This is a genomic window from Amycolatopsis sp. NPDC104863 (assembly GCF_055582965.1).
In genome coordinates, this window is sequence record NZ_JBVJOW010000003.1 from 925,210 (window position 1) to 982,880 (window position 57,671).

Sequence of the window (57,671 nt, forward strand, 5' to 3'; positions counted from 1 at the left end):
CGGCATGACCGGCGACCTGACCGACGCCGACCGCGAACGCATGGTCCGCGGCGGCATGCCCCCGCTGGCCGCCGAGCAGGGCACCGAGCTGTTCGACCGCGCGGTCGGCGGCGACGTCGCGCACCTCGTCCCGGTGCGCGTCGACCTGCCGACGCTGCGCACCCGCGGCGAGCTGCCGTGGCTGCTTCGCCCGGTGGGCCGGCCCGGACGCCGCAGCGCGGCCGCCGGTCCGGACCGGGCCGCCGCGGCCGACCTGCGGGCGCAGCTGGCCGGGATGCGGGACAACGAGCAGGAACGCACACTGCTTTCCCTGGTGCGCACCCAGGTTTCGGCGGTGCTCGGGCACCCGGCCGAGCAGGTCGGGGCCGGGCTGGAGTTCCGCGAGCTGGGCTTCGACTCGCTGACCGCGGTCGAGTTCCGCAACCGGCTCACCGCGGCGACCGGGCTGACCCTGTCGGCGACGCTCGTCTTCGACTACCCGACCCCGGCCGGGCTCGCCGGGCACCTGCGGGCGGAGCTGGCGCCGGCGCCGGCCGCCGCGACCTCCCTGCCGGACGGGCTCGACCGGCTCGAAGAGCTGGTCGCCGCGGGCACCGCGGGTGAGCTCGCGGAGGCGGACGTCGCGGCCCGGCTGCGCCGGCTCCTGGCGAAGATCGCCGACGCCGAGCCCGCGCGCGAAGACGTCTCCGAGCGGCTCGACGCGGCCAGCACGGACGAGGTCTTCGCCTTCATCGACCACGAACTGGGCCGGCTCGGCGACGGGTCCGGACTCGAGCAGGAGGGCTGAGGCCGTCATGACCGAGGACAAGAAGCTCGTCGAGTACCTGAAGTGGGTCACCGCCGACCTGGCCAAGACGCGCAAGCGCGTCGAAGAGCTGGAGGCGGCGGAGCCGGAACCCGTGGCGATCGTCTCGATGGCCTGCCGCTACCCGGGCGGGGTCACCTCGCCCGAGGGACTGTGGGACCTCGTGCTCGACGGCGGTGACGGCATCGGCGCGTTCCCCGAAGACCGGGGCTGGGACCTGGGAGGTCTGTTCGGTGACGAAAGAGGACGTTCGTACGTTCGTGAAGGCGGTTTTCTCGACCGCGCGGGCCGCTTCGATCCTGGGCTCTTCGGCATCTCCCCGCGGGAGGCGCTGGCCATGGACCCGCAGCAGCGCCACCTCCTCGAGGTCTCCTGGGAGGTGATCGAACGCGCCGGCATCAACCCGCTTTCGCTGCGTGGCAGCAAAACGGGCGTGTTCGCCGGCGTGATGTACCACGACTACGGCCAGGGGGCGCAGTTCCCCGAAGAGGCCCTCGGCTTCCTCGGTGTCGGCACCGCGGGCAGCGTGCTGTCCGGGCGTGTCTCCTACACCCTCGGCCTCGAAGGCCCCGCGGTCACGGTCGACACGGCGTGTTCGTCGTCGCTCGTGGCGATGCACTGGGCCGCGCAGGCCCTGCGCGCCGGGGACTGCGAGCTGGCCCTCGCCGGCGGGGTCACGATCATGGCGACCCCGGGGTCCTTTGTGGACTTCTCGGCCCAGGGCGGCCTCGCGCGGGACGGGCGGTGCAAGTCCTACGCCGAGTCCGCCGACGGGGTCGGCTGGGCCGAAGGGGTCGGTCTCGTCCTGCTGGAGCGGCTGGCGGACGCGCGCCGCAACGGGCACGAGGTCCTCGCCGTGCTGCGGGGTTCGGCGGTCAACCAGGACGGCGCGTCCAACGGCCTCACCGCCCCGAACGGCCCGTCGCAGCAGCGGGTGATCCGCCAGGCGCTGACGGTCTCCGGGCTGACGGTGTCCGATGTGGACGTCGTCGAAGGGCACGGCACCGGCACCCCGCTCGGCGACCCGATCGAGGCGCAGAGCCTGCTGGCCACCTACGGCCGTGGCCGTGAGACACCGCTGCTGCTGGGTTCGGTGAAGTCGAACATCGGGCACACCCAGGCGGCCGCGGGCGTCGCGGGGGTGATCAAGATGGTGCAGGCGATGCGCCACGGCGTGGTGCCGAAGTCGGTGCACCTCGACGAGCCGTCGTCCCACGTGGACTGGACGGCGGGCGCCGTCGAGGTTGTCACCGAGCACACGCCGTGGCCCGAGACCGAGCGCGTCCGCCGGGCGGCCGTGTCGTCGTTCGGCATCAGCGGCACCAACGCCCACGTCATCCTCGAACAGCCGGAGCCCGTCGAGCGGACCGCCACCGAGGCGCGTCCCGGGGTCCGCGCGTTCGCCGTCGCCGGACGCACCGAAGCCGCGCTCGCCGCCCAAGCCGCCCGCCTGCGCGAGCACCTCGACACCGCCGGCGCCGAACCGGCGGACGTCGCGTGGTCGCTGGCGCACTCCAGGGCCGCGCTCGAACACCGCGCCGTGATCGTCGCCGAGGACCCGCGCGAGGACCTCGCCGCTTTGGCGGCCGGTACCCCCGGCCCGGCGGTCACCACCGGCGTCGCCGACGTCGACGGCCGGGTCGTGTTCGTCTTCCCCGGCCAGGGCGCGCAGTGGGCCGGTATGGGCGCCCGGCTGCTCGACGAGTCGCCGGTGTTCGCCGCCCGCATCGCCGAGTGCGAAGCCGCGCTGGCGCCCTACCTCGACTGGTCGCTGACCGACGTCCTGCGGGGCACCGCCGCGCTCGACCGTGTCGACGTCGTGCAGCCCGCGTCCTTCGCCGTCATGGTCGGGCTCGCCGCGTTGTGGCAGGCCCACGGGATCACCCCGGACGCCGTGGTCGGGCACTCCCAGGGCGAGATCGCCGCGGCCTGCGTGTCCGGCGCGCTCAGCCTTCCCGACGCCGCCCGCGTGGTCGCCCTGCGCAGCCAGGCCATCGCCCGCCGGCTGGCCGGCGCCGGGACGATGCTGTCGGTCTCCGTGCCCGCCGCCGACGTCGAAGCCCGGCTCGCCCGGTTCGAGGGCAAGCTGTCGGTCGCCGTGGCCAACAGCCCGTCGTCCGTCGTGGTCGCCGGCGACCCGGCGGCGGGGGAGGAGCTCCTGGCCGAGCTGACCGAGGCCGGCCTGCGGGCCCGCCGCATCGACGTCGACTACGCCTCGCACTCCGCGCACGTCGAGCTGATCGAAGACGAGCTGGCGACCGCGCTCGCCGGGCTGAAGCCGCGTCCGCCGGAGATCCCGTTCTTCTCCACTGTGGACGGTGAGTGGGTCGACACCGCCCGGCTGGACGCCGGCTACTGGTACCGCAACCTGCGGCAGCGCGTCCGGTTCGAAGAAGCCATCCGTGAGCTGCTTTCCCTGCAGTACCAGGCGTTCCTGGAGATCAGCTCGCACCCGGTGCTCAACGTGCCGCTGCAGGAGATCGCCGAGGACGCCGGCGCCCGCGCGGTCGTCACCGGCACCCTGCGCCGCACCGACGGCGGCCTCGACCGGTTCCTGACCTCGGTCGCGAAAGCGCACGTCCGCGGGGTCAGCCCGGACTGGGCGAGCTTCCTGGCCGAGGGCGCGACGGTCGTCCCGTTGCCGACCTACGCCTTCCAGCACGAGAACTACTGGCCCGAACCCGCGCCGGCGGGCACCGCGGACCCGGCGGAGGCCGCGTTCTGGACCGCGGTCGACGACGCCGACTTCACCACGCTCAGCAGCACCCTCGACGTCGAAGAGGACGCGCTCACCCGCGTGCTGCCCGCCCTGTCGTCGTGGCGCCGCCGCCGTGATGAACAGTCCGTTGTGGACGGCTGGCGGCACCGCGTCACGTGGAAGCCGGTGCCCGCCGGGACTTCCGCGCCCGGCCGCTGGCTCGCGCTGGTTCCCGAAGGCCTGGACCTCGCGCTCGACGTCGACTGCCTGGTCGTGGCCCCGGACGCCGACCCGGTCGAAGTGCTGCGGGCCGGACTCCCCGGCGAGTACACGGGCGTCGTCTCCTTCCTGGAACTCGACGGGACGACGTTCGCCACGACCGCGGCTCTGACCGAGTTCCTCGCCGAAGCCGACCCGATGCTGCCGCTGTGGGCCGTCACCCGGGGCGCGGTGTCCGTCGGCCGCTCGGACCCGCTCGCCGACCCCGCGCGGGCGGCCCTGTGGGGCGCCGGGCGTGTGCTGGCCCTGGAATACCCGCGTGCCTGGGGCGGGCTGATCGACCTGCCCGAGACCCTCGACGAACGCGCCGCCGCCCGGTTCGCCGCCGCCCTCGGTGGCGCGGAAGACCAGGTCGCCGTCCGGGCGTCCGGGCTCTTCGGCCGCCGGCTGGTGCACGCCGCGGCCGGGGGCGCCGCCGAACCGTGGCGCCCGCACGGCACGGTGCTGGTCACCGGCGCCGGCGAGGGCTTCGGCGCGCGTGTCGCCGAGTGGGTGACCGGGTGTGGCGCCGAGGTCGTGACCGGCGTCCCCGAAGACCGGCCGCTGACGGCCGTCCTGCACACCGCCGGGATGACCGGCGACCCCGACGCGTGGGCCACCGCCGTCGAGCTGGACAGGACCCTCGCCGACACCGAGCTGGAAGCCTTTGTGCTGTTCACGTCGGTGAGCGCGGTGTGGGGCGCCGAAGGCCAGCGCGACCGCGCCGCCGTCGACACCGGTCTCGAGGCACTCGCCCGGCACCGCCGTGACCGCGGCCGCGTGGCGACCGCCGTCGCCTGGAGCGCCTGGGCCGACACCGGCGTCGCCGAAGACGAAGAGACCGCCGGGTTCCTGCGGGCTCGTGGCCTGCCGCCGTTGCCGGTCGAGCAGGCGCTGCTCGCGCTCGGGCAGGCCGTCGCCCACGACGACACCGCCGTGGTGCTCGCCGACGTCCGGTGGGACCGGTTCGTCCCGGCCCTCACCTCCCGCCGGGACGGCACGCTGCTCGACGAGCTGCCCGAGGTCCGCGCGCTCGCCGACACCGGTTCAGGCGACGTCACGGCGACGTCGGGGCTGCTGGCCCGGCTGCGCGAAGCCGACCCGCGAGAGCGGGAGAACCTGCTGCTGGACCTGGTCCGCGAACAGGTCGCCGGCCTGCTCGGGTACGCGGGCGCGGCCGCGGTCGAGCCGCGCCGTCCGTTCAAGGAGCTGGGCTTCGACTCCCTCACCTCGGTCGAGCTGCGCACCCGGATCAACGCCGCGACCGGCCTGGCCCTGCCGGCCACCCTCGTCTTCGACCACCCGCGCCCGGACGCCGTCGCCCGGCTCCTGGCCGCCGAGCTGCTCGGCGACGAGGAGCAGGCCGTCGCGCCCGCCGCGGCCGGGGTGCTCGACGGCGACCCGATCGTCGTGGTCGGCATGAGCTGCCGCTACCCCGGCGGGGTCCGCTCACCCGAGGACCTGTGGCGGCTGGTCGCCGACGGGACCGACGCGATCACGGAGTTCCCCGGCGACCGCGGCTGGGACCTGCTCGGTCTCCAGGGCGGCGCGTCCTACGTCCACGAGGGCGGCTTCGTCGACGGCGTCGCCGACTTCGACGCCGGGTTCTTCGGGATCTCACCGCGGGAAGCCCTGGCGATGGACCCGCAGCAGCGGCAGCTCCTGGAAGTGGCGTGGGAGCTGTTCGAACGCGCCGGTGTCGACCCCGAAGGCCTGCGCGGCAGCACGACCGGCGTCTACGTCGGCGGCTCCGGCAACGGTTACTCGCCGCCGCCAGAACTGGCCGGGCACCTGCTGACCGGGGCCGCGACCAGTGTCCTGTCCGGCCGGATCTCCTACCTGTTCGGGCTCGAAGGCCCGTCGGTCACCGTCGACACCGCCTGCTCGTCGTCGCTGGTCGCGCTGCACATGGCCGCGCGGGCGCTGGCTTCGGGCGAGTGCTCGCTGGCCGTCGCCGGCGGGGTCACGGTGATGGCGACGCCCAGCGCGTTTGTCGAGTTCAGCTACCAGGGCGGGCTCGCCCCGGACGGCCGCTGCCGGTCGTTCGCCGAGACCGCGGGCGGCACCGGCTGGTCCGAAGGCACCGGCCTGCTCCTGCTGGAACGCCTGTCCGACGCCCGCCGCAACGGCCACCCGCCGCTGGCCGTGCTGCGCGGCACCGCCGTCAACTCCGACGGCGCGTCCAACGGCCTCACCGCCCCCAACGGCCCCTCGCAGCAACGGGTGATCCGCGCCGCGCTCGCGAACGCCGGACTGTCCACTTCGGACGTCGACGCCGTCGAGGCGCACGGCACCGGCACCTCCCTCGGCGACCCGATCGAAGCCCAGGCCCTGCTGGCCACCTACGGGCAGGACCGTTCCGAGCCCCTGCTGCTGGGCTCGGTCAAGTCGAACCTCGGGCACGCCCAGTCGGCCGCCGGGGTCGTCGGGGTGATCAAGATGGTCGAGGCGATCCGCCACGGCGTGCTGCCCCGGACCCTGCACCTCGACGAGCCGACGTCCCAAGTGGACTGGACGGCGGGCTCGATCGCGCTGCTGACCGAAGAGCGCGCGTGGCCGGAGACCGGCCGGGCCCGCCGGGGCGCCGTCTCGTCGTTCGGGGTCAGCGGCACCAACGCGCACGTGATCCTGGAACAGGCCGAGGAGACCGAGCCGGTTCCCGCCGCGGTCACCGGCCCGGTGCCGGTGCTGCTGTCGGCGCGCACCCCGGAACGGCTCGCCGCGCAGGCCGCGCAGCTCGCGGACTTCGTCACCACCCACCCGGATCTCACCGATCTCGCGGCCGCGCTGGCCACGACCCGCACCCACTTCGACCACCGCGCCGCGGTTGTCGCCGCCGACCGGGACGAGCTGCTCGCCGGGCTGCGCGCGATCGACGGGCCGACCCTCGCCGGGCCGGACGGCAAGCTCGCGATCCTGTTCGCCGGGCAAGGGAGCCAGCGCCTCGGCATGGGCCGCGAGCTGGCGGCGACGTACCCGGTGTTCGCGGACGCGCTCGACGCCGTGCTCGCGCACCTGGACGTCGAGCTCGACCGGCCGCTGCGTGAGGTCATGCACGGCGACGACGCGGACCTGCTCAACCAGACCCAGTACGCGCAGGCGGCGATCTTCGCGTTCGAGGTCGCGCTGTTCCGGCTCCTGGAGTCGTGGGGGATCACCCCGCACCAGCTGGCCGGGCACTCCGTCGGCGAGATCGCGGCCGCGCACGTCGCCGGCGTGTTCAGCCTCGCGGGAGCGTGCCGGCTGGTCGCCGCGCGCGGCCGGCTGATGCAGGCCCTCCCGGCCGGTGGCGCGATGCTTTCCGTGGTGGCGAGCGAAGAAGAGGTCGTCCCGCTGCTCGGCGACGACGTGGTGGTCGCCGCCGTCAACGGGCCGCGCTCGGTCGTCGTCTCCGGCGCCGAAGCCGCGGTGCTCGCGGTGGGGGAGCACTTCGCCAAGACACGCCGGCTGGCCGTCTCCCACGCCTTCCACTCACCGCTCATCGAACCCGCGCTCGCGGAGTTCGGCCGGGTCGTGGCGGAACTGGAGCTGGCGGCGCCGTCGATCCCGATCGTCTCGACCGTCGGCGGCGACGCCGACTTCACCTCCCCGGAGTACTGGGTGCGGCAGGCGCGGGAAGCCGTGCGGTTCGCCGACGCCGTGACAACTTTGGCCGATTCGGGGGTGACCGCGTTCCTCGACGTCGGCCCGGACGGCGTCGCCGCCGCGATGGCGGCCGAGAGCCTCACCGGCGGCGAGGTCGTCGTGGGCGTGGACGCCGGACCGCGGTCGCTGGTCACCGCGCTGACGAAGCTGCACCACGCGCGTGTGCCCGTCGACTGGGCGGAGTTCTTCGGCGGCGGCCGCCCGGTCGCGCTGCCGACGTACCCGTTCGCCCCCGACCGCTACTGGCCCGAGGGTTTCCACGGCGCGAACGGCGACCTGCGCCTGTCCGGCCTGCACTCCGCCGAGCACCCGCTGCTCGGCGCCGGGGTCGCGCTGCCGGAGTCCGGCGGGTTCCTGTTCACCGGCGCGCTGTCGCCGCAGCTGCAGCCGTGGCTCGCCGACCACACCGTCGACGGCGTGATCGTGTTCCCGGAGGCCGGGTTCGCCGAGCTGGCCGTGCGCGCGGGTGACGAGGTCGGCTGCGACCTCGTCGAGGAGCTCACCGTCGAGGTCCCGCTCACGCTGCCACCGGTCGGCGGGGTGCACGCACAGGTCGTCGTCGGGCCGGAAGGTCCGGCGGGGACACGGGAGCTGACCGTCTGGACCCGGCCGGAAGGCGCGGGGGAGCAGCCGTGGACGCGGACCGCGGCCGGCCGGCTCGCGCCCGGCGCCCCGGAACCCGCGGTGGACCCGGCCTGGCCGCCCGCGGCCGTGGAGCTCGAGCTCGACGGCTTTTACGAGGAGCACGCCGAGATCGGCGCGGCGTTCCGCGGCCTGCGGGCGGCGTGGCGCTCGGGTGACGACGTCTACGCGGAGATCGAGCTGCCCGCGGCCCGCCGGGACGACGCGGCCAAGTTCGGCCTGCACCCGGCGTTGCTGGACGCGGCCCTGCAGACCGTGACGCTGCTGGACCTGCCCCGGCGCCCGGCGACGGGCTGGACGCGGTTCGCGCTCCACGCCGCGGGCGCCGCCGCCGCGCGGGTCCACCTGCGCCGGGACGGCGACACGGTCACGCTTGTCCTGACCGATCCGGGCGGTGCGCCGATCGCGTCCGCGGAAGCCCTTTCGTTCGGGGAAGCCGCCGCCGCGCCGCGGCAGGGGCACGACTCGCTGTTCCACCTCGAGTGGACGCCGCTGCCGGAGGTGGCGCCGTCGGGCAAGCGGTTCGTCGTGTTCGGCGAGGACATGACCGACCTGACCGGCAATGCCGTGGTCGTGGTGCCGGTGGACACGAGCGGCGACCCGGTCGCCGCGACCCACCGGGCGACCACGCAGGTCCTCGACCAGCTGCAGTCCTTCCTGGCCACCGACGACGTCCAGGTCGTGTTCCAGACCGGTGACGGCCCCGCGGCCGCGGCGGTGCAGGGCCTGGTCCGGGCGGCGCAGTCGGAGAACCCGGGCCGGTTCCTGCTGGTCGAGGGGGACGCGGTCGACGTGGTCGACGCTGCCGTCGCTTCTGGGGAACCGCAGATCTCGGTGCGTGACGGCGTCCCGCACCGCGCCCGGCTGGTCCGGGCGCCCGCGGCGGACCGGCCGGAACCCGGCTTCGGCGACCCGGACGGCACGGTGCTCGTCACCGGCGGCACGGGCGGGCTGGGCCGGCTGCTGGCCCGGCACCTGGTGAGCCACCACGGAGTCCGGCACCTGCTGCTGGCCGGCCGGCGGGGCCTCGGCTCCGCCGGCGCCGCCGAGCTGGTGACCGAGCTGAAGGGCCTGGGCGCGGACGTGCGCGTCGCGGCGTGTGACACCGCCGACCGCGACGACGTCGCCGACCTGCTGTCCGCCGTGCCCGAGGCGCACCCGCTGACGGCGGTCGTGCACGCGGCCGGCGTCCTCGACGACGGCGTGGTGGGGTCGCTGACCCCGGCGCGGCTGAGGAAGGTGTTGCGCCCCAAGGTGGACGGCGCCTGGCACCTGCACGAGCTGACCCGGGACCTCGACCTGGCGGCGTTCGTCCTGTACTCGTCGGCGAGCGGTCTGCTCGGCGGTGTCGGCCAGGGCAACTACGCGGCGGCCAACTCGTTCCTGGACGCGCTGGCGGCTTCCCGGCGGGCGGAAGGGCTGCCGGCGGTGTCGCTGGCGTGGGGCCCGTGGGCGCAGGCGGACGGCATGGCGGGCACGCTCGCCGACGTCGACGCGCAGCGCCTCGCGAAGTCGGGCATGCGCCGGTTCACCCCGGAAGAGGGCCTGGCGCTGTTCGACACGGCGGTCGCGTCGCCGGCGGCGATGGTGGTGCCGGTGGGGCTGGACCTGGCGGTGCTGCGCGGCCACATCGTCCCGCCGGTGTTGGGCGAGCTGGTCCCGAAGACCCGCCGCACGGCCCGCATCGACGCCGACGGCGTCCGCTCGTTCGTCCCGAAGCTGGGCGAGCTGGCCCCGGAGGCGCGCGGCCGCGAGCTGCTGGAGCTGGTCCGCGAGCTGGCGGCGAGCGTCCTGGGCCACGGCTCCCCGGCGGCGATCGACGCGGACACGGGCTTCACGGAGATCGGCTTCGACTCCCTGACGGTGGTGGAGCTGCGCAACCGCCTGGGGTACGCGACGGGCCTGACCCTGCCGGCGACGGTGCTGTTCGACCACCCGAACCCCCGGGTGCTGAGCGCGCACCTGCTGTCCCTGCTGAGCCCGGAGCCGGTGGACCCGGCGGCCCGGGTGCTGGACGAGCTGGGCCGGTTCGAGCAGCTGGTGGCGGACCCGGCGCTGGCCCCGGAGACGGTGATGTCGGTGACAGCGCGGTTGCGGACCCTGCTGGACCGCCTGGGCGGCGACGAAGAGTTCCTGGAGTCCTTGGACTCAGCCGGCGACGGTGAGCTGTTCCGCCTGATCGACTCGGAGCTGGGCGCGGACTGAGCCCCGGCGCAGCACCGCCTTTGCACAGACACACAAAAGCCGGGCCGGGGAATGAATCCCCGGCCCGGTTTCGTGTGTACGGTCAGGCAGCAACCGCCTGGAAGGTGCGCGAGTTCCACCGCACCGCCAGCGCCGCCAGGGTGATGATCACCGCCGCGCCCAGCAGCGTGGGCACCAGCGGCAACGTCTCGCGGAAGCTCGCCCGGCTGATGTCCACCACGTACGCCAGCGGGTTGAACCGCGACAGCACGTACAGCCACATCGGCGCGCGGTCCGGGGTGATCGGCAGCAGGATTCCCGACAGCAGCGTCAGCGGGAGGATCACGATGTTCACGATCGACGTGAACGTGTCCTCCTTCCGCAGCTTCAGCACGATCGCGTCCGCGCAGCAGGCGATCGTCAACGCTGTCAGGGCCGTGATCAGCAGGACCAGGACCACGCCCACCACGCTCAGCGCCACGCCGAACACCAGGCTCGCCAGCAGCAGGATGATCACCCCCTGCACGAGCGACAGCGTCACCGACGGCAGCGCCTGCCCGAGGCTCAGCGCGGTGCGGCTCACCGGGGTCACCCGCAGCCGGTCGACCGCGCCCGCGCGGATGCCCGCCAGGAGCACGAACCCGCAGTAGACGCCGTTGGTCGCCGCGATCTGGATGATCAGGGCCGGGGTCAGGTCGACCCAGGACGTCTGGGCCGGCGTGCCCGGCGTCTTGCTCACCAGCACCGCCAGCAGCGGCCCGCACAGCACCAGGTACAGCACCGGCTGGATCATGCCCAGCACCAGGTACGGCTTGTTCCGCAGGGTCACCGCGAGCTCGCTGCGGTAGACCAGGATCGCGTCACGCAGCATCGGCCGCTCCTTCGCGCAGGCCCCGGCCGGTCAGGGCGAAGAACACGTCGTCGAGGGTGGGACGTCGCACGCGCAGCGCCACCAGCGGGATGTCCTGCTGGTCGAGGGCCCGCACCAGCGGTGACAGGACCTCCTCGCTGTGCGCGACCTGGAACCGCAGCGTCTCTTCCTCGCGCCGCAGGCCACGCACGCCGGGCAGCCCGGCCAGCAGCAGTTCCGCGTGGTCGGCGCGCTCGGGCGGCACCGTCACCTCGACGCCGTCGCCGAGCAGGCGGGACTTCAGCGCTTCGGGGGTGTCCTCGGCGACGATCACGCCGTCGTCGATGACCTGGATGCGGTCGGCCAGCGCGTCCGCCTCGTCGAGGTAGTGGGTGGAGAGGAACACCGTCACGCCCTGCTCGTCGCGCAGCCGCCGGATGTGGCTCCACAGGTGGGCGCGGCTCTGCGGGTCCAGCCCGGTGGTCGGCTCGTCGAGGAACAGCACCACCGGCAGGTGCACCATGCCCAGCGCCAGGTCCAGCCGCCGCCGCTGGCCGCCCGAGAGCGACGCGGTCAGCCGCTCCTCCAGGCCGTCGAGGCCGAGCTGGCCCGAAACCTCCCGGACGCGCTCGGTGGCGTCGGCCTTGTTCAGCCCGTACAGCCGGGCCTGCAGCATCAGCTCTTCACGGACCTTGCGCTCGTCGAGCGTGCCGCCGCCCTGGGCGACGTACCCGAGGTGCCGACGCACCCGCGCCTGCTCGGTGCGCAGGTCGGCGCCGGCGATCCGGGCCTGCCCGGCGGTCGGGCGCAGCAGGGTCGTGAGCATCCGCATGGTCGTGGTCTTGCCGGCGCCGTTCGGGCCGAGGAACGCCACGATCTCGCCGGGTTCGACCCGCAGGTCGACCCCGCGGACCGCGGCGACCTCACGGCCGTCGGAGACGAAGGTGCGGGCCAGGCCCGCCGCCTCGATCACCGGGCCGACCGGACCGGCTCGGCCGCGGCGTCTTCGTCGGCGACCAGCGCCAGCAGCGCGTCGACGGCGCCGTCCCGGCCCCGGCCCGGCTCGTGCTGCAGCCGGCCCATCTCCCGCGCGCGGGTGGTGAAGGACGGGTTCTCGAGCACCTCGGTCAGCTTCGCGGTGACGTCGTCGACGTTGATGCCGTGCGAGGACTCGACGATCAGGCCGACGCCGGTGTCACGGGCGCGCACCGCCTGGTCGTAGCCGTCGACGAAGAGCGGGCGCAGCAGCAGCGGCTTGCCGAAGTACAGGCTTTCGATGTACCCGTTGCCGCCACCGTGGGTGAAGTGCGCGCGCACGTGCGGGTGGGCGAGGACGTCGAGCTGCGACGGCAGCCACTGCTCGGCCCGCAGGTTCGACGGCAGTTCCGCCGCCGGCGGCAGCAGGTGCCACGACTCCTTCGGCAGCCGCCAGAGCACGGCGTGCTTGCCTTCGAGCCGCCGCGCGACCTCGACGAGCCCCTTCACCTCGTCGCCGGTCAGCCGCACGACCGTGCCGAAACCGATGTACACGACCGATTCGTGCCGGTCGAGCCAGCCCTTGACGTCCTGCTCGTCCGGCAGCTCGGGCAGCGGCGGCACGATCGCGCCGAGCATCCGGAAGTTCGCCGGGATGTCCACCGGGTACTCCAGCTCGGCGAGCGAGTAGACGAGCACGAGCGCCGCGTCGTCGATCCGCGCGGTGTACTTCGCGGCCTGCCGGGAGACGCCGAGCTCCTTGTTGGACTTGACGTACTCGACAACCCTCTTGCGCAGCAGGGAGTCGGCGACGAACAGCGTCTTGCGGCGGAACCCGAACAGCGCGTTGGCCCGGCGCTGCTTCGGCGTCATCTCCAGCGGCAGCCCCGAGTGCGGGACGGGGAACCCCTTGGGCAGCTTGGTCAGGTGGTTGCTCACCGAGAACGGCACGCTCACCACGTGCGGGATCCGCAGGGTCACGGCGAGCTCGAACCCGGCGTGCAGCAGCGAGTCGACCACCATCGCGGCCGGCTCGACCTCGCGCACGACCTCGGTGAGCGCGCGGTAGGCCTGGTCGCGGAAGCGGGTGTCGAAGGTGTGGCGCATCAGCGCCTTGTGCGCTTTCCAGCGGGACTTCTGGGTGACGGCGTGGTAGGTCTCGTCGTCCCACGAGCCGGAGGACAGCTCGGGGATCGGCGCGCCGAGCGACCGGAACCGCACCGGGGTGCCGGTGCCGTCGGCCCCGATCGCCTCGACCTCGGCGCGGCGGTTGTCGAAGGTGGCGAAGTAGAGGTCGGGCACGCCCCGCCGGGACAGCTCCGCCGCGAGGACCAGCAGGGAGTTGACCAGCCCGCTGTCGGGTGAGCTGACGAACAGGATCGGACGCCGTTGTCGGCTCATGGGGAAGCACCTTTCCTCGGCGGGAGCACACGGCCGTCGCGACCGTAACGCCGGCCTTTCCGTGAATCACCTACATTCCGCGACCCCGCCGGCGCCGAAATCTAAGGGTTTAAGGGAGGTGGACGCGGTTGACTCACGCGATGCGGAACCCGGACCGCGGTGCCGCGAGCCCTCACCGGACGACCCCCGAGAGGCGAGGATGGCCAGCGAGAGCCAGCTGCGTGACTACCTCAAGCGCGTCACCGCCGACCTGCACCGGTCGCGCCGGCGCGTGCGGGAGATGGAGGACGCGGCCGCGGAGCCGGTCGCGATCGTCGGCATCGGCTGCCGCTTCCCCGGCGGGGTCGCCACCCCCGAGCAGCTGTGGGACGTGCTCGCGGCGGGCACCGACACGATCGGCCCGCTGCCGGCCGACCGCGGCTGGTCGGCGTTGCTGGCCGGGGTGGATCGCAGCACGATCAGCCTGGGTGACGTCGGCGCGTGGCGCGGCGGGTTCGTCGAGGCGGCGGACCGCTTCGACGCCGGGTTCTTCCGCGTGTCCCCGCGGGAGGCCCTCGCGATGGACCCGCAGCAGCGGCTGCTGCTCGAAGTCACCTGGGAAGCCCTCGAACGCGCCCGGATCGTGCCGGCGAGCCTGCGCGGCAGCCGCACCGGCGTGTTCGTCGGCACCAACGGCCAGAGCTACGGCAAGCTGCTCGCCGCGTCCGGTGAGACCGTCGAAGGGCACGCCGGCACCGGCACGACCGCGGCCGTGCTCTCCGGCCGCGTCGCCTACTCCTTCGGGTTCGAAGGCCCTTCGGTCACGGTCGACACGGCGTGTTCGTCCTCTTTGGTCGCCGCGCACTGGGCCACCCAGGCGCTGCGCTCCGGTGAGTGTTCGCTGGCGCTCGCCGGCGGGGTCACGGTGATGGCGACCCCCGAGGCGTTCGCCGAGTTCAGCAAGCAGGGCGGGCTCGCGCCGGATGGCCGCTGCAAGGCGTTCAGCGACGGCGCGGACGGTGTCGGCTGGGCCGAGGGCGCCGGGATCCTGGTCCTGGAACGGCTGTCCGACGCGCGGCGGCTCGGCCACCCGGTGCTCGCGGTGCTGCGGGGCACCGCCGTCAACTCCGACGGCGCCAGCAGCGGCCTGACCGTCCCCAACGGACCGTCGCAGCAACGTGTGATCCGCGCGGCGCTGGCCGCGTCCGGACTGTCCACATCGGACATCGACGTCGTCGAGGCGCACGGCACCGGCACGAAGCTCGGCGACCCGATCGAAGCCCAGGCGCTGCTGGCCACCTACGGCCGTGACCGCGAGCACGAGCTGCTGATCGGCTCGGTCAAGTCGAACTTCGGGCACACCCAGGCCGCGGCCGGGGTTGCCGGGATCATCAAGGCCGTCCTGGCCATCAACCACGGCGAAGTGCCGCGCACCCTCCACGCCGAGCAGCTCTCGTCCGAAGTGGACTGGACCGCGGGCGCGGTCCGGCCGGTGACCGAGCCGGCGCCGTGGCCGGAGACCGGGCGGCCGCGCCGCGCGGCCGTGTCGTCCTTCGGGGTCAGCGGCACCAACGCCCACACGATTATCGAGCAGGCGCCGGAGCCCGAGCCGGTCGAGCGCGGTCCGCGGGCCGGCGGGCCGGTGCCGTGGTTCGTCTCCGCGCGCTCGGAACCCGCGCTGCGCGCCCAGACCGCCGCGCTGCTGGCCGCCACCACCGATGACGCCGACGCAGCCGACGTCGCCTTGTCGACCGCGGTGACCCGCACGGCCTTCGAACACCGCCTCGCCGTGACCGGCCCGGACGCCGCGTCCCTGCGCGAAGGACTGCGCTCGTGGCTCGGCCAGGGGGCCGCGGCGAACGTGACCACCGGGACCGCGTCACGCGGCGAAACCGCTTTCCTCTTCTCGGGCCAGGGCGCGCAGCGGATCGGGATGGGCGCCCGGCTCGCCGAGGGGTACCCGGTCTTCGCCGAGACGTTCGCCGAGCTCTCCGCACGCCTCGGCGTGGTCACCGACGACCGGCTCGACCGGACGGAGCACGCGCAGCCCGCGCTGTTCGCCTACGAAGTCGCGCTGTACCGGCTGCTCGAGTCGTGGGGTGTGCGCCCGGCGTTTCTGGCCGGGCACTCGGTCGGCGAGATCGCGGCCGCGCACGTCGCCGGCGTGCTGTCCCTGGACGACGCCTGCACGCTGGTTTCCGCCCGCGCCCGCCTGATGGGCGAGCTGCCCGAAGGCGGCGCGATGATCGCCGTGCGAGCGTCCGAAGAGGACGTTCTCGCCGACGACGTCGACCTCGCCGCGGTGAACGGTCCGGAGTCGGTGGTGCTGTCCGGCCCCGAAGCCGCCGTCACCGCGGTTGCCGCCCGCTTCCCCGGGGCCCGGCGGCTCAAGGTGTCCCACGCGTTCCACTCGCGCCTGATGGACCCGATGCTGGACAGCTTCCGCGCCGTGGTCGCGAAGCTCTCGTTCGCCGAGCCGGAGATCCCGGTGGTCGCCGGTGGTGACGTCACCGACCCGGAGTACTGGGTCCGGCAGGTCCGCGACACCGTCCGGTTCGCCGACGCGGTCACCCGCCTCACCGGCTCCGGCGTGACGCGATGCGTCGAGCTGGGCCCGGCGGCCGTCCTTTCCGGACTCGTCGACGGCGCGATCCCCCTGGCGCGCAAGGACCACGACGAAGGGACCGCCTTGATCGCCGGGCTGGCCGCGCTGCACGTCGCGGGCGGCGCCGCCGACTGGCCGGCCGTCCTCCCCGGTGCCCGCCCGGCCGGCCTGCCCACCTACGCCTTCCAGCGCGAGCGCTACTGGCCCACGCTCACCCCGCGCACCGGCGACGCGGCCGGGCTCGGCCTCGCCCCGGTGCGCCACCCGCTGCTCGGCGCCGCCCTCGACGTCGCCGCGAGCACCGAGACCGTGCTCACCGGCACTGTCTCACCGGCCACCCAGCCCTGGCTCGCCGGCCGGGCCTCGTTCCCCGGCACGGGGTTCCTCGAACTGGCCCTGCGCGCGGCCCGCACGCTCGGCTGCGCGGAGGTCGCCGAGCTCACCCTCACCGAGCCGCTCGCCCTGGCGCCGAAGGACGTCGTGGCGCTGCAGGTGCGAGTCGGGCCGCCCGGCCCGGACGGCCGCCGCCCGGTCGACGTGTTTTCCGCGGTGGACACCCCGGCGTGGACCCACCACGCCACCGGCGCCCTCGCCGCGGACGCGGGCCCGGAACCCGCCGTCCTGGCCGAAGGCGCGTACCTGACCGACGTCTCCTTCGAAGGGGACCCGGGTGCGTTCGACCTGCACCCCCTCCTGCTCGCCGAGGCCGCGCAGGCGTGCGGCGAGGAACCGGTGGCCTGGCGCGGGGTTTCCCTGCACGCGCGGGGGTTGTCCGCGCTGCGGCTGCGTGTCGCCCCGCTCGGCGACCACGCGGTCAGCCTCGCGCTGCTCGACTCCGCCGACCGGCCGGTGCTGCTCGCCGCCGAGGTCGAGTTCGCCGGCGCCGTCACGCCCGTCGACGCCGTGCCCGCGACGCCGGTGCGCGTCCCGGCCAGCCCGGTGGCCGGCGGCTGGGCGGCGCTCGGCGAGGCCGACCGCGGCCGCGCGGCCGAAGACCTCGTGCGCACCACCGTCGCCGCCGTGCTCGGCCACGGCGACACCGGCGCGGTCGGCACCGGCGACCCGTTCACCGACCTCGGGTTCGACTCGATGATGTCGGTCGAGCTGCGCAACCGGCTCACCGCCGCCACCGCTCTCGAACTGCCCGCCACGCTCGTGTTCGACCACCCGACCCCCGCCGCCGTCGCCCGCCTGCTGCTGGCCGGGCTCTTCGGCGACGACGAGCGCGCGGGCCCGGTCCGCCGGACGCGGGCGCGCACGGACGACCCGGTCGTGATCGTCGGCATGAGCTGCCGGTACCCGGGTGGGGTCCGCTCGCCGGACGACCTCTGGACGATGGTCGCCGCCGGCCACGACGCCGTCGGCCCGTTCCCGGCCGACCGCGGCTGGGACCTCGCGACCCTCGCCGCGGGCGCGTCCGCCACCACCTACGGCGGCTTCCTCGACGGCATCGACCGCTTCGACGCCGCCTTCTTCGGCATCTCCCCGCGCGAGGCCCTCGCGATGGACCCGCAGCAGCGGCAGGTCCTCGAAACGTCGTGGGAGGCCCTGGAAGACGCCGGGATCGACCCGCTCGGCCTGCGCGCCACCCCGACCGGCGTGTTCGTCGGCACCAACGGCCAGGACTACGCGAGTGTGCTCGCGGGCAGCACCGCCGACGTCGGCGCGCACGCCGGGCTCGGCAACGCCGCCAGCGCGGTCTCCGGCCGGGTGTCCTACGTGCTCGGGCTCGAAGGCCCTTCGCTGACGGTCGACACGGCGTGCTCGTCGTCGCTGGTCGCCCTGCACCTGGCGGCACAGGCGCTGCGGGCGGGGGAGTGCGAGCTCGCGCTCGTCGGCGGGGTGCTGGTGATGTCCAGCCCCAACTACTTCCTCGGCACCAGCCAGCAGGGCGGCCTCGCGCCGGACGGGCGTTGTAAGGCCTTCGCCGACGCGGCCGACGGCACCGGCTGGGCCGAGGGTGTCGGCATGCTCGTCGTGGAGCGGCTGTCCGACGCCCGCCGCCGCGGCCACGAGGTCCTCGCCGTGGTGCGGGGGTCCGCGGTGAACTCCGACGGCGCGTCCAACGGCATCACCGCGCCCAACGGCCCGTCCCAGCGCCGGGTGATCCGGGCCGCGCTGGCCGACGCCGGTCTGTCCACTTCGGACGTCGACGTCGTGGAGGCGCACGGCACCGGGACCACCCTGGGTGACCCGATCGAAGCCCAGGCGCTGCTGGCGACCTACGGGCAGGACCGCGAAACGCCGTTGCTGCTGGGCTCCTTCAAGTCGAACATCGGCCACACCCAGGCCGCCGCGGGGGTCGGCGGTGTGATCAAGGTCGTCCAGGCCATGCGCCACGGCCTGGTGCCGCCGACCCTGCACGTCGACGCGCCGTCGTCCCATGTGGACTGGACGACCGGAGCGATCGACCTGGTCACTGAGGCGACGCCGTGGCCCGAGGTGGCCCGGCCGCGCCGGGCGGGGGTGTCGGCGTTCGGCGTCAGCGGGACCAACGCGCACGTGGTGCTCGAACAGGCGCCCGAGGCGCCCGCGCCGGCTCCGGAACCCCCGGCCGCCGTGGTGCCGTGGGTGCTCTCGGCCCGCGGCCGGCCCGCGCTGCACGCCCAGGCCGCCCGCCTGGCCGCCGCCGGCTCGCCGCTCGCCGCCACCGGGCTCGCCCTGGCCACCCGCCGGGCCGCGCTGGAGCACCGCGCGGTCGTCGTGGGCGCCGATCCCGAGGCGCTGCGCTCGGCGCTGGCGGCCGGCGACCTCGTCGAAGGCGCCGCCCGCGACGGCGGCACGGCGCTGCTGTTCACCGGCCAGGGCGCGCAGCGGCCGGGCATGGGCCGCGGGCTGTACGACCGGTACCCGTTGTTCCGCGACGCGTTCGACGAGGTCTGCGCCGAGTTCGGTGCCGAGCTGCGGGACGTCGTGTTCGGCGAGGACGCCGCCCGCCTGGACACCACCGGCTGGGCCCAGCCGGCGATCTTCGCCGTCGAAGTCGCCCTGCTGCGGCTGCTCGACGAGTGGGGGGTCCGGGCCGACCACCTCGCCGGGCACTCGATCGGCGAAATCACCGCCGCCCACGCGGCCGGTGTGCTGTCGCTGGCCGACGCCTGCACGCTCGTCGGCGCCCGCGCCCGGCTGATGCAGGAGCTGCCCGAGGGCGGCGCGATGGTCGCCCTGCGCGCGAGCGCCGCCGACGTCGAGCCGCTGCTCGGCCCGGACGTCGCGCTCGCCGCGGTCAACGGGCCGTCCTCCGTGGTGATCGCCGGCGCCGAAGCCGCCACTCTCGCGGTCGCGGAGCGGTTCGAGAAGGCCAAGCGGCTGGCCGTGAGCCACGCGTTCCACTCGCCGCTGATGGAGCCGATGCTGGAGGACTTCGCGAAGGTCGTCGCCGGGCTCGACCTGCGGCCGCCGAAGCGGTCGCTGATCTCCGCGGTGACCGGGCGGTCCGAGCACGAGCTGTTCGCGACGGCCGGGTACTGGGTGGACCACGTGCGCCGGACCGTCCGGTTCGGTGACGTTGTCGCCGACCTGGCCGGGCGCGGGGTCACGCGGTTCGTCGAGGTCGGCCCGGACGCCGTGCTCTCCGGCATGGCGGCCGAGACCGTCGAGGCGACCTGCGTGCCGCTGCTGCGCGCGGGCCGCGACGAGGAGACCACGATCGTCACCGCGCTGGGCCGGCTGCACGTCGACGGCGTCACGGTCGACTGGCCCCGGTTCTTCGCCGGGGTCGACGCGCGCGGGGTCCGGCTGCCGACGTACCCGTTCCAGGGCGAGCGGTTCTGGCCGGAGGCCGCGGCGCCGGTGGAGGCGAGCGACACGTTCTGGACCGCGCTCGAAGGTGCCGACGTCGCGACGCTGGCGGCGGAGCTCGGCGCCGACGCCGAGGAACTGGCGCGAGTGCTGCCCGCGCTTTCCGCACACCGCAAGGGACACGTCGACCGTTCCACGACCGACGGCTGGCGCTACCGCGTCGACTGGCAGCCCTTCACCGGCACCACCGCGCCGCGCCGCGAGGACTGGCTGATCGCGGTCCCGGCCGCCCTCGACGGCGACGAGCGGGTCGAGGTGCTGGTCGACGTGCTGGGCGCGGACACCGTCCGGCTGGTGGTCGACGGGCCGGACCGCGCCGCGCTGGCTGAGCGGATCACGGCGTTGCTCGAGACTTTCCCGAGCCCTGCGGGGGTGCTTTCGCTGCTGGCCCTCGACGAGGCGCCTTCGCCGGACGCGCCGTCGGTGCCGGGTGGTCTGGCCACGACGGCCGCCTTGGTGCAGGCCTTGGGCGACGCCGGTGTCGACGCCCCGCTGTGGTGCCTGACGACCGGCGCTGTCCGGACCGGCCCGGGTGACGCGGCGGGCAGTCTCGCCCAGGCCGCGGTGTGGGGCCTGGGGCGCGTGGCCGCGATGGAGTACCCCGGCCGGTGGGGCGGGCTCGTCGACGTGCCGTCGGACTTCGACCCCCGCGCGGTCACCCGCCTGCCCGGAACGCTCGCGGCGGCGGGGGAGGAGGACCAGATCGCGGTGCGCGCGAACGGCGTCCTCGTGCGACGGCTCGTGTCCGACCCGGCCGGAACGCCCACCCAGCACGTGGGCGAGGTGCCCGCCGACGGCACCGTGCTCGTCACCGGCGGCACCGGCGCCCTGGGCGGGAAGCTCGCGCACTGGCTCGCCGAGTCCGGCGCCGGGCACATCGTGCTCACCAGCCGCCGCGGCCTCGACGCCCCCGGCGCCGGCGAACTGGCCGACGAGCTCGCCGCCGCGGGCGCCCGGGTGACCGTCGCCGCCTGCGACGTCGCCGACCGGGACGCCGTGGCCGCCCTCATCGAAGGGCTGCCCGCGGAATTCCCCCTCCGCGGTGTTGTCCACGCGGCCGGGGTGCTCGACGACTGCGTGGTCGACGCCGTCGACCCGGCCCGCTTCGAAACCGTGCTGCGGCCCAAGACCGCCGCCGCGCTGCACCTCCACGAACTGACCGCCGGGCTGGATCTCAGCCTCTTCGTGCTGTTCGCTTCCATCGCCGGGACCGTCGGCGGGCCCGGGCAGGGCAGCTACGCCGCCGCGAACGCCGTCCTCGACGCGCTCGCCGAGCAGCGGGCCGCCGCCGGGCTGCCCGCGCTTTCGGTCGCCTGGGGCGCCTGGGGCGAGGTCGGCATGGCGGCTGACCCGGCCATCCAGGAACGCATGCGCCGCAGCGGCGCCGCGGCTCTCGCCCCCCGGCGGGCGCTGCTCGCGCTCGGGGAAGCGCTGCGGCGCGGGGACACCTCGGTGACCGTCGCCGACATCGACTGGACGCGCTACGCGCCCGGCATGGCCCTCATGCGCGCGACGCACCTGCTCGACGGCGTCCCGAGCGCCCGCGCGGCCATCGAAGCCGCGCGCCGGGCGCCGGACACCGCCGAAGAGCCGCTCGCCGCGCAGCTGGCCGGGATGTCCGAGCCCGAGCGCGTCAGCACGCTGTCGAAGGCCGTGCGGACGGCCGCCGCGATGATCCTCGGGCACACGTCCGGGGACACGATCGAGCCCGAGGCGAAGTTCGGGCTGCTCGGCTTCGACTCGCTGAGCGCGGTCGAGTTCCGCAACCTGCTGGCCCGGCGCACCGGGCTGAACCTGCCGCAGGGTCTGGTCTTCGACCACCCGACCCCGCTCGCGCTCGCGCGGTACCTGCGCGAGGAGCTGGTGCCGGCGGACCAGCCCGCGGCCGACCCCCTGGACGCCGAGCTGGCCGGCCTGGAGCGGGCCGTGGCGGCCGCCGACCTCGGGGAAACCCGCAGAGACGACGTGGCACGCCGGCTGAACCGGCTGCTCGACGGCCTGCGGCCGGAGCGCGCGGACGGCGAAGACGTCTTCGCGGCTTCGGACGACGAAATGTTCGACCTGCTCGGCAAGGAGTTCGGGATCTCGTGAGCACGCAGGATGGGCGAGCGCTGATGGACAACGAAGAAAAGCTCCGGCACTTCCTCAAGCGGGTCACCGTGGAGCTGCAGGAGACCCGCGCGAAGCTGCGGGAGGCCGAGACGGCCGACCAGGAGCCGATCGCGGTCGTCGGCCTCGGCTGCCGCTTCCCCGGCGGGGCGTCGAGCCCCGAAGCGTTGTGGGACCTGCTTTCCGAGGGCCGGGACGCCATCACGGAGTTCCCCGCCGACCGCGGCTGGGACGTCGAGCGGCTGCACGACCCGGACGGCGCGTCGCGCGGCACGTCGTATGTGCGCCACGGCGGGTTCCTGCACGACGCGGGCGACTTCGACCCGGCGTTCTTCGGCATCTCGCCGCGCGAGGCGCTGGTCATGGACCCGCAGCAGCGGCTGATGCTGGAGATCTCGTGGGAGGCGGTCGAGCGCGCCGGGATCGACCCGTCGTCGCTGCGCGGCTCGGCGACCGGGGTGTTCACCGGCACGAACTTCCAGGACTACATCCACCTCGCGGCGAGCGCCGCCGAAGGCGCCGAGGACTACCTTTCGACGGCCAACGCCTCGAGTGTCCTGTCCGGCCGGGTCGCCTACGCGCTCGGTCTCGAAGGCCCGGCGATCACCGTCGACACCGCATGCTCGGCGTCACTGGTCGCGATGCACCTGGCCGCGCACGCGCTGCGCCGCGGCGACTGCTCCCTGGCCCTGGCCGGCGGCGCGACCGTGATGGCCACACCGACGTTGTTCATCGCCTTCAGCCGTCAGCGCGGGCTCGCGCCCGACGGCCGCTGCCGCTCGTTCGCCGAGGGCGCCGCGGGCACCGGCTGGGGTGAGGGCGCCGGTGTCCTCGTGCTCGAACGGCTGTCCGACGCCGAGCGCAACGGCCATCGCGTGCTCGCGGTCCTGCGCGGCAGCGCGGTCAACCAGGACGGCGCGTCCAACGGCCTGACCGCCCCGAGCGGCCCGGCGCAGGAACGGGTCATCCGCGCGGCGCTCGCCGGCGCGGGGCTGACCCCGGCCGACGTCGACGCCGTCGAGGCGCACGGCACCGGCACCACCCTCGGCGACCCGATCGAGGCCCGCGCGCTGGCCGCCACCTACGGCCGCGACCGCGACGGCGAGCCGCTGTGGCTGGGCTCGGTCAAGTCGAACCTCGGGCACACCCAGGCCGCCGCCGGTGTGGCCGGGGTGCTGAAGATGGTCCTGGCGCTGCAGCACGGCGTCCTGCCGGAGACCCTGGGCGTCGACGCGCCGACGTCGGCGCTGGACTGGGACGGCAGCGGGCTCGCGCTGGTCACCGGCACCCGGCCGTGGCCGGCGACCGGGCGGCCGCGCCGGGCCGGCGTCTCGTCGTTCGGGCTGAGCGGCACCAACGCGCACGTCATCCTGGAGCAGGCGCCCGCGGTCGAGGCCGTGGCCGAGCCGGCGCCGCGGGTGCCCGGCGTGCTGAACTGGCCGGTGTCCGGCAAGAACGCCGCCGGACTGCGGGGCCAGGCCGCCCGCTTGCTGTCCTTTGTGGACTCAGAGCCGTCGCTCGTGGACCTGGCTTACTCGCTCGGGGTCTCGCGGGCCGCGCTGCCGCACCGCGCGGTCGTCACCGGGTCCACTGTGGACGACCTGCGAGCTGGACTGTCCGCGCTGGCCGAGGGGAACGGTCCTTCCGGCGTCGCGACGTCCGGAGCGGTCGCGTTCCTGTTCACCGGACAGGGGTCGCAGCGCGCCGGGATGGGCCTGGAACTGCGCGAAGCGTTCCCGGTGTTCGCCGAGGCGTGGGACGCCGTGTGCGCCCACCTCGACCCGGCGCTCACCGAGGTCGTGCGCACCGGCGCCGGTCTCGACGACACGAAGCACGCGCAGGCCGCGCTGTTCGCCCTGGAGGTCGCGCTCTTCCGGCTCGTGGAGTCGTGGGGGCTGCGGCCGGACTACCTGCTCGGGCACTCCGTCGGCGAGCTGGCCGCGGCGCACGTCGCCGGGGTGTTCTCGCTGGAAGACGCTTGTGCGCTCGTCACCGCGCGCGGCCGGCTCATGCAGGAGCTGCCGGTCGGGGGCGCGATGCTGGCCGCCGAGCTCACCGAGGCCGAAGCCCGTGAGCTGATCACCGGCCCGGAGGTCTCGCTGGCCGCGGTCAACGGGCCGGACTCCGTGGTGTTCTCCGGGGACGCGGCGGCCATCGACGCCCTGGAAACCGCGCTGGGCGACCGGCGGACCAAGCGGCTGCGGGTGAGCCACGCCTTCCACTCGGCGCGGATGGAGCCGATGCTCGGCGAGTTCGCCGCCGTCGCGCGCCGGATCTCCTACGGCGAGGCGACGCTGCCGATCGTTTCGAACCGCACCGGCCTCGTCGCGACGGCTGGGGAGCTTCAGGATCCGGCCTACTGGGTGTCCCATGTGCGGGACACTGTCCGGTTCGGCGACGGCGTGCGGTGGCTGGCCGACCGGGACGTCACCCGGTTCGTCGAGCTGGGCCCGGACGGCGTGCTGTCCGCGATGGCGAGTGGCGCCGGCGACGACGTCAAGTGTGTGCCACTGCTGCGGGCCGGACGGCCGGAAGAGCAGTCCGCGGCCTCCGCGGTCGCCGCGCTGCACGTCGCCGGTGTTCCCGTTGACTGGCGCGGGTTCTACGCCGGTGCGCGGCTGATCGACCTGCCGACGTACGCGTTCCAGCACGAGCGCTACTGGCCGGCCGCGACGCCGCCGGGCGCGGTGGCGACCGACCCGGGCGGGCTCGGCCTGACCGCGGCCGGTCACCCGCTGCTCGGCGCGGCGACCGGCCTGGCCGACGGTGAAGGCCACCTGTTCACCGGCCGGCTCTCCGCCACGGCGACACCGTGGCTGGCCGACCACGTCATCATGGGCGCGATCCTGTTGCCCGGCACGGCTTTCCTGGAGCTGGCGATGCGGGCGGGCGACAGCGTCGGCTGCCCGCGCGTCGCCGAGCTCACCCTCGAAGCGCCGCTGGTGCTCCCCGACCGGGGTGGCGTCCGGCTGCAGCTGCTCGTCGGCGCCCCGGACCACGCGGGGCGGCGCGCGTTCACCGTCCACTCGCGACTCGAGGACGAACCCGAGGACACGGCGTGGGAACGGCACGCCGGCGGTGTGCTCGCGCCGGGCGCCGCGGCCCCGGCGCCGGTCGAGTGGCCGCCCGCCGAGGCCGAGGAAGTCGACCTCACCGGGTTCTACGACGGCTTGGCGTCGGCCGGGTTCGGCTACGGCCCGGCGTTCCAGGGGCTGGAGCGCGTCTGGCGCCGCGGGACCGAGGTGTTCGCCGAGGTGACCCGGCCCGAGCAGGCCGGCGCGACCGACGCGTACGGGCTGCACCCGGCGGTACTCGACGCGGCGTTGCACGCGCTGGGCGCGGCGGACCGCGGCGAGGACGCGGACCGGCTGCTGCCGTTCGCGTGGTCGGACGTCACGCTGCACGCGCCGGGCGCGTCGGCGCTGCGGGTGCGGATCGACGCGGCGGACCCGGTGTCGGTGGCCATCGAGGTCGCCGACACGGCGGGCGAGCCGGTCGCCTCGGTGGAGGCGTTGGCCCTTCGACCGGTGGCCGCGGGCACCGGCGCGGGCCGGAAAGCCCGGCACGAGTCCCTGTTCACCGTGGACTGGGTCCCGGTCCCGGCGAGCGCGGCGGCCGGTCCGGTGGACTGGCCGGCCCTGGAAGACGCCACCGGGACGCCCTCCCACGTCGTCTACCGGCCGACCGGCGGGGACACCCCCGAAGCCGTCCGCGAGACCCTGCGCGAAGTCCTCCACACCGTTCAAGACTGGCTGGATCACTCCACGGACTCCCACCTGGTGGTCGTCGCCAGTTCGACCGACTTCGCGACCGCGCCGATCTGGGGCCTCCTCGGCTCCGCGCAGGCCGAACAGCCCGGCCGCATCACGCTCGTCGACACCGATGACGACGAGCTGCTCGCCGCGGCCGTCGGGCTGGGGGAGCCGAAGGTCGTCGTCCGCGAGGGGCGGCTGCACGTCCCGCGGCTCGGCCGGGCGGCTGTCGCACCCGCTGCCGAAGGCCGCTTCGACGGCACCGTCCTCATCACCGGCGGCCTCGGCGGCCTGGGTTCGCACCTCGCCCGCCACCTGGTCGCCGAGCACGGCGCCCGCCGCCTGCTGCTCGTCGGCCGCCGCGGCCCCGATACGCCGGGTGCGGCCGAGCTGATCGCCGAGCTGGGCGTCGACGCCACCGCGATCGCTTGCGACGTAACCGATCGCGACGCCCTCGCCCGGATCTTCGCCGAGCACGAGATCACCGCCGTTGTGCACACCGCGGGCAGGCTCGACGACGCCACCTTCGGGTCGCTGAACGAAGACCAGCTCGACGCCGTCCTGCGCCCCAAGGTCGACGCCGCCTGGCACCTCCACGAACTGGCCGAACACGCCGAGACCTTCGTGCTGTTCTCTTCCGTGGCCGGGGTTTTCGGCGCGGCCGGGCAGGGCAACTACGCCGCCGGCAACGCCTTCCTCGACGCCCTCGCCGCCCACCGGCGCGCGCACGGCCAGGCCGCCGTGAGCCTCGCCTGGGGCGCGTGGGAGACCGGCATGGCCGGCACTCTCACCGACGCCGACCGCGACCGGATGACCCGCGCGGGCACGCCGCCGCTGACCGTCGAGCAGGGCTTGAGCCTGTTCGACGCCGCCCTCGGCGCCGACGACGCTCTGCTCGCCCCGGTCCGGCTGGACCTCGACACGCTCTCGGCCGCGCCCGAGGTGCCGCCGTTGCTGCGCCGCCTGGTCCGGGGGAGCGCGCGCCGCCGGCCGCGGGCCGACTCCGGCCTCACCGCGCGGCTCGCCGGGCTCGCCCCGGCCGACCGGCAGCGCGCGCTGGTCGACCTCGTCCGCACGCACGTCGTCGGTCTCCTCGGCTACAGCTCGCTCGGCCAGGTCGAACCCGGGCAGTCCTTTTCGGACCTCGGCTTCGACTCGCTGTCCGCGGTCGAGCTGCGCAACGCCGTCCAGGCCGACACCGGCCTGCGCCTGCCCGCGACGCTCGTCTTCGACTACCCGACCGTCCTCGCGCTGGCCCGCCACCTGCACGACGAGCTGGTCGGCACCCTCGACGCCACCACGCCGACCCCGGTGCGCGCGACGCCGGTCGAAGCCGACCCGGTGGTCATCGTGTCCATGGGCTGCCGCTACCCGGGCGGCATCACCTCGCCCGACGAGCTGTGGGACTTCGTGCTCGGCGACGGGGACGGCGTCTCCCACTTCCCGGGCGACCGCGGCTGGCCGGTCGACGCGCTCTACCACCCGGACCCCGACCACGCGGGCACCAGCTACACCCGCGAAGGCGGCTTTCTCGACGACGTCGCCGGCTTCGACCCCGGCTTCTTCGGCATCTCCCCGCGCGAGGCCCTCGCGATGGACCCGCAGCAGCGGCAGCTGCTCGAAACGTCTTGGGAGGCCCTGGAACGCGCGGGCATCCGGCCGGAAACCCTGCGCGGCAGCCGCACCGGCGTCTACGCGGGCATCATGTACCACGACTACCTCGGCGCGAACGTCGAGTTCCCGGCCGACTCGCTCGGCTACCTCGGCACCGGCAACGCGGGCAGCGTGCTGTCCGGCCGGCTGTCCTACGTCTTCGGCCTAGAAGGGCCGTCGGTCACCGTCGACACGGCGTGCTCGTCGTCGCTGGTCGCGCTGCACATGGCCGCGACCGCGCTGCAGCGCGGCGAGTGCGAGCTGGCGCTCGCCGGCGGCGTCACCGTGATGGCGACCCCGGGCACGTTCATCGACTTCAGCCGCCAGCGCGGCCTCGCCGCCGACGGCCGCTGCAAGTCCTACGCCGACGCCGCCGACGGGGTCGGCTGGTCCGAAGGGGTCGGCGTCCTCGTCCTGGAACGGCTGTCCGACGCGAAGCGCAACGGACACCCGGTCCTCGCCGTGGTCCGCGGCAGCGCGGTCAACTCCGACGGCGCGTCCAACGGCCTGACCGCCCCGAACGGCCCGTCGCAGCAACGCGTGATCCGCCAGGCGCTCACCGCCGCCGGACTGTCCACTTCGGACGTCGACGTCGTCGAAGGCCACGGCACCGGCACCACGCTGGGCGACCCGATCGAGGCCCAGGCGCTGCTGGCCACCTACGGCCAGGAGCGTGACGAGTTCCGGCCGCTGCTGCTCGGCTCGGTCAAGTCGAACCTCGGGCACACCCAGGCGGCGGCCGGGGTCGCCGGCGTGATCAAGTCCGTGTACGCGCTGCGGTCCGGCGTGGTGCCGAAGACCCTGCACGTCGACGCGCCGTCGTCCCATGTGGACTGGACGGCTGGGGACATCGAGCTGGTCACCGCGACCCGGCCGTGGCCGGAGACCGGGCGCCCGCGCCGCGCGGCGGTGTCGTCGTTCGGCATCAGCGGCACCAACGCCCACGTCGTGCTGGAACAGCCCCCGGCGGCCGAGCCGGGACCCGCGTCCGCCGAGCGGCCCGCGCCGTGGCTGCTGTCGGCCCGCACCCCGGAAGCCCTGCGGGCGCAGGCGACCCGGCTGCTGGCCACCGCGGTCGGCGACCGGCCCGGTGACGTCGCCTGGTCGCTGGCCACGACCCGCACGACCTTCGAGCACCGCGCGGTGCTGACCGGCGACCCGCTCGCGGCGCTCGCCGCCCTGGCCGCGGGCGCCGAGGCGCCGGGTCTCACGACCGGCGAAGCGGTTTCCGGTGCCCGCACGGCGTTCCTGTTCACCGGCCAGGGCGCCCAGCGCGCCGGCGCCGGCCGGGTCCTCCACGACCGGTTCCCGGTGTTCGCCGCCGCCCTCGACGAGGTCTGCGCGCAGTTCGACTTTCCGCTGCGGGAAAAGATGTTCGACGCCGACGGGTCGCTGGAGTCCACCGACCTCGCCCAGCCCGCGCTGTTCGCGCTCGAGGTCGCGCTGTTCCGGCTGGTGCGCTCCTGGGGTGTCACGCCGGACCTGCTGCTCGGGCACTCGATCGGCGAGCTGGCCGCGGCGCACGTCGCCGGGGTCTTCTCCCTCGAGGACGCCTGTCGCCTGGTCGCCGCCCGCGGCCGCCTGATGGCCGCGCTGCCCGCCGGCGGCGCGATGGTCGCGATCAACGCCCCCGAAGCCGCTGTGTCGGAAGCCCTGACCGACCGGGTTTCGATCGCCGCGGTCAACGGGCCGGAGTCGGTCGTCGTCTCGGGCGACGCGGACGCCGTCACCGAGCTCGCCGCCACCTTCGCCGCGGACGGGCGCCGCACCCGCCGGCTCGACGTGAGCCACGCCTTCCACTCGCCGCTGATGGACCCGATGCTCGAGGACTTCCGCGCCGTCGCGGAGACGGTCGAGTACGCGCCCGTCGAGCTTCCGGTGGTGTCGAACCTGACCGGCGCGGTCGCCGGTGACGAACTGTCCACAGCGGACTACTGGGTGCGGCACGTCCGCGCCGCCGTCCGGTTCGCCGACGGCGTCTCGACCCTGCTCGCCGACGGCGTCACGGCGTTCCTGGAACTCGGCCCGGCCGGCGTGCTCAGCGCGCTGGCCGCGGAAACCCTGCCGCCGGAAGCGGTCGCCGTCCCATGCCTGCGCCGCGACCGCGACGAAGACGACTCGGTCGTCGACGCGCTCACCGCATTGCACCTGCACGGTGTCGACGTCGGCTGGGAGTCCTACCTGGACACCGGCCGGGCGGTCGAGCTGCCGACGTACCCGTTCCAGCACGAACGGTTCTGGCCGCGGGTGGCCCTGCTGACCGGCGGCGCCGGCCTCGACGCCGTCGCCCACCCGCTGCTGAGCGGCGGCATCGAGCTGCCCGAGTCGGACGGTTTCCTCTACACCGCACGGCTTTCCCTTGCGTCGCACCCGTGGCTGGCCGGGCACCGGATCGCCGGCTCGGTGCTGCTGCCGGGCACCGCGCTGCTGGAGCTGGCCACCGCGGCCGGCGAGCAGGCCGGCTGCCCGGCCGCCGGCGAGCTGACCCTCGAAGCGCCGCTGGTCCTGGCCGAGGAGACCGGCACGCACGTCCAGGTCGCCGTCGGCGCCCCGGGCGAGGACGGCGAGCGGCCGGTCTCGATCTACTCGCGCCGCGAAGACGCCCCCGACGAGCTGTGGACCCGTCACGCCGGCGGTACGCTGCGTCCTGCCGCCGAGCCCGCGGCCGCGGTCACCCGCCCGGCCGACGCCACCGAGATCGACCTCGACGGCCTCTACGACCGGTTCGCCGACCAGGGTTTCGAGTACGGCCCGGCGTTCCGCGGCCTGACCGCCGCGTGGAGCCACGGCGAAGACGTCTACGCCGAAGCCGAGCTGCCCGAGGACGAGCCCGCCGAGGGGTTCGGCCTGCACCCGGCGCTGCTCGACGCGTGCCTGCACGCGACGTCGTTCAGCTCCGCCGTGCGGCCGGGCGCCCTGCCGTTCTCGTGGGAGGGCGTCACCGTGCACGCCTCGGGCGCGACCGCGGTGCGGCTGCGCGTCACGCCCGCCGGCGACGACGCGGTGTCCCTGCACCTGGTCGATCCCGACGGCGAGCCGGTCGCGACCGTGCGTTCGCTCGTGCTGCGGCCCCAGTCCGCGGCGCCGGCCGTCGACCGCGACTCGCTGTTCCGGCTCGACTGGGCGCCGATCGCCGTCGGCGCGCCCGAAACCGGCCCGGTCTCGGTCGCCGGGGCCGACCCGCTCGGCGTCGCCGGGGTGTTCCCGGCCGCCGCGCGGCTTTCCGGCCCCCTCGACGCCCGGGACGGCGTTGTCCTGTGGCCGGTCGCCGCCGCCGAAGGCGCCGACATCGTGCGGGAGACCCACGAACTGACCACGCACGTGCTGGGCGTGCTGCAGGACTGGCTGGCCGGCGAGCGGCCCGCGCGGCTCGTCCTGGTCACCCGCGGCGCGACGACCGGGGCCGACCTGCCCGCGGCCGCCGTGTGGGGCCTGGTCCGCACCGCCCAGGTCGAGCACCCGGGCCGCGTCGCGCTGATCGACCTCGACGGCGCCGACGCGTCCCTGACCGCGTTGCCAGCCGCGCTCACCACCGGTGAACCGCAGCTCACGCTCGTCAACGGCGAACCGCGGGCCGCCCGCCTCGCGCGCGCCGACGCGCCGGATGCCGAAAGCCCCGGCTGGGACCCGGAGGGCACCGTGCTCATCACCGGGGGCACCGGCGGGCTCGGCGGGCTGCTGGCCCGCCACCTCGTCACCGAGCACGGCGCGCGGCGCCTGCTGCTGGTCGGCCGCCGCGGCCCGGCCGCCGACGGCGCGGCCGAGCTGGCCGCCGGCCTCACCGCGGCCGGCGCCCACGTCGACGTCGAGGCCTGCGACATCGCCGACCGCGACGCGCTGGCGGCCCTGCTCGCCGCCGTCCCGGCCGAGCACCCGCTCACCGCGGTCGTGCAGACCGCCGGTGTCCTCGACGACGGCGTCCTCGGCTCGCTCACGCCGGACCGGCTGGCGGCTGTGCTGCGCCCGAAGGTCGACGCGGCCTGGAACCTGCATGAGCTGACCCGCGACCTCCCGCTCCGAGCGTTCGTCTCGTTCTCTTCGGTCGCGGGCACCTTCGGCGGCGCCGGCCAGGCGAACTACGCCGCGGCCAACGCGTTCCTCGACGCGCTCGCCCTGCACCGCGCGGCTGAGAGCCTCCCGGCGCAGTCGCTGGGCTGGGGTCCGTGGGCCGCGGCCACCGGCATGACCCGGACCCTCGGCGAAGCCGACTTCGAACGGATGGCCCGGCTCGGCATGCCCGTGCTGCAGCCGGAGCAGAGCATCCGGCTCTTCGACCGGGCGCTCACCACCGATCGCGCGGTGCTGCTGCCGGTCCGCCTCGACCTCCCGGTGATCCGGACGCAGCCGGAGATCCCGCCGCTGCTGCGCGGCCTGGTGCGTGTCACCGGCCGCAAGCAGGCCGGCCGCGGCTCGGCCGGGCTGGTCCGCCGCCTCGCCGGCCTGACCCCGGACGAGCGGGCCGACCTGCTGCTGACGCTCGTGCGTGACCAGGTCGCGCTCGTGCTCGGCCATTCCGGCGCCACGGCCGTCTCGGCGACGAAGACGTTCCAGGAGCTGGGGTTCGACTCGCTCACCGCGGTCGACCTGCGCAACAAGCTGACCGCCGCGTCCGGCGTCGCACTGCCGGCCACGACGGTGTTCGACTACCCGACGGTCACCGCGCTGGCCCGGCACCTCGCCGAGCACCTCGGCGAAGGGGACGGCGACCGCGTCGACGTCGCGCCGGTCCGGGCCGCGGTGGCCGACGAGCCGATCGCGATCGTCGCGATGAGCTGCCGCTACCCGGGCGGCGTCACCACCCCGGAAGAGCTCTGGGACCTGGTCGCCGGCGGCACCGACGCGATCACCGAGTTCCCCGGCGACCGCGGCTGGGACGTCGACGCGCTCTACGACCCCGACCCGGACCACCCGGGCACCTCCTACACCCGCCACGGCGGCTTCCTGCACGACGCGGCCGAGTTCGACGCGGCCTTCTTCGGGATGAGCCCGCGCGAGGCGGTCGCGACCGACACCCAGCAGCGGCTGCTCCTCGAAGTCTCGTGGGAGGCGTTCGAGCGGGCCGGCATCGACCCGCGCAGCCTGCGCGGCAGCCGGACCGGCGTCTTCGCCGGCGTGATGTACAACGACTACAACAGCCTGGTCGCGGGCGCGGACCTCGAGGCCTACCAGGGCAACGGCAGCGCGGGCAGTGTCGCTTCCGGGCGCGTCGCCTACGTGCTCGGCCTGGAGGGCCCGGCGGTCACCGTCGACACGGCGTGTTCGTCGTCGCTGGTGGCCCTGCACTGGGCCGCGCAGGCCCTGCGCTCGGGGGAGTGCTCGCTGGCGCTCGCCGGGGGTGTCACGGTCATGTCGACCCCGGGCACGTTCGTCGGGTTCTCGCGCCAGCGCGGGCTTTCCCCGGACGGCCGCTGCAAGTCCTTCGGCGACGGCGCGGACGGCGTCGGCTGGTCCGAAGGCGCCGGGATGCTGCTGCTGGAACGGGTTTCCGACGCGAAGCGCAACGGGCACCCGATCCTCGCCGTGGTGCGGGGCAGCGCGGTCAACTCCGACGGCGCGTCCAACGGCCTGACCGCCCCGAACGGCCCGTCGCAGCAACGCGTGATCCGCCAGGCGCTTTCCGTCGCCGGTCTGTCCACTTCGGACGTCGATGTCGTCGAAGGCCACGGCACCGGGACCACGCTGGGCGACCCGATCGAGGCGCAGGCCCTGCTGGCCACCTACGGCCAGGAGCGCGAAACCCCGCTGCTGCTCGGCTCGGTGAAGTCGAACATCGGCCACACGCAGGCCGCGGCCGGCGTGGCCGGCGTGATCAAGATGGTGGCCGCGCTGCGGCAGGGCGTCGTCCCGCCGTCGCTGCACGCCGGAGCGGTGTCTTCGCACGTCGACTGGGCGAGCGGGGACGTCGAGGTCGTCACCGGGAACCGGCCGTGGCCGGAGACCGGCCGGGCGCGGCGCGCCGCGGTGTCGTCGTTCGGCATCAGCGGCACCAACGCCCACACGATCCTCGAGCAGGCGCCGGAACCCGTGGCCGTCCCGGAGCCGCCGGACGCCGGGGTCGTGCCGTGGCCGCTGTCGGCCACCACGGAACCGGCCCTGCGCGAGCAGGCCGCGCGCCTGGCCGGGCTCGACGTCAACCGCGTCGACGCCGGCCACACCCTCGCCACCGGCCGGGCCGCGTTCGACCACCGCGCGGTGGTGCTCTCGGAGCACCGCGGGGAGCTGGCCGCCGCGCTGGACGCGCTCGCCGCCGGCGAACCGCACCCGGCCGTCGTCACCGGCCGGGTCGCCGAGCAGGCGAAGCTGGCCGCGGTGTTCGCCGGCCAGGGCGCCCAGCGGCTCGGCATGGGCCGCCGGCTCTACGCGCGGTACCCCGTGTTCGCCCGGGCCTGGGACACGATCGCCGAGCAGCTGCCCGGCGACTGGGCCGGGATCGTCTGGGGCGAGAACTCCCGGCGGCTGGCCGGCACGGCCGCCGCGCAACCCGCGCTGTTCGCCCTGGAAGTCGCGCTCTACCGGCTCTTCGAGTCGTGGGGCGTGCGGCCCGACCACGTGCTCGGGCACTCGGTCGGCGAGATCGCGGCCGCGCACGTCGCGGGGGTGCTGTCCCTGCCCGACGCCTGCACGCTGGTGCGGGCCCGCGCCGAGCTGATGGGCGCGCTGCCGGCCGGCGGCGCGATGGTGTCGGTGCGGGCGACCGAGGACGAGGTCCGGCCCCTGCTGGGCGACGACGTCGCGATCGCGGCGGTCAACGGCCCGGACGCCGTCGTGCTCGCCGGGGCCGAGGAGGCCGTGCTCGCGGTCGCGGGCCGGTTCGAGAAGACCAAGCGGCTGACCGTGTCGCACGCTTTCCACTCGCCGCTGATGGACCCGATGCTCGCGGACTTCCGCGCGGTCGCCGAAGGGCTGACGTACGCGCCGCCGCGGATCCCGGTGGTTTCGACGGTCACCGGTGCGCTCGTCACGGAGTTCTCGGCGGAGCACTGGGTGGCCAACGTCCGCCGCACGGTCCGGTTCGCCGACGGGGTGACGGCGCTGCACGAGCACGGCGTACGGGTGTTCGCCGAGTTCGGCCCGGACGGCGTCCTGTCCGCCATGACGGCGGGTGTGCTCGCCGACGCGATCACGGTCCCGTTGCTGCGCAAGGAAAACCCCGAGCCGCGGGCGGCGCTGGCCGGGCTCGCGGGCCTCCACGTGGCCGGCGTCCGCGTCGACTGGGCGGCGGTGCTGCCCGGCGGGCGGCGCGCGGAGCTGCCGACGTATGCGTTCCAGCGCGAGCGGTTCTGGCCCCGCGGCGGCGCGACTCCCCGCGGGGACGCGACGGCGGCGGGCCTGGGCGTCGGCGGCCACCCGATGGTCGGGGCCGTGGTGCGCCCGGCCGGGTCAGACGAGGTGCTGCTGACCAGCCGGCTGTCGGTGTCGGGGCACCCGTGGCTGCGCGGGCACGTCGTCGGAGGAGCGGTGGTGCTGCCCGGGACGGTGTTCGCGGAGCTGGCCCTGCGCGCCGGCGGTGAAGCCGGCACCCCGTGCCTGGACGAGCTGACCCTGGAGGCGCCGCTGGTGCTGCCGGAGGGCGGCGGTGTCCAGCTGCAGCTGCTCGTTTCGAAGGCGCGCGAGGACGGCCGCCGGACACTGACCGTCCACTCGCGACCGGAGGACGGCGACGACCTGACGTGGGTCCGGCACGCGACCGGCGCGCTCGGCCCGCACCGCGCGTCGGCGGAGGTCTTCCCGTGGCCCCCGTCCGCGGCGCCGGCCGGCCTGTCTTCGCACTACGAAAGCCTGGCGGGATCGGGGTTGGCGTACGACGGCACGTTCCGCGGCCTGAAGGCGGCCTGGGTGTCGGGCGACGAGGTGTTCGCCGAGGTGGCGCTGCCCGCGGACGACGCGGGCGAGGCCGGCGCGTTCGGCCTGCACCCGGCGCTGTTCGACGCGTGCTTGCATGCGATCGGCCTGCTCGGCGGCGAGGCGGGGCTGCCGTTCGCGTGGGAGGGTGTGCAGCTGCACGCCACCGGCGCGGCTTCGGTCCGCGTCCGGATCGCCCGCACCGGCGCGGGGGTGTCACTGACGATCGCGGACACGGCCGGCGAGCTGGTGGCCGAGGTGGCAAGCCTGCGCCTGCGGCAGCCGGCGGAGGTGCGTTCGGGCCCGGTGGGCCAGGAGAACCTGTACCGGTTGACGTGGACTCCGTTGGCGGTGGAGCCGAAGGAGCTCGGCACGGCGGGAGTGCTGTTCCTGCCGACACCCGGCGGCGGCTCGGCGGGCTCTGGCGCGCTGGGCGGTGGTCCGGCTAGTGCGGGTCCGGACTCGGCGAGCTCCGGCGTGCCGGGTGATGATCCGGTTGGTTCGGGTCCGGCCTCGGCGGGTTCCGGTGCGCTGGGCGGTGATCTGGTTGGTTCGGGTCGGGACTCAGCGAGTTCCGGTGCGCTGGGCGGTGATCTGGTTGCTTCGAGTCCGGGCTCAGCGGGCTCCGGTGCGCCGGGTGAGGCTTCTTCAGCCGACTCCGACTCCGACCCCACGTCCTCCGCGCCCGAAACCGCCGAGCTCCTCGCCTCAGCCGGGATCTCCACCACCTTCGCCGACCTCGAAGCCGCGGCCAGCGCCGCACCCGGCCTGGTCGTCCTGCCCCTCCTCGACCCGCCGGCCGGCGACCTCGCCACCGCCGCCCTCGACCTCACCACCCGGATCCTGGACCTCCTCCAGCGCTGGCTCGCCGACGACCGCCTCCGCGAAACCCGCCTGGCCGTCCTCACCCGCGGGGCCACCGAGGGCGATCCCGTCGCCGCGGCGGTGTGGGGTCTGGTGCGCTCGGCGCAGGCCGAGCACCCCGGCCGCGTCACGCTTCTCGATCTCGACGACACCGGTGCGCACCTGGCCGCCGCCCTCGCGGCCGGTGAGCCGCAGGTTGCCGTCAAGGACGGGCGGGTGCACGGCGGTCGGCTCGCCCGGGTCGCGGTCCGGCCCGAAACGCCGGCCTTCGGCGACCCGGACGGCACCGTCCTCGTCACCGGCGGCACCGGTGGCCTCGGTGCCGTCTTCGCCCGGCACCTCGCCGCCGAACACGGGATGCGGCGGCTGCTGCTCGTGAGCCGCAGCGGGGGAGACCCCGCCGAGGTCGCCACGCTCGTCGCGGAGCTCGCCGCGCACGGCGCCGAAGCCACCGCCGTCGCCTGTGACGTCGCCGATCGGGACGCCCTCAAGACGCTCATCGACGGGCTCGAACACCCGCTGACCGCTGTGGTGCACAGCGCCGGCGTCCTCGACGACGGAGTTCTGGACTCCCAGACCGCGGAGAGCTTCGCGCGGGTGTTGCGACCCAAGGTCGCCGGGGCCTGGAACCTGCACGAGCTGACCCGGGACCTCCGGTCGTTCGTCGTGTTCTCCTCGGTCGCCGGCACCGTCGGCACCGCGGGGCAGGCCAACTACGCCGCCGCCAACGCCTTCCTCGACGCCCTCGCCCGCCGCCGGCACGCGGCCGGCCTGCCCGCCACCTCGCTCGCGTGGGGTCCGTGGGCGACCGGCAGCGGCATGACCAGCGCCCTGTCCGAAGCCGACCTCGCGCGCATGGCGCGGGCCGGCACCCCAGCCATCCCGGCCGAACTGGGCACCACGCTGTTCGACGCCGCCCTCGCCGCCGAGGTCCCGGACGTCGCGCCGGTCCGGCTCGACCTGCCCGTCCTGCGCGCCATGGGTGACGTCCCGCCGGTGCTGCGCGGCCTCATCCGGGTGCCGCTCAAGCGGTCCGCGGCGGGCGCCGAAGCGGCCGTCGGGCTCGTCCAGCGGCTCACCGCGCTCGACGCCGCTGGGCGCACCCGGGCCGTCCGCGAGCTGGTCACCACCCAGGTCGCGCAGGTGCTCGGGCACACCGACGGCGGCGCGATCGACGCCGGGCAGACGTTCCAGCAGCTCGGCTTCGACTCCCTGACCGCCCTCGAGCTGCGCAACCGGCTCGACGGCGTCACCGGTGTCCGGCTCGGCGCCACCGCCGTGTTCGACTACCCGACCGTGGCCGCTCTGGGCGAGCACCTCCTGGACGCGCTGCTCGGCTCCGGCGCCGTCGCCGCCGAGACCCCGGCGCCGGCCGCGGTGGCCGGCGACCCGATCGTCATCGTCGGCATGAGCTGCCGCTTCCCGGGCGGGGTCGCCTCGCCCGAGGACCTCTGGCGGCTGCTCACCGAAGAACGCGACGCCATCACGGCGTTCCCGGCCGACCGCGGCTGGGACGTCGGGTCGCTCTACCACCCGGACCCGGACCACCCGGGCACGACCTACACCCGCGAAGGCGGCTTCCTGCACGACGCGGGCGAGTTCGACCCCGAGTTCTTCGGGATGAACCCGCGCGAGGCGCTCGCCACCGACGCCCAGCAGCGGCTGCTGCTGGAAACCGGCTGGGAGGCCGTCGAACGCGCGGGCGTGGACCCGGTGTCCCTGCGTGGCAGCCGCACCGGCGTGTTCGTCGGCGTGATGTACAACGACTACGGCCTGACGCTCAACCACCTCGCCGACACCGACGGGTACGAGAGCAACGGCAGCTCGCCGAGCGTCGCCTCCGGCCGCGTCGCCTACACCTTCGGCTTCGAAGGCCCGACGCTGACCGTCGACACGGCCTGTTCGTCGTCGCTGGTCACCCTGCACCTCGCCGCGCAGGCGCTGCGCAGCGGCGAATGCGAGCTGGCGCTGGCCGGCGGGGTGACCGTGATGGCCACGCCGGGCACGTTCGTCGGGTTCAGCCGCCAGCGCGGGCTCGCGCCGGACGGGCGCTGCAAGGCGTTCTCCGACGACGCCGACGGCCTGGGCTTCGCCGAAGGCGCCGGCATGCTGCTGCTGGAACGGCAGTCCGACGCGGTGCGCAACGGCCACGAGATCCTCGCGGTCGTCCGCGGGTCCGCGGTCAACTCCGACGGCGCGTCCAACGGCCTGACCGCCCCGAACGGCCCTTCACAGCAACGGGTGATCCGCGCCGCGCTGGCGAACGCCGGACTGTCCACATCGGACGTCGACGCGGTCGAGGCGCACGGCACGGGCACCGCGCTCGGCGACCCGATCGAGGCGCAGGCGCTCATCGCCACCTACGGCCGGGACCGCGAAAACCCGCTGCCGATCGGCTCGGTCAAGTCCAACATCGGGCACACCCAGGCCGCGGCGGGGGTCGCCGGGATCATCAAGATGGTCCTCGCGATGCGCCACGGCGTCCTGCCGCGGTCACTGCACGCCGAAACGCGGTCGTCCCATGTGGACTGGGCGGACAGCGGGGTCGAGGTGCTCGCCGGCGCCCGGCCGTGGCCGGAGACCGGCCGGGTGCGCCGCGCGGCGGTGTCGTCGTTCGGCATCAGCGGCACCAACGCCCACGCCGTGCTCGAAGCCGGCCCGGCGCTCGCGCCCGTGCCCGAACCGGCGCAGGCGCCGCCGATCGTGCCGTGGGTGCTGTCCGGCCGGACCGCCGGCGCCCTGCGCGGGCAGGCCGAACGGCTGCTGGCGCACCTGGACGGCCAGGACGTCTCGGCGGTCGGCCGGGCGCTGTCCGGCCGGACGGCGTTCGCCCACCGGGCCGTCCTCGTCGGTGAGGACCGGGCCGGGCTCACCGCCGCGCTGACCGCGGTGGCGGCGGGCGAAGCGGCGCCGGACGTCGTGACCGGACGGACCTTCGGGACGCGCAACCCGGCCTTCGTCTTCCCCGGGCAGGGTTCGCAGTGGGCCGGGATGGCCAAGGACCTCCTGGCCGCGTCGCCGGTGTTCGCCGCGAAGCTGGCCGAATGCGCCGCCGCGCTGGCGGAGTTCGCCGACTGGTCCCTGCTCGACGTCCTCGACGACGCCGAGGCGCTCGAAGAGGTCGACATCGTCCAGCCGGCGCTGTGGGCGGTGATGGTGTCGCTCGCCGCGCTGTGGCGCGAGTTCGGTGTCGAACCGGCCGCGGTGGCCGGGCACTCGCAGGGCGAGATCGCCGCCGCGTGTGTCGCGGGTGGACTGTCCCTTCAGGATGGTGCCCGCGTGGTCGCCCTGCGCAGCCGCCTGATCCGGCAGAAGCTGGCCCGCACCGGGGTGATGCTCTCGGTGGTCGCCCCGGCCGACGACGTCCGTGCGCTCGTCGCGGAGCTCGGCGGCGAGGTCTCGATCGCCGCGGTGAACGGCCCCAAGCTGGTCACCGTCTCCGGCGACGAGACCGCGATGGCGAAGCTGGAGAAGCGGCTTTCGGCCGCCGGCATGATGCGCTGGCGGCTGGCCGGGGTGAACTTCGCCGCGCACTCGCCCCAGGTCGAGCTGCTGGAGGACGACCTGCTCGAGCTGCTCGCGCCGGTGTCGCCGCGCAGCTCGGCCGTGCCGTTCTTCTCGTCGGTGACCGGCGGGCTCCTCGACACCGCGGAGTTGGACGCCCGGTACTGGTACCGGAACCTGCGTCAGACGGTGCTGTTCGGCGAAGCGGCCGACGCGCTGGTGGCCGGCGGCGCGAGCGCGTTCGTCGAGCCCAGCCCGAACCCGGTGCTGAAGATGGCGCTCGAGCAGACCATGGACCGCACCGGCGAGCCGTTGGTGTTCCAGGAGACGTTGCACACCGGCGAAGGCGACTGGCGCCGGATGGTGACCGCGGTCGCCGGGGCGCACGCCCAGGGTGTCACGATCGACTGGGCCGCCTTCTACGAGCGCGCCGGCGTCACCGCGCGCGTGCCGCTGCCGACGTATGCCTTCCAGCGCAAGAACTACTGGCCGGAACCGGCGCCGCAGGCCGTCGCGAGCGGCGAGAGCGCCGCCGACGCGCGGCTGTGGGGCATGGTCGCGGCCACCGACGGCGAGGTGCTGGCTTCGGCGCTGGAGGTCGACCGGAGCGCGCTGGACGCCGTGCTGCCCGCGCTGGCGTCGTGGCGGGAGAAGCTGCGCACCGAGGCCGCCGTCGACCGCTGGTGGTACCGCATCGACTGGACCCCGCTGAAGCCGCCCGCCGGCAGCGCCGCGCCGGGCCGCTGGCTGGCCGTCGTCCCCGGAGACACCGGCGACACCGGCGACGGCTGGAGCGCTCGGGTGCTCGGCGCGCTGCCCGGCGACGTCACCGTGCTGACGGTGACCGACCCCGACCCGGCCGCGCTGGCCGCCCGCCTCGGGGAGCTGCCGGGACCGTTCGACGGCGTCGTCTCGCTGCTCGCGCTGAGCACGCGGAAGATCGACGCGGCGCCGACCGCGCCGCCGGGCGTCGTGCTCACCGCCGTCCTGGTCCAGGCGCTGGCCCGGGCCGAGGTCGAAGCCAAGCTGTGGTGCCTGACCCGCGAGGCGCTCCCGATCGAGGGACGGCACGCGGCCGCGGACACCGTCGGGCAGGCGGCGGTCTGGGGCTTCGGGCGCACCGTCGCGCTGGAACGCGCGGCGGCGTGGGGCGGGCTCGTCGAGCTGTCTGCCGAACCGGGCGAGGCCGACCTGCGGAACCTGCCGCACGTGCTGGCCGGGCTCGACGGCGAGGACCAGATCGCGCTGCGCGACGGCCGGTTGCTCGGGCGGCGGCTGCGCCGCACGACGGCGGCCGAGACCCCGGCGGTCACCCCGGCGCTGGCCGGTCCGGGCACGGTGCTGATCACCGGCGGCACGGGCGCGCTCGGCGTCGAGACGGCCCGCTGGCTGGCCGACGCCGGCGTCCGGCGGCTGTTGCTGACCAGCCGTCGCGGCCCCGACGCGCCGGGTGCGGCCGAGCTGGTCGAGGAGCTGACCGGCCGCGGCGCCGAGGTGTCGGTGGTGGCGTGCGACGTCGCCGATCGCGCCCAGGTCGAGGCGGTGCTGGCGGCGATCCCCGGATCGGATCCGCTGCGCGGCGTCGTCCACGCGGCCGGCGTCGCCCAGGACGGTGCCGACGTCGTCGCGCTGACCCTGGAAGAGGTCGAGGGCGTCCTGAAGTCCAAAGTCGAGGGTGCCCGGCACCTCGACGAGCTGGTCGGCGACCGGCCGCTCGACTTCTTCGTGCTGTACTCGTCGGTGTCGGGCATGCTCGGCAGCGGCAAGCTCAGCGCGTACGCCGCGGCGAACGCCTACCTCAACGCGCTGGCCGAAGACCGCGAACGCCGCGGCCTGCCCGGCGTGTCGATCGGCTGGGGCGTCTGGGGTGAGGCCGGGATGGCGCTGCAGGGCGACATGCTGGAGCACATGCAGCGCCACGGCCTGGTGCCGCTGGCGCCGGCGGAGGCGATGGTCGCGTTCGGCCGCGCGCTCGGCGTCCGCGGCGCGGTGCTGGCGGCGGACTTCGACTGGAACCGCTTCGCGCAGACGTTCACGCTGCCCCGCGAGAGCGCGTTGCTGAGCGAGCTGCCCGAGGTCCGCGAGGCCCTCTCGGCGGCGGGCTCGGAGCGCGACGCGGTGGTGGCCGAGGCGACCCTGCACGAGGAGCTGGCGGGCCTCGACCCGGCCGAGCGGCGCGACGCGCTGTTGCGGCTGGTCCGCGAGGTGGCGGCCGAGCTGCTGGGCTACGGCGAGCCGGGTGACATCGAGCCGGCGCAGGCGTTCCGCGAGATGGGCGTGGACTCCTTGGCGGCGGTGGAGGTCCGCAACGTCCTGGGCGAGCGCACCGGTTTGCGGCTGCCGTCGACGCTGGTGTTCGACCACCCGACGTCCCAGGCGGTGGCGGCCCACCTCCACCGCGAGCTGTTCGGCGACGAAGCCGACGCCCCGGCGTCGGCGGAGGAGGCCCGGGTCCGGAAGTTCCTGGCGGCGGTGTCGTTCGACCAGCTGCGGTCCCTGGGCCTGATGGAGCTGCTCTCGGAGGCGGCGGACCGTGCGGACCGGCCGGAGGAGGACGCCCGGCCGGACGAGGACGGCGACGTGGGCGACATGGACGCGGACGACCTGGTCCGCTTCGTCCTGGGCGGCGACCAGGACTGATCCTCACGCGACGAAGGCGGCACTTCCCCGGGAGGTGCCGCCTTCGTCGCGTCCAGGGCCAAGTCTGGGGGTTTCCGGGCTGGGCGTGCGGTTGACTCCCCGGCAAGTGGACGTTCGCTCGGCGCCGGTCCGTGAGGAACGCCGTCGCGGTGGCGTCACCCGGGTAAGACCACGCTCACCCTGGAGATGTCTATGCCGGCCGGGTCGGATCGAGTCGTCGAAGCACTGCGCGTCGCCGTGCAGGAGAACAAGCAGCTGCGGCGGCAGAACACCACGCTGCTCGCCGCGGCGGCCGAACCGGTCGCCGTGGTCGCCATGAGCTGCCGGTACCCGGGTGGTGTCCAGTCGCCCGAAGACCTGTGGCGGCTCGTCGACGACGGTGTCGACGCCGTCACCGACTTCCCCGACGGCCGCGGCTGGCCGGATTCGCCGCACCAGGGCGGGTTCCTGCACCGCGCCGGGGACTTCGACCCCGCCTTCTTCGGCATCTCGCCGCGCGAAGCGCTCGCCATGGACCCGCAGCAGCGGATCGTCCTGGAACTGGCCTGGGAGGCCTTCGAACGCGCCGGCATCGACCCGCACGAGGTCGAAGGCAGCACCGGCGGCGTTTTTGTCGGCGCCGGGTCCATGGGGTACGGCCGCGGTCTCGCCGCGCTGCCCGACGGCGTCGAGGGTTATCTCGTCACCGGCACCGAATCCTCGGTGATCTCCGGGCGCATCGCCTACTTCTACGGCCTCGAAGGCCCCGCGGTCACCGTCGACACGGCGTGCTCGTCGTCGCTGGTCGCCCTGCACTGGGCCGCGCGGGCGCTGCGGGCGCGGGAGTGCTCGTTCGCCCTGGCCGGCGGTGTCGCCGTGATGGCCACCCCCGGTCTCTACGGCGAGTTCGACCGCCAAGGCGGCCTCGCCTCCGACGGCCGCTGCAAGTCCTTCGCCGAGGCGGCCGACGGCGCCGGGTTCTCCGAAGGCGCCGGGCTCCTCCTGCTGGAACGGCTGTCCGACGCCCGCCGCAACGGGCACGAGGTGCTCGCCGTCCTCCGCGGCTCCGCGGTCAACTCCGACGGCGCGTCCAACGGCCTCACCGCGCCCAACGGCCCGTCCCAGCAGCGGGTCATCCGCCAGGCGCTGGAGAACGCCGGGCTGACCCCCGACGACATCGACACCGTCGAGGCGCACGGCACCGGCACGGTCCTCGGCGACCCCATCGAGGCGCAGGCCCTGCTGGCCACCTACGGCCGCGAGCGCGCGGGCGAACCGCTGTGGCTCGGCTCGTTCAAGTCGAACGTCGGGCACACGCAGTCCGCCGCCGGCGTCGGCGGGGTCATCAAGACCATCCAGGCCATGCGCCACGGCGTCCTGCCGCGCACCCTGCACGTCGACACCCCGACGTCCCATGTGGACTGGACGGCCGGCCGCGTCGCGCTGCTGACCGGCCCGCGCCCGTGGCCGGAGACCGGGAAACCGCGCCGGGCCGCCGTGTCGTCGTTCGGCATCAGCGGCACCAACGCGCACGTCATCCTCGAACAGCCCGCCCCGGAACCCGCCGAAGCGGCCCCGGTCCGCGAGCCCGCCGGCTACCTGTGGCCGGTGTCCGGCCGCACCCCGGACGCCCTGCGCGCCCAGGCCGCCCGGCTGCTGGCCCACCTCGACGCCCGCCCGGAGCACACACCGCTCGACGTCGCCCACTCGCTGGCGAGCACCCGGGTCGCCTTCCCGCACCGGGCCGTGCTCACCGGCGCCGACCGCGGCGAGCTGCTGACCGCCCTGCACGCGCTGGCCACCTCGGCCGCCGCGCCCGGTGTGCACACCGGCTCGGCCCTGCACCCCGGCGCGTCGGCGTTCCTGTTCACCGGCCAGGGTTCCCAGCGCGCCGACATGGGCGAGACCCTGGCCTTCCCCGTGTTCGTCCGCACACGCGACGAGATCCTCGGCCTGCTCGACCTGCCGGAGACGTCCACTGTGGACGACACCGGCGTCGCGCAGCCTGCGCTGTTCGCCTTCGAGGTCGCGCTCTTCCGCCTCCTGGAGTCCCTCGGCGTGCGCCCGGACTTCGTCGCCGGGCACTCCGTCGGCGAGATCGCCGCGGCCCACGTCGCCGGGGTGCTCTCGCTGCCGGATGCGGTCAAGCTGGTCGAAGCTCGCGGCCGGCTCATGCAGGCGCTGCCCGCCGGGGGCGCGATGGTCGCGATCCAGGCGGCCGAAGCCGACGTCCTGCCGCTGCTCACCGACGACGTCTCGATCGCGGCGGTCAACGGCCCCGACGCGGTGGTCGTCTCCGGCGCCGAAGACGCCGTGCTCGCCGTCGCCGCGCACTTCGCGAAGACCAAACGGCTCACGGTGAGCCACGCGTTCCACTCCCCGCTGATGGAACCGATGCTCGGCGACTTCCGCGCCGTGCTCGAGACCCTGACCTTCACCGCGCCGTCGATCCCGGTCGTCGCCGCCGGTGACGTGTCCACTGTGGACTACTGGGTGCGGCACGTGCGCGACGCCGTCCGGTACGCCGACACCGTCGCCGACCTGGTTTCCCGCGGGGTCACCACCTTCCTCGAGGTCGGCCCGGACGCGACCCTCTCGGCCATGACCGCCGAGCTGACCGGGCCCGGCGCGGACTGCATCCCCAGCACCCGCCGCGGCCGCGACGAGACCACGACGCTGCTCTCGGCCCTGGCCCGCTGGCACGTGCGCGGCGGCGGCTTCGACTGGACGGCCTGGCACGACGGCACCGGCGCCCGGGTGGTCGACCTGCCCACCTACGCCTTCCAGCGCCGCACCTACTGGCTCGAAGGCGGCACCGGCGGCGACCTCGGCCAGGTCGGGCTCGACCCCGCCGGGCACCCGCTGCTCGGCGCGGCCGTCGAGCTGCCCGAGTCCGGCGGCTTCCTCTTCGCGGGCGAGCTGTCCGCGCGCCGCCAGGCCTGGCTCGGCCAGCACGAGATCCTCGGCGCGAAACTGCTGCCCGGCACGGCGTTCCTGGAGCTCGCCGGGCGCGCGGGCGCGCAGGTCGGCTGCGCCCGCGTCGAGGAGCTGACGTTCGCGGCGCCGCTCGTGCTGCCCGCGTCCGGCGGGGTGCGCGTGCAGGTCGTCGCCGGTCCGGCGGGCGAGGACGGCGGCCGCTCGGTCAGCGTCTACTCCCAGCAGGACGAAACCTGGGTGCGCCACGCCTTCGGCCGCCTCGGTGTCGGCGGCGAGCCCGCCGCCGTCCTGCCGGGGGAGTGGCCGCCCGCCGGCGCCGAGCCGATCGACCTGGACGGCTTCTACGAGGACCTGGCCGGCCGCGGACTCGGGTACGGCCCGGCGTTCCAAGGGCTGCGCGCGGCCTGGCGGCTCGGTGACGAAGTCCTGGCCGAGGTCGCGCTGCCGACGGAGCACGAGGCCGAGGCCGCGTCGTTCGGCGTGCACCCGGCCCTCCTGGACGCGGTCCTGCACGCCTGCGCGCACCTCGACCGCGACGGCCTGCCGTTCTCGTGGAACGGCGTCGGCGTCCAGCCCGCCCGCACGACGACTCTGCGCGCCCGCCTGACCCCGACCGGCGAAAACGCCGTCGCCCTCGCCGTCACCGACCCCGCGGGCACGCCGGTGCTCGCCGCCGACTCGCTGACCTTCCGCCCGGTCGCGGCCGGGGAGCTGCGCGCGACCCGGCACGAGTCCCTGTTCCGTCCCGTGTGGACACCCGCGCCCGCCGTCGCCGTGACGCGGCCCGCCGACGACGCCGACTGGGTCGTCCTCGGCGCCGGGCTCGGCTTCTCCACGACGGCCGTGTTCGCCGACCTGGCGACCGTGCGGATCAGCGGGATCCCGGCCGTCGTCCTCGCTCCCGTGCCCCTCGGCGCGGGGGACGCGCAGGCCGCGCACGCCGCCACGGCGTGGGCCCTCGAGCTCCTGCAGACCTGGGTCGCCGAACCCGACTTCGCCCGGTCGCGGCTGGTCTTTGTCACCACGAACGCCGTCCCGGCGGCCGAGGGCGACCTCGTGGACCCGGCCGCCGCGGCGGTCTGGGGCCTGGTCCGCTCGGCGCAGGCGGAGCACCCCGACCGGTTCGTGCTGGTCGACGTGGCCGACACGGCCGAGCCCCTCGTCGCGCCGCTGCAGCGGATCCTCGACTCCGGCGAGGCCCAGGCCGCGGTGCGCGACGGCGAGATCGTCCTGCCGCGGCTGGCCCGCCTCCCGGTCGGCGACGGCCCGGCCGCGCACTTCCCGGACGGCGCCACCGTCCTGGTCACCGGCGGCACCGGCGGCCTGGGCGGGCTGGTCGCGAAGCACCTGGTCACCACCCACGGCGTCCGGAACCTGCTGCTCGCCGGCCGGCGCGGCCCGGACGCGCCGGGCGCCACCGAGCTGCGCGCGGAGCTGACCGCGCTCGGCGCCGACGTCACCATCGCCGCCTGCGACGCCGCCGACCGCGCCGCCCTCGCCGCGCTGCTGGCCGAGCACCCGGTCGGCGCCGTTGTGCACGCCGCCGGGGTCCTCGACGACGGTGTCATCGAGACCCTCACCCCCGAGCGTGTCGCGACCGTCTTCCGCGCCAAGGTCGACGCCGCCTGGAACCTGCACGAGCTCACCGGCGACCTCGGCGCGTTCGTGCTGTTCTCCTCGGCCGCCGGCGTGCTCGGCAGCCCCGGCCAGGGCAACTACGCCGCCGCCAACGCCTTCCTCGACGCGCTCGCCCAGCGCCGTCGCGCGGCGGGCCGGCCCGGCCAGGCGCTGGCCTGGGGTGCGTGGGCCGGGGACGCGGGCATGGCGGCCCAGCTCTCCGCCGCCGACCACCGCCGGCTCGCCGCGGCGGGCCTGCCGCCGCTCGACCCGGCCCAGGGCCTGGCGCTGTTCGACGCCGCGCTCGCCGAAGCGGAACCCGCCGTGCTGCCGATGCGCCTGGACGTCGCCGCCCTGCGTGGCCGCCCGGGGGTGCCCGTGGTGCTGCGCGGGCTCGTCCCCGGCGGAGCCGCCCCGGCCGCGAGCCGCGGCCCCTTCCCGGCCGACGGCGTCGACCGCGCCCGGGCGCTGGAAGACCTGGTCCGCACCGAAGCCGGGCTCGTCCTCGGGTACGCGGCCACCGACACCGTCGACGTCCGGACCGCGTTCAAGGACCTCGGTTTCGACTCGCTCACCGCCGTCGAACTGCGCAACCGCCTCGACACCGCGACCGGCCTGCGGCTGCCCGCGACGCTCGTCTTCGACTACCCGACCCCGGAGGCGCTCGCCGCGCACCTCGACCGGGAGCTGACCGGCACGACCGTCGAAGAGACCCCGGTGACCGCGCGGCCGGTGTCCGACGACCCGGTGGTCATCGTCGGCATGGGCTGCCGCTACCCGGGCGGGGTCGGCTCGCCCGAGGACCTGTGGAACCTGGTGGAGAACGGCGTCGACGCGGTGTCCGGCTTCCCGGTCAACCGCGGCTGGGACGTCGAGGGCCTCTACCACCCGGACCCCGACCACCCCGGCACGTCCTACACGCGTCACGGCGGTTTCCTGCACGACGCGGGGCAGTTCGACCCGGCGTTCTTCGGGATGAGCCCGCGGGAAGCGCTCGCCACGGACTCACAGCAGCGGCTGCTGCTCGAAGTGTCCTGGGAAGCCGTCGAACGCGCGGGTGTGGACCCGGTGTCGCTGCGCGGGTCCCGGACCGGCGTGTTCGTCGGCGTGATGTATTCGGACTACGGGATGCTGCTGCAGGGCAGCCCGGAAGCCGAGGCCTACCAAGGGAACGGGAGCGCGCCGAGTGTCGCCTCCGGCCGGATCGCCTACACGATGGGCCTCGAAGGACCGACGGTCACCGTCGACACGGCGTGCTCGTCGTCGCTGGTCGCGCTGCACTGGGCCGCGCAGGCCCTGCGGCAGGGGGAGTGCTCGCTCGCGCTGGCCGGCGGTGTGACCGTCATGTCGACCCCCGGCTCGTTCGTCGCCTCCAGCCGGCAGCGCGGCATCGCCGCCGACGGCCGGTGCAAGTCCTTTTCGGACACCGCCGACGGCGTCGGCTGGTCCGAGGGCGCCGGGATCCTCGTCCTGGAACGGATGTCGGACGCGCGCCGCAACGGCCACGAGATCCTCGCCGTCCTGCGCGGCTCGGCGGTCAACTCCGACGGCGCGTCCAACGGCCTGACCGCGCCGAACGGCCCGTCGCAGCAGCGCGTGATCCGCCAGGCCCTCGCCGCCTCCGGTCTGTCCACTTCGGACGTCGACGTCGTCGAGGCGCACGGCACCGGGACCACCCTCGGCGACCCGATCGAGGCCCAGGCCCTGCTGGCCACCTACGGCCAGGACCGGGAAACACCGCTGCTGCTGGGCTCGATCAAGTCCAACATCGGGCACGCGCAGGCCGCCGCCGGGGTCGCCGGGATCATCAAGGTCGTCCAGGCGATGCGCCACGGCACCCTGCCGCGCACGCTGCACGTCACCGAACCGTCCACGCACGTCGAATGGACCGCCGGGAACGTCGAGCTGCTCACCGACGAGCGGCCGTGGCCCGCCGAGGCCGGCCGTCCGCGCCGTGCCGGTGTCTCGTCGTTCGGGATCAGCGGCACCAACGCCCACGCGATCATCGAAGAACCGCCCGTCGTCGTCCCGGCCCGCGACGAGGTCGAGCGCGAGCTGCCGTGCGTCCCGCTGGTGCTCAGCGGCCGCACGCCGGAAGCCCTGCGCGCGCAGGCCGCCCGCCTGCTGGACGTCACCGCGGACCCGATCGACCTCGGCTACTCCCTGGCCACGACGCGCCCGGCGTTCGACCACCGCGCCGTCGTCCGCGGCACCGAGGCGCTGGCCGCGCTCGCCGAAGGCCGCCCGTCGCCGCTGGTCACCACCGGCGAGGCGAAGGGCGCGCCGAAGGTCGCGTTCGTCTTCACCGGCCAGGGCGCCCAGCGGCCCTGCATGACCCGCGGCCTCTACGACACCTTCCCCGAGTTCGCCACGGCGCTCGACGCGGTGCTCGACCGGCTCGACCCGCGTGTGCGCGAAGTCCTGTGGGGTGACGACGCCGAAGCGTTGTCGCGGACCGGGTTCGCGCAGCCCGCGTTGTTCGCGGTCGAGGTCGCGCTCGTGCGCCTGCTGGCTTCCTGGGGCGTCCGGCCGGACGTCGTCGGTGGTCACTCCGTCGGTGAGATCGCCGCCGCGCACGTCGCCGGCGTGCTGTCCCTGGACGACGCGTGCGCGCTGGTCACGGCCCGCGCGTCGCTCATGCAGGACCTCGAGCCGGGCGGGGCGATGGTCGCCGTCCGCGCCACCGAGGACGCCGTCACGCCCTACTTGAACGACGAAGTCGCGCTCGCGGCGGTTAACGGCCCGGACTCGGTGGTGCTGTCCGGGGCCGAAGCCGCCGTGCTCGCCGCCGCGGCGCACTTCGCGGACACCAAGCGGCTGACCGTGTCGCACGCGTTCCACTCGCCGCTGATGGACCCGATGCTGCCCGCGTTCCGCGACGCCATCACTGGGCTGGCCTTCGACGCGCCCACCGTGCCGATGATCGCCGAGGGGGAGGTCACCGACCCGGACCGCTGGGTCGCGCACGTCCGCGAGCCGGTCCGGTTCGCCGACTCCGCCGCGCGCCTGCGGGAAGCCGGGCTGGTCGTCGAGATCGGCCCCGACGCGGTCCTGTCCGCGATGACCGGCGGGATCCCGGTGGCCCGCCGCGGCCGCGACGACGTCGAGACGCTGGTCGGCGCCCTCGGGCAGCTGCACGTCTCCGGCGTCCGGATCGACTGGTCCGCCTTCTTCGCCGGGACCGGCGCCCGCCGGGTTCCGTTGCCCACGTACGCGTTCCAGCACGCGTGGTTCTGGCCCTCGGCCGCCGCCCCCACCGGCGAGACGGCCGACGCCGAGTTCTGGGCCGCCGTCGACCGCGGGGACGCCGCGGGACTGGCCGCGCGGCTCGACGTCGACGACGCTTCGGTGGGCGCGCTGCTGCCCGCGTTGTCCTCCTATCGCCGTTCGCGCCACGAAGAGTCCGTTGTGGACAGATGGCGCCACCAGGCGACGTGGGTCCCGGTCACCGCGGCCCGGCCCGGCACCGGAACCTGGCTCGTGGTCGTCCCGGCCGCGCTCGCCGACGACCCGTGGGTCACCACCGTCGCCGGGTACTTCGACGGCGAACCCCTGGTCTTCGACGGCACCCTCGGCGACCGCCTGCGCGACCGTGAGTTCGACGCTGTGCTTTCCCTGCTGGCCCTGGACGAAACCGGCTTCCCGGGGGTCCCGGCCGGGCTCACCGCCACCGCCACGCTGCTGCAGGCCCTCGGCTCCACGCCACTGTGGTGCGTGACTCGCGAGGCCGTCGCGGTGGCCCCCGGCGACCCGGTGGCCCGGCCCGCGCAGGCCGCCGTCTGGGGCCTCGGCCGCGCCGCCGCGCTGGAGCTCCCGCAGCGCTGGGGTGGTCTGGTGGACCTGCCCGCCGAGCTGGACGCCGAAGTGCCGCGGCGGCTCGCCGCCGCGCTGACCGGCGCCGGTGGCGAGGACCAGCTGGCGATCCGCGCGGCCGGATTGTTCGGCCGCCGGATCGTCGCCGCGGCGCCCACGAGCCGCGGCCGCGAACCCGGCGAGGGCACCACGCTCATCACCGGCGGCACCGGCGCCCTCGGCGCCGAAGTCGCGCGTCACCTGGCGAAGAGCGGCCGCAACCTGGTCCTGCTCAGCCGCCGCGGTCCTGACGCCCCGGGCGCGGACGGGCTTCGCCGGGAGCTCACCGAACTCGGCGCCGAAGTCACGATCACCGCGTGCGACGTCGCCGACCGCGACGCCCTCGCCGCCGTGCTGGCGGACGTGCCGGACCTGACCGACGTCGTGCACACCGCCGGTGTCCTCGACGACGGCGTCCTCGGCACCCTCACCCCGGACCGCTTCGAGGCGGGCTACCGCGCCAAGGTCACCGCGGCCGTCCACCTGCACGAGCTGACCCGCGCCGCGGACCTGCGGAGCTTCGTGCTGTTCTCCTCGGTCGCCGGCACGTTCGGCTCGGCCGGCCAGGCGGCCTACGCGGCGGCCAACACGACGCTGGACGCCCTCGCCGAGCACCGCCGCGGCCTCGGCCTGCCCGCGACGTCGGTCGCCTGGGGCCCGTGGGCCGGTGGCGGCATGCTCGCCGCGGACCCCGTCGTCGCCGACCGCGCCCGCCGGGGCGGCCTGAACCCCCTCGCCCCGGAACGCGCGGCCGCCGCGCTGGACCGCGTGCTCGCGGACACCACCGTCGTCGTCGCCGACATCGACTGGACGCGTTACGCGCACGTGCTGCGCCCGGGCCCGCTGCTCAGCGGCATCCCGGCGGCCGCACGCGTCGAAGCCCCGCGCGGTGACGACGAGCTGCGCGGACGGCTCGCGGCCGTGCCCGAGGACGACCGGTTCGACTTCCTGCTCGGGCTGCTGCTGGAGCAGGTCGCCCTCGTCCTCGGCCACAGCGGCGCCGGGGGAGTGGCGCCCGACCGCGCGTTCCGCGACCTCGGCTTCGACTCGCTGACCGCGGTGGAGCTGCGCAACGTCGTCGCACTGGCGACCGGGCTCGACCTGCCCGCGTCGCTGGTGTTCGACCACCCGACCCCGGAGATCCTCACCCGTCACCTGCTCGGTGAGCTGGCCGGGACGCTCGTCGAAGCCGCCGCGCCGGTGCGCGCCGCGAACGGCGACGACCCGGTCGTCATCGTCGGCATCGGCTGCCGCTTCCCCGGCGGTGTCCGCGGGCCCGAGGACTTCTGGCGGCTGCTGGCGACCGGCGGGGACGGCATCACGTCCTTCCCGGACGACCGCGGCTGGGATCTCGCCACCCTCGCCTCGGGCTACGAATACGCGCTCACCGGTGGTTTCCTCGACGGTGTCACCGACTTCGACGCCGACTTCTTCGGCATCTCGCCGCGCGAAGCGGTCGCGATGGACCCGCAGCAGCGCTTGCTGCTCGAAGTGGCGTGGGAAGCGCTGGAGCGCGCCGGGATCGACCCGGCGGCCCTGCACGGCGGGGACACCGGCGTGTTCGTCGGCACCAACGGCCAGGACTACGGGACCCTCCTGGCCACCTCCGGCGAGGACGTCCAGGGTCACCTGGCCACCGGCACCACCGCGAGTGTCCTTTCCGGACGGTTGTCCTACACGCTCGGCCTGGAGGGCCCGTCGGTCACCGTCGACACCGCGTGCTCGTCGTCGATGGTCGCGCTGCACTGGGCCGCGCAGGCCCTGCGCCGCGGCGAGTGCACCACCGCGCTGGCCGGGGGTGTCACGATCATGACCACGCCCGGCTCCTTCGCCGAGTTCGCCCGCCAGGGCGGCCTCGCCGCCGACGGCCGCTGCAAGCCCTTCGCCGACGGCGCCGACGGCACCGGCTGGTCGGAGGGCGCCGGCATCCTCGTGGTCGAACGCCTGTCCACGGCGCGGGAAAAGGGTCACCCGGTGCTCGCCGTGGTCCGCGGCACGGCCGTCAACTCCGACGGCGCGTCCAACGGCCTGACCGCGCCGAACGGGCCCGCCCAGCAACGCGTGATCCGCCAGGCGCTCGCCGACGCCGGACTGTCCACTTCGGACGTCGACGCGGTGGAGGCGCACGGCACCGGCACGGTCCTCGGCGACCCGATCGAAGCCCAGGCCCTGCTGGCGACCTACGGCCGCGACCGCGAAGAGCCGTTGTGGCTCGGCGCCGTCAAGTCCAACCTCGGCCACACCCAGGCCGCCGCCGGGGTCGCCGGGATCATCAAGATGGTCCTCGCGCTGCGCCACGGCGAGCTGCCGCGGACCCTGCACGTCGACGAGCCGTCCAGCCGGGTCGACTGGACCGCCGGTGAGGTCCGGGTGCTCACCGAGCACCGCGCCTGGCCGGAGTCCGGCCGCCCGCGCCGCGCCGGCGTCTCGTCGTTCGGCCTGAGCGGCACCAACGCGCACGCCATCCTCGAGCAGGCCCCGGCCGCCGGGAGCGCCGTCGCCGGCGAGCCGCCGGTCGTGCCGCTGCTGCTGTCCGCGCGGACGCCACGGGCGCTGTCCGCGCAGGCCGCGCAGCTGCACGCGCTGCTCAGCGACCGCGCGCCCGCCGGGATCGCCCGGGCACTCGCCACGACCCGCACCGCGTTCCCCTACCGCGCGGCGATCGTCGGCGACCCCCTCGACCAGCTGGCCGCGCTCGCGCAGACGCCGTCCGGCGCACCCGCGCGGGCCCGCGCCAAGACGGCGTTCGTCTTCGCGGGCCAGGGTGCGCAGCGGCCGGGCATGGGAGCCGGGCTGTACTGGCGCTTCCAGGTCTTCGCCGACACGCTCGACGCCGTCTGCGCACACTTCGACCAGCCGCTGCGGGACGTGCTCTTCGCCGAGGACGGCACCCTGCTCGACCGCACCGACTGGACCCAACCGGCGACCTTCGCCCTCGGCGTCGCCCAGTTCCGGCTGCTGGAGTCGTTGGGGGTCAAGCCGTCCTGGCTCGCCGGGCACTCGGTCGGCGAGATCGCCGCCGCGCACGTCGCCGGCGTCCTGTCGCTGAAGGACGCCTGCACGCTCGTCGCCGCCCGCGGCCGCCTGATGGCCGCGCTCCCGGCCGGCGGCGCGATGGCGGCGGTCCGCGCGCCCGAAGCCGCCGTCCGCGAACTCCTGGCCGACGGCGTGACGATCGCCGCGGTCAACGGCCCGGCCGCGGTGGTCGTCGCGGGCCCCGAAGCCGCCGTCACCCGGACGACCGACGCGCTCGCCGGCGCCGGGCACACCGTCCGGCGGCTCGCCGTCAGCCACGCCTTCCACTCGCCGCTGATGGACCCGATGCTCGAGGACTTCGCCGCGGTGCTGGCGGGCCTGGAGTTCGGCGAGGCGCGGCTGCCGATCGTGTCCACCGTGACCGGCGAAGTCGCCGACCTGCGCACGCCGGAGTACTGGGTCGAGCACGTCCGGCAGCCCGTCCGCTTCGCCGACGCCGTGCGCGTGCTCGGCGAGCAGGGCGCCGCGGCCGTCGTCGAGCTGGGTCCGGACGGGTCGCTGTCCGCCGCCGCGAGCGAGATCCTCGGCTCGGACGTCGCGTGCGTCCCGCTGCTGCGGCGCGACCAGCCCGAGGAGACCGCGTTCGTCACCGCGTTGGGCCGGCTGCACGTCGCCGGGGTGCGCGTCGGCTGGCCCGCGTTCTTCGGCCCGGCCGGCGGTCCCGGCCCGGACCTGCCGACCTACCCGTTCCAGCGGGAGCGCCACTGGCCGCGCACCTCCGGCGCGGTGGCCGGCGACCTCGGCTCGGCCGGCCTCGACGCCGCCCGGCACCCGCTGCTCGGCGCGGGTGTCGAACTGCCGGACTCCGGTGGGTTCCTGTTCACCGCCCGGCTTTCGCTGCGCACGCAGCCGTGGCTGGCCGACCACTTCGTGCTCGGCGCCGCCCTGCTCCCCGGCACGGCTTATCTCGACCTCGCGATCAAGGCGGCCGACCGGGCGGGCTGCGACCGGGTCGACGAGCTGACCCTCGAGGTCCCGCTGGTGCTGCCGGCCGACGGCGCCGTGCGCCTGCAGGTCGTCGTCGGCCCGGCCGGGCCCGCGGGCGACCGCACCCTGGCCGTCTACTCGAGCCCGGACGGCGGCGGCGAGCAGCCGTGGACGCGGCACGCGAGCGGCCGCCTCGGCACCGGCACGGCCACCCCGGACACCACCGCCGCCTGGCCGCCGCCGGAAGCGGAAACCGTTTCCCTGGAAGGGTTCTACGAGCGGCTCGCCTCCGGCGGGTTCGCCTACGGCCCGCTGTTCCGCGGCCTCACGGCCGTCTGGCGGACGCCGGAAGCGGTGTACGCCGACGTCGTCCTGCCCGAGGCGGCCGAGCGCGACGCGGCGGCGTTCGGGCTGCATCCGGCGCTGCTGGACGCGGTCCTGCACGCCGCCGAACACGCCGGCCTGACCGAAGTGGACGGTGGCCGGCTGCCCTTCGCCTGGAGCGACGTCACCCTGCACGCCGGGGGCGCCGCGGTCGTGCGGGCCAAGCTGACCCGGCGCGGCGAAGACTCCGTCAGGATCGAGCTGCGCGACGCGGCCGGTGACCCGGTCGCCACCGTCGGCTCGCTGGTGCTGCGGCCCGCCGCCCCGGCGCGCGCCGGGCACACCGACTCCCTGTACCGCCTGGACTGGGTCGCCGCGCCCCGGCCGGCCGAGGTGGCCGGACCGGACTGGGCCGTGCTCGACGACTTCGCGGCGATCGCCGAGGCCGCGCCCGGGGTGGTCGTCCACCACGTCCCGGCCCGCGAGCCGGGCCCGCGCGGGGTGCGCGCCGCGGCCGCCGACGCGCTGGCGTTGCTGCAGTCCTGGACGTCGACGCCGCGGCTGCGCGACTCGCGGCTGGTGTTCGTCACCGACGGGCCGGACGACCCCGCCACCGCGGCGGTCTGGGGGCTCGTGCGCTCCGCGCAACGCGAGCACCCGGGCCGATTCCTCCTGTCCGATGTGGACGGAACGCCGGAGTCGATCGCCGCCCTGCCCGCCGTCGTGGCGTCGGGCGAACCGCAGACGACCGTGCGCGACGGCGAGATCAGCGTCGCGCGCCTCGCCCGCGTGCCCTCCGCCGACGCCGTCCCGCCGAAGTGGGACGAGGGCACCGTGCTCATCACCGGCGGCACCGGCGGGCTCGGCGCGACGCTGGCCCGCCACCTGGTCACCACCCACGGCGCCCGGCGGCTGCTGCTGGTCAGCCGCCGCGGCGCGGACGCCCCCGGCGCGGCCGGGCTGGTCGCCGAGCTGACCGCGGCCGGCGCCGAGGTCGACGTCGCCGCCGCGGACGTCGCCGACCGCGCGGAGCTGGCCCGGGTGCTGGACGGCGTCGAGCTGTCCGCCGTCGTGCACACCGCCGGTGTCCTCGACGACGGCATCCTCGGCTCGCTGACGCCCGAGCGCCTCGACACCGTGCTGGCGCCCAAGTTCGACGCCGCCTGGCACCTCGACGAGCTGACCCGCGACCGGGACCTGACGGCGTTCGTCGTCTACTCCTCGGTCGCCGGCACCTTCGGCGCGGCCGGCCAGGCGAACTACACCGCGGCCAATGCGGCGGCGGACGCGCTGGTCCGGCGCCGCCGGGCCCGCGGGCAGGCCGCGCTGTCGCTCGGCTGGGGCGCGTGGTCGCGGGCCGGCGGCATGACCGCCACCCTCACCGACGCCGACCTGCGGCGGATGGCCGCCACCGGCATGCCCGCGCTGGAGCCGGAGCACGCGCTGGCGTTGTTCGACGCGGCCTGCGCGTCCGGGCTCGACACGGTCCTGCCGGTCCGGCTCGACTTCGCCGCGCTCGGCGCCCAGCCCGAGGTCACGCACCTGCTGCGCGGCCTGGTCCGCACGCCCGCCCGGCAGAGCGCGGCGAACCTGCCGCGCCTGGACGGCCCGCTGACCGGCCTCTCCGGCGCCGAGCGGTCCCGGGCCGTGCTCGATCTGGTCCGCGCCCAGGTCGCCGCCGTGCTCGGGCACACCGGCACCGCCGGGGTGGCCGCCGACCGGCCGTTCCGCGAGCTGGGCTTCGACTCGCTCACCGCGGTCGAGCTGCGCAACCGCCTCGACGCGGCCACCGGGCTGCGGCTGCCCGCCACCCTCACCTTCGACTACCCGACCCCGGCCGAGCTGGCCGCGTTCCTGCTCGGCGAGGTCGACGTCCCCGAGCCGGTCACCACGCCGGCCGCGGTGGACGGCGACCCGGTGGTCATCGTCGGCATGGGCTGCCGCTACCCCGGCGGCGTCGGCTCGCCCGAAGACCTCTGGACCCTCGTCGAGAACGGCGTCGACGCGGTGTCCGGCTTCCCGGCCAACCGCGGCTGGGACGTCGAGGGCCTCTACCACCCGGACCCCGACCACCCCGGCACGTCCTACACCCGCAGCGGCGGTTTCCTGCACGACGCGGGCGAATTCGACCCGGCGTTCTTCGGGATGAGCCCCCGCGAGGCGCTCGCGACCGACTCGCAGCAGCGCCTGCTGCTGGAGGTCTCCTGGGAAGCCGTCGAACGGACCGGCGTCGACCCGCGCTCGCTGCGCGGGTCCCGCACCGGCGTGTTCGTCGGCGTCATGTACTCCGACTACGGCCTGCTGCTGCAGGGCAGCCCGGACACCGAGGGTTACCAGGGCAACGGCAGCGCGCCGAGCGTCGCTTCCGGCCGTGTCGCCTATGCGCTCGGCCTGGAGGGGCCGACGCTGACTGTCGACACGGCGTGTTCGTCCTCGCTCGTCGCCCTGCACCTTGCGGCCCGCGCCCTGCAGAACGGGGAGTGCTCGCTCGCGCTCGCCGGCGGGGTCACCGTGATGTCCACCCCGAGCACGTTCATCGGGTTCAGCCGGCAGCGCGGCCTGTCCGCCGACGGCCGCTGCAAGTCCTTTTCGGACACCGCCGACGGGGTCGGCTGGTCCGAGGGCGCCGGTGTGCTGGTGCTGGAGCGGATGTCCGACGCGCAGCGCAACGGCCACGAGATCCTCGCGGTCGTCCGCGGCAGCGCGGTCAACTCCGACGGCGCGTCCAACGGGCTCACCGCCCCGAACGGCCCCGCGCAGCAACGCGTGATCCGCCAGGCCCTCGCGGCCGC

8 protein-coding genes (2 of these 8 only partly in view) are annotated in these 57,671 nt (G+C 75.3%); 5 read left to right on the plus strand and 3 right to left on the minus strand.

Going from position 1 to position 57,671, the window contains the following annotated elements:
- Both ACZ63J_RS20790 and ACZ63J_RS20795 read left to right on the plus strand, forming a co-directional pair.
- Positions 1 to 787: the 3' portion of a type I polyketide synthase gene (locus ACZ63J_RS20790; protein WP_465402410.1), read on the plus strand. 24,251 nt of this gene lie to the left of the window's left edge; 787 of the gene's 25,038 nt are visible here — the last part of the coding sequence; its start codon lies off the left edge, out of view; it ends in the stop codon at positions 785 to 787.
- A gap of 7 nt (positions 788 to 794) precedes the next feature.
- Complete coding sequence (locus tag ACZ63J_RS20795) at positions 795 to 10,253, plus strand: SDR family NAD(P)-dependent oxidoreductase (RefSeq protein ID WP_465402408.1); 9,459 nt, start codon at positions 795 to 797, stop codon at positions 10,251 to 10,253.
- 82 nt (positions 10,254 to 10,335) lie between these two features.
- Here the strand turns inward: ACZ63J_RS20795 and ACZ63J_RS20800 are convergent, their stop codons facing one another.
- From ACZ63J_RS20800 to ACZ63J_RS20810, 3 genes are read right to left on the minus strand one after another with little or no spacing between them, the layout of a single operon-like run.
- Positions 10,336 to 11,103: an ABC transporter permease gene (locus ACZ63J_RS20800; protein ID WP_465311404.1), complete on the minus strand. Its 768-nt coding sequence runs from the start codon at positions 11,101 to 11,103 to the stop codon at positions 10,336 to 10,338.
- Positions 11,093 to 12,055 carry an ABC transporter ATP-binding protein gene (locus ACZ63J_RS20805; RefSeq protein WP_465402407.1) on the minus strand — a complete coding sequence of 321 codons (963 nt, stop codon included), beginning with the start codon at positions 12,053 to 12,055 and terminating at the stop codon, positions 11,093 to 11,095. The genes ACZ63J_RS20800 and ACZ63J_RS20805 overlap by 11 nt, the downstream gene beginning before the upstream one ends.
- Positions 12,052 to 13,458, minus strand: coding sequence for a glycosyltransferase (locus tag ACZ63J_RS20810; RefSeq protein ID WP_465402405.1), 1,407 nt, complete (start codon positions 13,456 to 13,458; stop codon positions 12,052 to 12,054). Before ACZ63J_RS20810 ends, ACZ63J_RS20805 begins: the two co-directional genes overlap by 4 nt.
- 199 nt (positions 13,459 to 13,657) lie before the next feature.
- Here ACZ63J_RS20810 and ACZ63J_RS20815 point away from each other — a divergent pair, with 199 nt between their 5' ends.
- From ACZ63J_RS20815 to ACZ63J_RS20825, 3 genes are all read left to right on the plus strand, one after another.
- On the plus strand, positions 13,658 to 21,934 hold the full coding sequence (locus ACZ63J_RS20815; RefSeq protein WP_465402403.1) for a type I polyketide synthase: 8,277 nt from the start codon (positions 13,658 to 13,660) through the stop codon (positions 21,932 to 21,934).
- 23 nt (positions 21,935 to 21,957) lie between these two features.
- The gene (locus ACZ63J_RS20820) at positions 21,958 to 42,207 is read left to right on the plus strand and encodes a type I polyketide synthase (protein ID WP_465439570.1); all 20,250 of its coding nucleotides are present in this window, start codon (positions 21,958 to 21,960) and stop codon (positions 42,205 to 42,207) included.
- Between the two features lie 192 nt (positions 42,208 to 42,399).
- On the plus strand, positions 42,400 to 57,671 hold the 5' portion of the coding sequence (locus ACZ63J_RS20825; protein WP_465402400.1) for a type I polyketide synthase. The gene runs 4,303 nt beyond the window's last position; only the first 15,272 of its 19,575 coding nucleotides appear in the window; the start codon lies at positions 42,400 to 42,402; its stop codon lies off the right edge, out of view.

What these genes read in the sequence shown, in the direction of transcription:
- ACZ63J_RS20795 (WP_465402408.1), top strand. Translation starts at nt 795, where the DNA reads ATGACCGAGGACAAGAAGCTCGTCGAGTACCTGAAGTGGGTCACCGCC.
- ACZ63J_RS20800 (WP_465311404.1), bottom strand. Translation starts at nt 11,103, where the DNA reads ATGCTGCGTGACGCGATCCTGGTCTACCGCAGCGAGCTCGCGGTGACC.
- ACZ63J_RS20810 (WP_465402405.1), bottom strand. Translation starts at nt 13,458, where the DNA reads ATGAGCCGACAACGGCGTCCGATCCTGTTCGTCAGCTCACCCGACAGC.
- ACZ63J_RS20815 (WP_465402403.1), top strand. Translation starts at nt 13,658, where the DNA reads ATGGCCAGCGAGAGCCAGCTGCGTGACTACCTCAAGCGCGTCACCGCC.
- ACZ63J_RS20820 (WP_465439570.1), top strand. Translation starts at nt 21,958, where the DNA reads ATGGACAACGAAGAAAAGCTCCGGCACTTCCTCAAGCGGGTCACCGTG.